Below are 57,671 nucleotides of genomic sequence, written 5' to 3'. Positions count from 1 at the left end.
ATGGCTTTTCAGCATTAAGAATCAAGGCCATACTGACCTTGTCATAAACTTTAAATACCATCACTTTGCCGATTACTTCGGTTGGCATATCGTAATCTGAATAGCTGTTATTGGTTATTTTGTTCCAATGAGAAGTGTCTTTACTGTATTGCGGTCCATGGTCTGTTTCAATAACGCCGGGGCTTTTTCGGCTAACCGTTAACACATCGCCAGTTTGTACGGCTTGGCTATTGCCTTTATTAATCATTATCACGTCAAATTTAGCAAATTCACGTAGTTTGGTCACCGAGCTAATAATTAAACCGTCAGTGCTTTTAGCACCTGCTCGCATGGTAAAAATAGCGGGGTAATCTTGCTCGTCATTGACTGGCATAACATAAGCACCCGAACGAATTTCGCGTTTTGCACCCTCAACAAAAATAGTGCTTGGCTGCTGCTGACTCATATTGCCACTTTGTAGTGCCTTGCCCGTACCAATAAGTCGAATATTATAACCCAAATTTTGCTGTGTTTCGGGATCAACAATGGCATCCGCTTTATGGTAAATACCATAACTTTGACCAACAATGAGGTCACTATTAACATAAACCTTAAAGCCATCAACACTTGATTTATAGCCATCCTCACTGCCAATAACATGAGGTAAGTCAGTTAACTCAGCTAAACTTCTCACGGTATCGTAGCGAATATAGGGCGCAATAACGTGCAAAGGTAGTGTACTAACGGGTTTTTGATCTTTTAATTGTTTACGTACTTTAGGTGACCATTTAAGTTCAGGCTTGCCTTTAACCAGCATGGGTTGGCCTTGGGCATCAAATACTAGCCGCAACTCATCCCCAGGGTAAATTAAATGTGGGTTATTAATATCAGGATTAAGACGCCATAACTTAGGCCACAACCAAGGTTGATTGAGAAATATACCTGATATATCCCACAAGGTATCGCCTTTCTTAACGATATAAGATTTTGGAGCATCTGGCTTTAATGCTAGCTCATTGGCCATTAAAGAAACTGACAGAGCAATGCCAAATAGTAAGGATAAAACTCTTATTAGCATGTTAATTTCCCTATTATTAGAGGTTTTATCCTAAACCACTATGATTAACTATAATTAATGGCTAAAATTGAAACATAACACTCTATGCGACATTTCGCGAACTCTTTTGATAAATTATGGCTATTTTACCTGTATTACGATTTCCTGATGAGAGATTAAGAACAAAAGCGCAACCTGTAACTGAAGTTAACGATGAAATTCGTACTATTATCAGTAACATGTTTGAAACTATGTATGATGAAAATGGTGTTGGTTTGGCGGCAACTCAAGTTGATATTCACCAACGAATTGTCGTTATTGATGTTTCAGAAAATAAAGAACACCCTTACGTGTTAATAAATCCTGAAATCACTCGCAAAAGTGATGACACCATTATTAATGAAGAAGGTTGTTTATCGGTACCTGGCTGTTATGCCAAAGTTGACCGTAGTATTGATGTCACAGTTACCGCCCTTGATGAAAATGGCAAAGCCTTTACTTTAGATGGTGAAGAGCTATTAGCTATTTGTATTCAGCATGAACTGGATCATCTTAATGGCATCTTATTTGTTGACTATTTGTCACCACTTAAGCGCCAGCGATTCAAAAAGAAATTAGAAAAAGAAGCGCGTTTGGATAATGCCAACGCTTAAGTGTCATCGCTCTTTTATAACTCATACCAATTAAATTAAGTAAATGAGCGATTATTTATTTCAATTGGTATCAATTGCATTTTGGAAACTCCTTTGCCCAGTGCCGTAACTACACCATTAAATATCATTTTTGCTGGTACCCCTGACTTTGCCGCGCAACATTTAGCGGCGCTAATTCACTCAGAGCATAACATTGTTGCGGTTTATTGCCCGCCAGATAAACCGGCTGGCCGCGGTAAAAAGCTTACGGCTTGTGCAACTAAACTATTAGCCCTAGCGCACGACATTCCAGTTCAGCAGCCGGTGAACTTTAAAGCGGAACAAACACAGTTAACGCTGGCAAATTACCAAGCAGATGTCATGGTAGTGGTGGCTTATGGTTTATTATTGCCGACGGTGATTTTACAAACACCCAGATTAGGCTGTATTAATGTTCATGGTTCTATTTTGCCTAAATGGCGTGGTGCTGCACCGATTCAACGTGCTTTAGAAGCGGGTGACTCACAAACTGGCGTGACCATAATGCAAATGGATAAAGGCCTAGACACAGGTGATATGATATTAACCGCAACGTGTGACATTACCCTAAAAGACACGAGCGCAAGTTTATACGACAAGTTAGCTGAACTAGGTCCAAAAGCATTATTAAACACCTTAGCCTTGATGGCTTTAGGCAAGCATCAACGCCAAGCACAAAATAATCTACAAGCCACTCATGCGGCCAAACTTGATAAAGCAGATGCTGAGTTAGACTGGCAACAACCCGCAAGCATACTTGATCGAAAAATCAGAGCCTACATTCCATGGCCAGTGGCGCAATTTACCTTTGATGACAACAGTCAACAACACCGTATTCGGGTTTGGCAAGCTAGCGTTATTGAACTTGAGCATCAGCACCTGCCTGGCACTATTATAAGCTGCGATAAACAAGGTATTGTGGTCGCCACAACAGCCAATGCTTTACGACTTGAGATATTACAACTGCCAGGCAAAAAAGCCTTAGCTGTGGCTGACATACTCAATGGCAAAGCAGATTGGTTTACCCAAGGCCAATCAATCAATCGGCTAATACAGCCTCAACAAGAGTTAACTTAATTATGGCCGCTAATCTTAGAGCACTGGCTGCTCGTTGTACCTTTGCCGTTGTTGATAAAGGCCGTAGTTTGTCAGACGAACTACCACAACAAATCGCAAAAATAGATATTAAAGATAAAGGGCTATTACAAGAGCTTTGCTATGGCGTATTAAGACATTTACCTGAGCTTGAACATGATGTTCGTGACTTCATTAAAAAACCCTTTAGCGGTAAACAACGCGTTGGTCACTTTTTATTACTGGTTGGGATTTATCAAATAAAGTATACCCGCATACCAGATCACGCCGCATTTAATGAAACCGTTTCCGCCTGTAAAGCCTTAAAATGCGACCATTTAAAAGGTGTGATTAATGGCGTATTAAGAAATTTCCAACGTCAGCAAACACAATTAGCAGATAAAAGCCTAACCGCTGAACCTAGCAAGCTACCGGAAGCGATCGCCTTTAACCACCCCTCTTGGTTTATTAAAAAACTACAAAGTGGTTACCCTGATAGTTGGCAAGATATTCTCAACGCGAATATGCAAAGGCCGCCGATGTGGTTGCGAGTTAATGTCCTACACCATAGTATTGATGAATATCTAGCTTTATTAGTGGCTGAAAACATTGATTATGCCTATGTCGATGAAAAGTCATCTGCGATACGTTTAACTGACGCCATCGATGTCAATAAGTTGCCTGGATTTCAGCTAGGTTGGGTATCAATTCAAGACGGCGCCGCACAACAAGCTGCACTTTTACTTGATTGCCAGCCAGATGACAATGTACTTGATTGTTGTGCCGCGCCAGGTGGCAAAACCTGTCATATACTTGAATATAGTCCAAAAATAAAAGCGCTAACCGCCATTGATATTGAAGAGTCGCGCTTGCTGAGAGTGCATGAAAACCTACAACGTCTGAACCTACAAGCAAAGGTGATTACCGCTGATGCCGCGACACCAGACAAGTGGTGGAATGGAGAATTATTTGACCGCATTTTACTTGACGCTCCGTGTTCGGGTACTGGTGTCATCCGCAGACACCCTGATATTAAATGGTTACGTAAAAGCCAAGACATTGCGGTATTAACTGATTTACAACAAGATATATTAAAAAATGTATGGTCTTTATTAAAACCCGGTGGTACTTTGCTGTATGCAACATGCAGTGTATTACCAGAAGAAAATAGTCAGCAAGTTCAACGTTTTGTTGCTGAAAATTCAGATGTGGAGCATATCGCGATAACCAATAATGCAGATGATATTGGTTGGCAGATACTGTCTAACGACAATTCGATGGACGGTTTTTACTACGCCAAACTCATTAAAAAATCACAGTAAAAACAACAATAAAAGCAATCTTAAATGAAAATTATAATTATTGGTGCTGGGCAAGTTGGTGGAACATTAGCAGAAAATCTTGTTGGCGAAAAAAACGAAATTACGCTAATAGACACCAACAGTGAAACCTTGCGTGAGTTACAAGACAAAATGGATTTACGCGTTGTTGTGGGTCACGGCTCTCACCCTGATGTGCTAAAACAAGCTGGCGCAGAAGATGCTGAACTCGTTGTTGCAGTAACCAACGACGATGCTACCAACATGATTGCTTGCCAAATTTGTTATTCGCTCTTTAATACCGCCAATAAAATTGCCCGAATTCGCTCAAGTCAAATTCTCAAATATCAAAAAGAACTCTTTCAAAATAAAAATATTCCAGTAGATCATATTATTGCACCAGAGCAATTGGTGACCCGAGATATTGCCCGACTTATTGATTACCCAGGTGCACTACAAGTATTAGAATTTGCTGAAGGTAAGGTCAGTTTAGTTGCCGTTAAAGCTTATTATGGGGGCTTATTGGTGGGTCATGCCCTATCTACTTTGCGCGAACATATTCCGAATATTGATACCCGGGTGGCGGCTATTTATCGTAATGGTAAACCTATTCGACCTTTGGGCACTACCGTTATTGAAGCTGATGACGAAGTATTCTTTATTGCCGCCTCAATTCATATTCGCGCGGTGATGAACGAACTGCAAAAATTGGAAGCGCCTTATAAAAAAATCATGATCGCCGGTGGTGGTAATATCGGCTCAGGGTTAGCGCGCTTGTTAGAGAAAAACCACCAAGTAAAATTAATCGAGCATTCGGCTAAACGCGCAGCCTATTTAGCGTCTGAGCTAAACGACACCTTAGTGTTTACCGGTGATTCTTCTGATCAAGAGTTACTGTTAGAAGAACACATTGATCAGTTTGACGTTTTTATTGCTGTCACCAACGATGACGAAGCCAACATTATGTCATCGTTATTAGCAAAACGCTTAGGGGTACGCAAAGCTATGGTATTAATCCAGCGCAGTGCTTACATTGATTTAGTCCATGGTAGTGATATAGATATTGCCGTTTCACCGCAACACGCCACTATTTCCGCCTTATTAACCCACGTGCGCCGTGGTAATATTAATAATGTTTATAGCTTGCGTGGTGGCGCAGCAGAAGCAATAGAAATTGTCGCTAAGGGTGATGAAAAATCATCTAAAGTGGTGGGTAAAACTATCCAACAGATCAGGTTACCACCCGGCACAACTATTGGTGCAATCGTGCGTGGCGAAGAAGTCTTAATTGCCCATTCAGATACTCGAATTCAAGCAGAAGACCATGTGGTGTTATTTTTAGTTAACAAACGCTATATCAGCGACGTTGAAGCTTTATTCCAACTGGATGCCATAGCGTTTTTCTAAGCGACTTTTTCTAAGCGATTTGTTCTAAGCGATTTATTCTAAGCAATAATGTGTTAAGTACTATCAGAAAAATATATTAGGTTCGCCAAAATGCTGGTGTCATTAGTACCAGCAAGGTAAATATCTCTAAACGGCCAAACAGCATGGCAACAACCAAAACCCATTTACTAAAATCATTTATTTCTGCGTAGTTGGACGCAACCTGCCCCAAACCTGGGCCCAAATTATTCAAACAGGCAGCCACGGCAGTAAAGGCTGAAATGTCATCCATTCCGCCCGCTAATAACAACAACATACAAACAACAAACACAGCCGCATAAGCAGAGAAAAAACCCCATATGGCTTCTACCACACGATTTGGTAGCGCTTTTTTACCTAACTTAATCGTAAAAACGGCTTTAGGATGTACTAATCTATTTAATTCTCGCACGCCTTGTAAATAAAGCAGTAATACCCGAATGACTTTCATGCCACCACCGGTACTGCCAGCGCAACCACCAATAAAACTAGCAAGTATTAATAAAATGGGCAGCAGCGTTGGCCAGTTAGCAAAAGCGACTTCGCCGGAAGATGTTGTTGAAAATCCGGCAGTGGTACTAATTGAAACGGCATGAAACATCGCTTGTTCAAAGTTTTCAAAACCTGACTGGTAAACATTAAAACTCGTTAGCACAATAAAACACACTAAGATCAAAACGGCTTGAATACCCAAAAATACTTTAAATTCTGAATCATAAAAATAACTACGTAATGATCGGCTGTTCACTACCGCGAAATGCAAAGCAAAGTTCACCCCGGCAACCAGTAAGAAAAATACACAGATAAAATTGATTAGCGGACTATTAAAATAGCCCATACTTAAGTCGTGAGTCGAGAAGCCACCAATCGCAATAGTAGAGAAAGAGTGGCAAATAGCGTCAAATAAATTCATCCCCGCTGCCCAATAACTCATGGCACAGGCAAGGGTTAAGGTGACATAGATTAACCACAAATGCTTAGCCGTGTCGGCAATGCGCGGGGTCATTTTTGAATCTTTCACCGGCCCTGGAGTTTCAGCGCGATATAACTGCATACCACCTATGCCTAGCATAGGTAAAATAGCCACGGCTAACACAATGATCCCCATACCACCCAACCACTGTAGTTGTTGTCGATACCAAAGCACCGCGTGTGGTAATCCGTCAATCTGCGTTAATATGGTTGCGCCTGTCGTAGTGAGACCCGAAAAAGACTCAAAAAATGCATCGGCAACGCTAAGGTTAGGTTGATCTAATAATAATAAAGGCACCGCTGAGAAACTCGCCAAAACGGTCCAAAACAACACCACAATTAAAAAGCCTTCTCGTGCCCTTAAATCGCTTTTTTCGTCTCGATAAGGATACCAAGATAAAAGCCCCGCGATTAAACAAAAAAGAAATGACATTAAGAAAGAAACACCACCACCATCTCGATAAACCAGAGAAATAAAAGCAGGCGGCAGCATAGTTACGCTCAGTAAGGCGACTAATAACCCTAATATTCGGATGATATTTTTAAATTGCACGGTAGTTTATTATTGCTTTTTAGTTATAGGTTGAAGTGTTAACTGTCCCGCAGACATGGTTTGCAATTGCTGTTGGAAAAGCTCAAGTTTTTCATCAGGTAATGCGAGTATCAGCACAACATTCTCATGGTAGTCTTGCTGGATAATTTCGCCACCTATTTGCTCAACAAAATGCAAAACATCATTTACTTGTGCATATTGACACGCTAGTGTTTTGCGTACCATAGGAATTTTCAATTTTGTCGGTAAATTCGCCAGTGCTTGCTTAACGCTGCCGCCATATGCGCGTTGTAAACCACCAGGTCCAAGCTTAGTACCACCAAAATATCGTACAACAACAGCACAAAGCTCACCAAGATTACTGCCCATTAACATATTAAGCATAGGTTTACCGGCAGTGCCTGACGGCTCCCCGTCGTCAGAAAAGCCATATAATTGGCTATTTTCAGGCCGACCAACAATAAAAGCATAACAGTGATGATTAGCTTGTGGATGTAATACTTGTAAGCTTTTAATAAACGCTTTGGCATCAGCAGCACTGGTGCAAGGTTTAAGGTAACAAATAAAGCGGCTGCGCGTGACTATGGTTTCATCAATAATCGCTTTGGCCGCTATTTCATATGGTGTAGACACAAATAGTTTCGCTTAGTTTAAGTCAGAATCTCGTGTCATATTTTCATTATGCGACTGGTGAACAATGACATTATCTTCTATTCTGATACCACCAAATGGCCGCATAGCATCAACTTCTGACCAATTAACCATTTTACCATGGGCAGATTTTTTTAAGTCAGCTAGCAGAGAATTGATAAAATATAAGCCAGGTTCAATAGTAAAAACTTGATTGCTTTCTATCACGCGCGACGTCCGTAAAAAAGCATGTTGCTCTGGGGTATTAACGTGAGTTCCACGTTCGTCAGCCATAAAACCGCCAACATCGTGCACTTGTAAACCTAAGTGATGACCTAAGCCATGGGGGAAAAAGGTAGAAATAATACCACTTTCAACCGCCGTATCGACATCAACATTAATAAAGTTAAACTCTCGTAATACCTTACCTACTTCGCGATAAGTGGCAATATGTAGATCAACATAACTCAGCCCTGGTTTTAAAGCGTCAACCGCATTCAACATTAAAATATCCATGCGCGCAATTAGCTCAGCAAAACGATCGCGCTTAAAAGAGTAAGTGCGAGTAATATCAGCGGCATAACCATTAAAATTAGCGCCGGCATCCAGTAAAAAAGAACGATGGGCTTGTGGTACACCGCGATCTAAAGCGGTGTAATGCAAAATAGAGGTATTTTCATTTAACGCAACAATATTGCCATAAGGTGTTTCACTTTCAACATGTTGTGTGGCTTTAAGAAAAGCATGTTGGATATCATACTCTGAGGCACCATCGAAAAAAGCGGCTTTGGCTGCTTTATGGCCCTTAACCGCAATCTCATTTGAACGGCGCAAACACGTTTGTTCGTAAGAGGTTTTATAAGCACGGTGAAAATGAAAATAGTTAATCAATGGCTCGGGATTGATATGCTCAAAGCCTAACGCTTTCGCCACTTCAATATGAGCACCAATATAGGCAAAAGATTTTTTATCATAAGGCAGTAACTTGTCGACATCACTGGCTTTAGCTAAAATTTTTATATCAAAAAATTCATGCCAATAATCATCCGCTAAACCGATGACTTTATGCCAAAAATCAACTGGCTGGTAATAAATCAGTGTAGGTTTATCTGTACCGTTAACCAATAACCAACAGTTAGCAACATCAACTAAAGGTAACCAGGCTTTAAAGTGTGGGTTAACGCGAAATGGATAGCTGTTATCGTCTAAGAAGGCTTTAATTTCTTGACCAGAGTGAATGACTAAACCTTCAAGATTTTCTCTTGCTAATACGGTTTTAGTTCGTTTTTGTAACTCAGCTACATGAGCTGGGTATTGGCTAGCTAGTGTATTCATCTGGTAACTCTCTCAATTTCTTTGGTGTTAATTGTACCTTGTTTAGCCCAATATTATAATGCAAGCGTGCTGCTATTCGTTTATATTCATTGCAATGATCTGGTCAAACAAAGAGGCCGCTTGTCCTACTTTGTGTTGATATATTTGCTGATAAGCTAAAACACTTTTAACATATTCTCGGGTTTCTTTGAACGGAATGGTTTCAATCCAAACATCGGCAGGTAATGACTCAGCGTTTTTTAACCAACTTCTTACGCGATAAGGGCCGGCATTATAAGCCGCGGTAGCCAGTACCTGATTGCCATCATGGCGGTCGAGTAAATCACGTAAATATTTTGTGCCTAATTTAATATTATTTTTAGCTTTGAATAAATATTGAGTAGAGACTTTTTTGCGCGCCAGCTGTTTTGCTGTACCCGGCATAATTTGCATTAAACCTTTAGCGCCAGCTGGAGAATTAGCATCAGACATAAATGAACTTTCACGACGCGTGATAGCAAACGCCCAAGCTGGATTAATGTTTTGCTGGCCCGCATAGTGGTTAATTTCACTTTCAAAGCCCAATGGAAAACGTAAACCTACATCGTTAAGATACCCCACTTTAGCTAAGGTAAATATCGCCCTGTCATACCATTGCATTTCATTGGCAACTTTAGAGGCAACTAACTTGTCGCGCTTACTGAGTTTAGACAACCAATAATTCCATTCCTTACGGGCGTGATAAAACCGACCAATGGCAAACAGCTCAATGGCTCTTTTTGCTTCAGGACTTTTAGTTACTAAGGCTCTTTCATCTGCGCTAACAACGAGCGGTATATTCTGAAAATTAGCCGGTTTATTTAAATAACTCGCGGCTAAAAAACCATAATAATGTCGGCTTAACGCCAGCTTATTTAAGCGTAAATTTCCTGCCACTAACTCATCAGTGGCCAACAAGCTTCTGCCATACCAGTACTGCCACTGCAGGCTGTTTTGTGCTATTTCAGGTAATTTTAACAGCTTAGTTTTGATATTTTGCCAATTTTGATCACGCAGCGCGTCGGTTATATACCACTGGGTTAAATTACTGGTAAATAAGTTTTCATCGACTTTCGCTAACCATGAGGCCGCATCAAGATGATTTTTACTGGCTAACGCTAGGGCAAATTTTAACGTGATTTGTTGCTGTTGCTGCACAGAAAAAGGTAACAACAACTGGGCTAATTGATAGGTATCAAGTGCTTGCTTTGGATCACGCCATATTAGGCGCTTTAAACCATAAGCGACTATTTCCGCCTCTCTCTGGGTTTTATTTTTAAATTTTGATAAGTGTGTAGTGTATGACGGGTCGCGACGTACTTGATGCCAAAGCTGAGCTAAATATTGCTCATTCTCTGGTAATAACCGAGTTAAATACGGTATTAAAGTATGTTTACCACCATCTGCTGATAAGACGATACGTTGCCATATTACCTCATTGCTTCGATATCCTGCTTGCTGCCACTGCTTAAACAAAGGGTCACAAACTTTAGGTTGCGACTTACCTACTAGCCAAAGCGAGCTTACTTTTGGCAATACTTTAGTGGGTGACACACCAGATTGCAGTTGAAAGCGATAATGCTGACAGGTGAGTTCAACGTCATTAGTAGCTTCGAAAAAGTTTTGAAAAAGTACCCGCTGCTTACGTTTGGCTAAATAAGTTAGCCATTTATTTCTTAAAGGCCAATCCAGTGGTGTGCCTTTATACTTTGCTAAAAAGTCCCTTATCTCTGGCGCTGATGACAACTTCATGTTGGTCATTAAGCGTTTCTGATCCAAATAAGGTTGCAGCGGATAATAATGTAGTTGGTTATATAGGTTTTGATAACTAGCAGAGTTGTGATTCCAAGTTTGCTTTTCGGCTTGCAAGAAATTTTTTCGCTGCTGGCTTTCATCATTAGCGAAAGTTGCTGCACTCACTAATAGCGCACTTAAGATGACGGTTTTAAAAAATCGGAAACTAGCTAGCGGCATAAGAAGACCTTGGAGAAATAAGCATGGATCAATTATTCACCTCTAACGTGACAAAGCAAGCTTATTACAGACAATTATTAGCTTAATTATCAATATTGGCTCTTGAAGTCAGTTTTAGATACTTAAAAATCCATTGAAAAAAAACAATCAAGGTAAGTTTATTGTTGCGTCATGGTAAATAGGCTTTAAAATTAGCGCCAAACCCTATTCCCTAGCAAGGTAAAGCATGACCGATTGCCCTTTTTCAGCTCCAGACCACCAATTAGATGCCATTGGGCTTCGCTGCCCCGAGCCAGTAATGATGCTTCGGCTAAAAATACGAAAAATGGCCGAAGGTGAAACCCTCCTTGTGAGCGCTGATGACCCGTCAACTGCAAGAGATATCCCAAGCTTTTGTCGATTTATGGATCATCAACTTATTAGTCAACAAGTTAAAAAAATACCTTTTCAATACGTTATTAAAAAAGGGTTATGACATTAAATTACTGATCAGTGCATAATAGTTGAAGCCAAATAATTTTTTTGAGCTATTTTTAACAGAAAAATTATACCGCTTGGTTACTCAGCCATAAAATCAACTTGTTATCATAGTTTTTAAATGGTTATTGATAACCCCCGAAAGAACCCGCAGGACCCGGAAAAACCACTGGGCTTTCAAAACCATCTTTTGCAACACTGCTAACACCAAAAAAATAGTTATCGATTACAATATTTTTTAACTCAAATTCAGTGACATCACCGACATATTGGCTATTTGTCCATGTTGGCTCTGTGGTTAATCGCCAATGAACACGGTAACCCGCTAAGTTATTTGCCATAGTCCCTGCTGGACGCTGCCATTTTAAACTTGTTGATGCTTTAACTGCCCCTGAAATTTCAGTATTGGCTGGCGGTGGTGGCGCCCAAGCCATAGCGGCCATAGTAACGGCGTTTAACGAGGTTAATTTCGCAGTAAAATCAAAATCTACACCAGCAATAACATCACCGAACGCTCGACCATTTTCGCTTCTAAGGTCTTGATGCTGACGATCGTAGTGCTCATTAGTTTCCATAATACGCACGGCAGGATAACCAACGGCATTAAAGGGTCTATGATGTCCGCCTCGACCAAATCTGTCCAATCTATATATCATCATAACGTCTAAGTTAGGGATGTATTGGTCGGCAATTTTATCAATATAGCGAGCTACATTTCGTGAAGACGAATCTACTTCACCGCCGGTAAATCTGCGTTTTTTAGCTTCTGCCGGTGTTTCAACATAGCGAACGCCTTCGGAAAAAACCCTTGCGGTTGTATTGTTGATAATGCCATTGATACCTGAAATATTACCAATCATGTCGTTATTAATAACCGCTTCCACACGCCAAGCTTCTTTCTTGGCAATACCCGCCATTATTTTTCCACCAAACAATCCCTGTTCTTCTCCTGATAATGCAGCATAAACTACAGTACCGGCAAATTTATGTTGGGACAGCACTCTAGCGGCTTCGATAACTCCGGCAACACCTGAAGCATTATCATTGGCTCCTGGAGAGGCACTGGTGTAATCAAGCGGGTCTGACACACGTGAGTCTATATCACCAGACATCACGATATAGCGATTGGGATCGAGTTGGCCGCGCTGAATAGCGATAACATTGATCACTTCAGTCGGTTCAGGAATTCGCTTTTCTCCTGAAAAGGTCTGTTTTTGATAAACAACTTCTAAACAGCCTCCACATTGTGCTGAAATTTCATCAAATTCTGACTTAATCCAACGACGTGCCGCGCCAATCCCTTGGCTATCTGACTTTGTCTCTGACAAGGTATGCCTAGTACCAAAGTCAACTAATGTAGTGACATCTTTTTTCAGTCTCTCTGCACTTACTTCTTGCTGTATCTCACGCAATACCAACTGCTCATTCGGCGGCACCACTGTAGCAGCGTAAACAGGTATAGCCGTAGCAAACGCACATAACACCCCAAAAGTTTTTCGAGAAAAAGCATTAAACGATGCAGTAAGCGAGATACTCTTCACTTGAGAAAAATGTATAAACATAACGACGACCTAATATTATTGTGATTATTACTTTGGTAAAAGATTACCACATTTAATAAGCTTGACGGGTTCATCCGTCCTATTAATAATTCAATTCAACTCACTGTTAAACTCGCTATTGAGCTCACTATTGAACTTATTATCAAATGATTAATACTGAGAGTTAGATCGGCCATATAATTATATCAAGCTAAAATTAACGCCCTTGCCATTTGGATTATCTTCCCCTTAGTCAGGGTGATCAGGCTTCTTTCAGCCTATCAGGTTTGCCAGCTTCGCTGGATAAACAAAAAAAAGGAATGCCTTAGCATTCCTTTTAGTTTTTAATACGCTACAACCACAAATATTACTGCAATAAAGAAATATCAGCTATCGCAAGAAAACTATTACGAATTTCATTTAGTAAGGTCAAGCGATTGGTTTTAACTTGTTCATCATCAGCCATCACCATGACATGATCAAAAAAGTTATCAATGGGCTGCTTTAACGCCGCTAATTCGGTTAATGCGCTTTGATAATCTTTTGTCGCCATTAATGGTGCTATTTTAATATTAACCACTGAAAAAGCTGAGGCCAACTCTGTTTCAGCAGCTTCTGTCGCTAAATCAGCTTTAAAAGCGTTAAAAAGCTCACCTTTAAATTTAACTAAAATATTACCCACACGCTTGTTAGCGGCGGCTAACGTAGCCGCTTCACCTAAGGTTTTAAAATGTGTGACCGCATGAATACGCTTGTCAAAGTCCAATGGTGAAGACGGAGCGTTAGCTAGCACAGCTTGTATGACATCAACCGTAATATTTTGATCTTGATAATAAGCACGGTAGCGACCAAAAACAAATTCAAGTACTTGTTGAGTCACGTCTTGATTGCTTAATTTATCTTGATAAAGCTCAACACTTTTTGCTAATAAATCTGCAATATCTAAATTAAGATCTTTCTCAATGATGATACGGATCAAACCAATAGCCGCACGGCGCAAAGCAAACGGGTCTTTATCCCCCTTAGGCGCTTGGTTAATGCCAAAGATACCGACTAAGGTATCGACTTTATCAGCAATAGCAACAGCGCAACCTATGGTTTGTTCAGGTAATACATCACCCGCGAAACGAGGTCTATATTGATCTTCTAAAGCCTGTGCAACAGCTGCCGGTTCACCATCATGCTGAGCATAATACTTACCCATGGTGCCTTGAACTTGTGGAAATTCAAGCACCATATCTGACATTAAATCTGTTTTGCTCAGTAAACCTGCGCGATAGGCTATAGCGGTATCATCGCCAGTTTTATCCGCAACGAATGCACTTAAACTAGCAATACGTTCAGACTTAGCTTTCACTGTGCCTAATTGCTTTTGAAACAACATCGACTCTAAACCTTGCAGTCTTGACTCAAGTGATTGTTTTTTATCTGTTTTAAAGAAAAACTCCGCATCCGCCAAACGGGGTCGAATAACCTTCTCATTACCTTTAACAACCTGACTTGGATCTTTGCTATCAATATTTGATACAAAGATGAATTTATTCAACAAGTTACCTTCGCTATCAGTGACAGGAAAGTATTTTTGATGATCTTTCATCGAATAAATTAAGGGTTCAGCAGGTACATTCAAAAACTCTTTGTCGAAGCTGCCTGTTAATACTACTGGCCATTCAACTAATGAAGTCACTTCTTCTAGTAAGTCGTCATCCGGTAAAACGAAACCACCAATGGCTATCGCCGCGGCATTAATTTGCTGTTGAATAGTGTCTTTACGTGCTTGATAGTCAACCACAACATGCGCTGCTTTTAGTGCACTTTCATAGTCATTGGCATGTGCTAACGCGACTAAGCCGTGATGATGAAAGCGGTGACCGGTCACTAAGTTATTAGAGCGAATGTTTAACGATTCACCGGCAATAATACTTGCGCCATAAAGTAATGTTAGCGTATGCACAGGACGAATAAATTGTGTTCTACCTGAGCCCCAACGCATAGGTTTAGGTACAGGTAACTTTGCAATAGCTTGGTTAACCATATCAGGAATTAACTGCTCAACATGTTTGCCTTGCTCAATGGTTTTGTAAAGTAACCATTCACCTTTATCTGTTACCAAACGCTCTGCTTGAGCAACAGTGATGCCATTTGAGCGCGCCCAACCTTCGGCAGCTTTACTTGCTTTACCTTCAGCATCAAAGGCTACGCTAACAGCAGGACCACGTTTTTCAATGGCTTTATCAGCTTGGTTAGCGACTAAGTTGTCAACCTTTACCGCTAAACGTCTTGGCGTTGCATACCAATAAATATCAGAATAAGAAAGTTTTGCTTCATCTAGTTGTAATTTAATTTGCTCAAAGAACGTTGTAGCTAAGGTTCTCAACGACTTTGGTGGTAACTCTTCAGTACCGAGTTCAATCAATAGTGTTTCTGTTGTCATTATGACTGTCCCTTAGTTGAGTTATTATTGCTTGAGTTATCATTGGCTGCATTATTTTTACAAAGCGGAAAGCCAAGCTCTTCACGTTTTGCGTAATAGGCTTGTGCACAAGCTTTTGATAAAGCTCTTACTCTCAATATGTAACGTTGGCGTTCTGTTACCGATATGGCGTGTCGAGCATCCAGTAAGTTAAAGGCATGAGAAGCTTTCATCACTTGTTCGTACGCCGGTAAGGCTAAACCTGCTTCAATCAGTTTTTCACTGTCTTTTTCACATTGATCAAAGGTGTTAAATAAGGCATCAACGTCAGCATATTCAAAGTTATAAGTGGATTGTTCAACTTCATTTTGATGAAAGACATCGCCATAAAGTACTTTACCCATAGGACCATCAGTCCAAACCAGATCATAAATACTGTCTACGTTTTGAATATACATGGCTAAGCGTTCTAAGCCATAGGTTATTTCACCCGTAACAGGTGCACACTCTATACCACCAACTTGTTGAAAGTAAGTGAACTGCGTAACTTCCATACCATTTAGCCAGATTTCCCAACCTAAACCCCAGGCGCCTAAGGTGGGTGATTCCCAGTTGTCTTCTACAAAGCGAATATCGTGCACGAGTGGATCAATACCCATCTCTTTTAACGAGTCAAGGTAAAGCTCTTGAATATTATCTGGAGAAGGCTTTAACATGACTTGAAATTGATAGTAGTGTTGTAGGCGATTTGGATTTTCACCGTAGCGACCATCGGTTGGACGTCGACATGGTTGCACATAAGCACTACTCATTGGCTCAGGACCAATAGAACGTAAAAATGTCATCGGGTGAAATGTGCCGGCCCCAACTTCTAAATCTAATGGCTGAACTATTACACAGCCTTGGCGTGACCAATAATCTTGCAACTGCAATATTAGTCCTTGAAAGGTCTTTATATTAAACGTACTCATAACATTCCGAATCTATAGTTATATGGGATTAAATAAGGCTAATTATACCGTTTGTCGCTTTATTAGCCTAGTGTGCTTATCGCAATTTAATTAATTAAGTGATCTAAGTTTTCATCAAGAAAAATGGCTAAAGACAAGGTATAAAATTTTATCCGTCATTGACTGATAAATTTACAACACGGTATTTTTTCATTTTAAGCATTAAGGATAAGCAGATAATTAGTCAATGGTATTACTAAATGTTAGCACTAGATATTAGGACTAGATGTCAGCTATTTTTTGTCTAAAAATATCTGCTTAGAAACAAAAATGCCCGATTTGATGATCGGGCATTATTATCTCTACAGTTTAAAGGCTAAACATCTAGGTTAGCTACTTTAAGCGCGTTTTCTTCAATGAAGTGTCTACGCGGTTCAACATGATCACCCATCAGGGTAGTAAACAATTGATCAGCTGCAATAGCGTCTTCAATAGTTACCTGTAACATTCTGCGTGAATCTGGATCCATGGTAGTTTCCCATAATTGATTGGGATTCATTTCACCTAGACCTTTATAACGTTGAATATATTGGCCACGTTTAGATTCAGCCATTAACCAATTTAATGCTTCATCAAACTCAGTTATTTGCTTAATTTTTTCGCCACGTTTAACGTAAGCACCTTCTTCCATTAAGCCATTCACTGCTTTATTTAGACTTTGAATTGAGGCAAATTCTTTTGAGTCAAAAAATTCATAGTCACAATCATAAACCGTATCAATACCATGTTTACGGACATTAAAGCTTGGGTAATAAACATGGCGTTCTTGATCATGCTTAACTTCAACAGTATAGATAGAGCCATTACCATCTTGCTCAGAAAGCTGTTTTAGTAGATCAGCGGTCCAAGATTCAACGTTGGCTTTAGTTTTGAATTCTTCAGTGGTAATTAATTCACCGTAGATCATCTTTTCTAGAATATCAGCAGGAATTAAACGCGATACGCGCTTAATAGTTTCGTGAGTTTTACGGAACTGTTTTACTAAATTTTCTAATGATAAGCCTGATAAGGCCGGTGCAGATTCATTAACATGAATTTCTGCATTCTCTAATGCCAGTGATGTTAAATACTCAACTAAGCCATTTTCATCTTTTATGTAACGTTCTTGCTTACCTTTTTTCACTTTATAAAGTGGCGGTTGAGCAATATAAATATAGCCACGTTCCATTATTTCAGGCATTTGACGATAGAAAAATGTCAGTAATAATGTTCGTATGTGTGAACCATCGACATCAGCATCGGTCATAATGATAATACTGTGATAACGCAGTTTTTCTGGGTTATATTCATCGCGACCAATACCACAACCTAACGCTGTGATTAACGTGCCAACTTCTTGAGAAGATATCATTTTATCAAAACGCGCTTTTTCTACGTTAAGAATTTTACCTTTCAATGGCAATATAGCCTGATTTTTGCGATTTCTTCCCTGCTTAGCAGAGCCGCCAGCAGAGTCCCCTTCCACAATATAGAGTTCAGATAGCGCTGGATCTTTTTCCTGACAATCAGCTAACTTGCCCGGTAAACCTGCAATATCTAACACCCCTTTGCGGCGAGTCATTTCTCTTGCTTTACGCGCTGCTTCACGAGCACGAGCTGCATCAACAATTTTCATTATGATAGTGCGAGCAACCGAAGGCTTTTCTAATAGGTATTCACCTAATTTTTCGCCCATAGCTTGTTCTACTGCAGTTTTAACTTCAGATGAAACAAGCTTATCTTTTGTTTGAGAAGAGAACTTAGGATCAGGTACTTTAACTGAAATTACCGCAGTTAAGCCTTCACGAGCATCGTCACCAGAGGCACTGGTTTCAGTACTGCCACCTTTTTTAGTTTTGTTTAAACCTTCTTTAACCATGTAGCTATTAAGCGTACGGGTTAATGCGGTACGAAAACCACTTAAGTGAGTACCACCGTCGCGTTGTGGAATGTTATTAGTGAAACAATGAATGCTTTCTTGGAAGCCATCGTTCCACTGCATTGCCACTTCAACTACAATGCCATCTTCTCGTTCTAAATCGAAGTAGAAAATCTCTTCATTAACTGGCGTTTTATTGGTATTTAAATAATCAACAAAGGCTTGAATACCACCATCAAATTGAAAGTGATCTGACTTACCTTCTTCACGTTCATCAATAAGTCTAATTGATACACCTGAATTCAAAAATGATAATTCACGAATTCTTTTTACCAGTAGGTCATAGTGAAATAGCACATCGGTGAAGGTCTCTTCACTTGGCCAAAATCTGACTTCTGTCCCGGTTTTATCACTTTCGCCAACCTGTTTCATAGGCTCTTGTGGTATACCGTGGTGATAAAATTGTTCGAATAATTTACCCGCTCGGCGAATATTTAGTTTCAATTTACTACTGAGGGCATTTACTACTGAAATACCAACACCGTGTAAACCACCCGAAACTTTATAACCTGAGTCTTCACCACCGAACTTACCACCAGCATGCAATACTGTCATGATAACTTCAGCGGCAGAAATACCCTCTTCTGGATGAATTTCTGTTGGAATTCCACGACCGTCATCCTTTACAGATACCGAGCCGTCTATGTGAATTTTAACAATAATATCAGTACAGTGACCTGCAAGAGCTTCATCAATTGAGTTATCCAACACCTCAAATACCATGTGATGAAGGCCTGTGCCATCATCGGTATCACCTATATACATCCCTGGTCTTTTACGAACTGCATCTAAGCCTTTTAGTACTTTTATACTAGCCGAGTCATATTCATTTTCTATTGTCATAGCTTGTAGCCTACTCACTCATTACTGATAGTTTGCCATGTTTCACGTGAAACATTTTATAGTTTTCTTTCTGTGGAACAAGTTGTTCCACTGCTGTTTTATCTATTGCGGTTACAATTACCTGACATTCAATTCCTGCTATTGCATTATTTAATAACGCTCTAGAGTGAATGTCTAATTCTGCACCTACATCATCAATTAATAAAATTGGTTTTACTAGATTAACTCTTTCGATTAGTTTTGCTTGAGCAAAAGTTAACGCCAGTAAAAACAACTTCTGTTGTCCACGTGACAATTGGTTATCGACTGATGCACCTCTTAATAAAAAACGGACATCAAATTTTTGTGCGCCAAATAAGCTATAACCATAAGCTAATTCTTTTTCTTTATATTGTTGTAAAACATCGTACAAATTTTTCTTACTATTCCAGCCTTGTAAATATTGAATAACAATATCGTCTGACACTGAAGGTAACATTATTTTCAACCAATAACTTAATTCTTTAGTCAGCTCTTCAACATAACTGGCTCGTAAATTAGCTATTATTTGCGAGCTATCAATAAAGACATCGGTCCAATAGCTTAACGTGCTACCCGAAGTTTTACTGCGTAAACAGGCATTACGCTGTTTAAGGATTCGTGAAAATTCTCTCCAATGATCTGAAAATGAATGTTTCACGTGAAACAATCCTAAATCAACAAACCTTCTTCGCTGCTTTGGGCCACCAAAAAATATTTTAAAACTTTCTGGCGTGATCACTTGCACAGCGATATTTTTTGCCAGCACAGAGAACTTTGTTTCTTTTTGACCATTTATACGTATTTCAGTATTCGCTGTACTTTGTCCATTAAAGAGTTTTCGTACACCCATCTGGCAATCTTTATGAGTTTTAGCGCTGACGGTAAAACTAGGCTTAGTATGCTGAAGTAAGTTTTCCACTTTTGAGCTACGAAATGACTTACCGTGCCCCAAATAAAAAATAGCCTCTAATACACTACTTTTACCGCTACCATTATCACCAATAATAAAATTGAGATCTGGATGTAATTCAACCGATACACTTTCAATATTTCGTAAATCTTGAATAATTAATTTACCAATACTCATTATAATAGGTCGTTGTTATAAACGCATTGGCATAACAACATACAAAGCTTCTCCAGATTCTCCACCTTCAATAACCACACTACTGTTAGCATCAGCTAAGGTAAATTTAACATCATTTTCTTTAATAGCATTGAGTACGTCTAAAACATAGCTAACATTAAAACCGATTTCAACTTCATCATAAGGAAAGTCAATTTCAATCACCTCTTCAGCTTGTTCTTGCTCAGGGTTGTTTGCGGTTATCTTTAACTCGGTGCGGCCAAAGTTAAGACGAACGCCTTTGAATTTTTCGTTAGATAAAATCGAAGCACGAGACAATACCTGTCTAAGTACGTCTTTGTTGGCATTAAGAATTTTATCGCCGTTACGTGGTAATACCCGACGGTAATCAGGAAAACGGCCATCAACCAATTTACTGGTAAATGAAAATTCGCTATCAATAATACGTATGTGATTAGAGCCTAGAAAAACCTGCACACCTTCATCAACTGGGTCGAGTAAACGAATAATCTCTAAAATACCTTTGCGCGGCACAATCACTTGTCGAGCAGGGAGTTCAAGCGCTTGATTAGATATTTTGCAGATAGCTAAACGGTGTCCGTCGGTAGCAACAGAGCGTATTTCGTGACCTTCTGTTTCTATCGACATACCATTGAGATAATAGCGCACGTCTTGGTTTGCCATTGAAAAATGGGTGCTTTCAATTAAGCGTAATAATTCAGACTTTAATAAACTAAATTCTACGTCACCTTGCCATTGTTCAATATTAGGAAAATCAGTGGCTGGTAAGGTTGAAAGTGAATACTTACTACGACCTGTGCTAATTTTTATCACATCGTTATCAGATTCAAAGGTCAGCATAGAATCATCGGGTAAGCTTTTACAAATATCAAGTAACTTACGAGCAGGAATGGTGACTTTTCCATCCTCTGCGTGATTATCTACACTGGCATAAGCAACCATCTCCAGCTCTAAATCAGTAGCTGTTAATGTAAGTGAATGCCCACTTACATTAAAAAGTATATTACCTAAAATAGGTAGTGTACTTTTTCGCTCTACAGCACCAGAAACCAATAACAAAGGTTTCAGCAGTAATTCCCTACTCAATGAAAATTTCATTTCTGACTCACTTGTAACTTACTTATTATTATGATGACAATGTTCTGGTTAAATTTGAATAGTCTTCTTTAATATCGTGAGACTCTTCACGTAAAGATTTTACCTTACGACAGGCATGTAATACAGTCGTATGGTCACGACCACCGAAGGCATCACCAATTTCAGGTAAACTATGGTTAGTTAACTCTTTAGATAATGCCATGGCAATTTGACGCGGTCTAGCTACTGAGCGATTTCTGCGTTTAGACAGTAAATCTGCCACCTTAATCTTATAATATTCTGCAACCGTGCGCTGAATATTATCAATAGTGACCAGCTTGTCTTGTAAAGCTAATAAGTCGCGTAAAGCTTCTCTAACAAAATCAATCGTGATGGCTCGCCCCGTAAAGTTAGCGTTTGCTATTACCCTATTCAAAGCGCCTTCTAATTCACGAACATTTGAGCGCAAGCGTTTAGCAATAAAGAAAGCAACTTCGTCAGCTAAATTGATATGACTTTCTTGTGCTTTGCGTTTTAATATGGCGACACGAGTTTCTAATTCTGGTGGTTCAATGGCGATGGTTAATCCCCAACCAAAGCGTGATTTTAAACGATCTTCAACATCCACTTCTTTTGGATAGCGATCACTGGTCAAAATGATTTGTTGATTGCCTTCAAGTAAGGCATTAAAAGTATGAAAAAACTCTTCTTGCGTACGATCTTTACCGGCAAAAAATTGAATGTCATCAATAAGCAAGGCATCAACTGAACGGTAATATTGTTTAAATTTTTCCATCGCGTTGTTTTGTAACGCTCGCACCATATCTTGCACAAACCGCTCTGAATGCATGTAGGCAATTTTTGCATTGGGTTTATTAAGTAAAATACCATTACCGACTGCATGTAATAAATGTGTTTTACCTAGGCCAGTACCACCATAAATAAATAAAGGATTGTAAGCCGCGCCTGGATTATCAGCCACTTGTGACGCCGCAGCGCGGGCCAATTGATTTGACTTACCTTCAACAAAATTATCAAAGGTGTATTTAACCCTGATATTGGTTGTTTTTGGTAAATTACTTTCTGGTGGTGGAGTATCTCGATTTGGCGTTCTAATATTGGGTTGCAATTGGTTAATACTATTTGGAATATTAGTCTTTTGTGCTGGGATACTACCCACATCAAAGCGCAATAATGGTGGGTTTGCACTGTCTTGCATCCCCACAAGTTCATTAATGCGATTAACATACTTGTCTCTAACCCAGTCCAAAACAAATCGATTTGGCGCATATAACGTCATAATATTGTCTGTGATCACGCACTGTAGTGGACGTATCCACATACTAAATTGTTGTGCGGGCAATTCTTCTTGAAGAACAGACAAACATTTTTGCCAAAGTGTATGATCCAACAACCGACTCCTGATAAATACTATTCGCACTGCGTTTAATAACCAATAAAATGGCCGATAAAAATACAGAAAAGTAAAAAAAATTAATTTTTATTATTAGCCTATTATCTCTATAGTTATCCACAACATCAATATTGACTTTTCAATAAATGGCTTTTATTTTCAGTTATTTTTAGTAAACTCAGTTAAATTAGGCTCCCTGCCTATTTTTAATCGCAAATTAGTGTTAAAAAATATTTCAATATACTATTTAATTATTACTGAATATGGCCGAGTTACTTGCTGCGAAAAAGCTAAATTGTGATAAAACTGTGGATATATTTGTGATCCAGACGATCCATAGACGATCATTTGAAAATAGCTAGTGAATAAGCATTGACAAAGTATAGTTCTCTATATAGAATTTCGCTTCATTTTTAGACCCAGTGTGCTCATGAAGGCTGTTTTGCCAGGGCAACAACAACAGACGGATTAGCGTAATGAAAAGAACATTTCAACCTAGTGTATTAAAACGTAAGCGCAACCATGGCTTCCGTGCTCGTATGGCTACGAAAAACGGACGTGCTGTAATTTCACGTCGTCGTGCTAAAGGCCGTAAAAGCCTTAGTGCTTAATCTTCTAACTTGAAACTTAAGTTAAAAGAACAGTGACCGCTATGGTTACTTATGAATTTAATCGGGAGTCACGTTTGTTGACTCCCGGTCATTTTCAAGCTGTATTCGCAAAACCTCTTCGTTTTGGCTCTAGCCACATCACCATACTCGTCACTCCAAATTCTGATAATAATAACCGTCTCGGTCTAGCCATTGCTAAAAAGCGGGTGAAACTAGCTGTTCAACGAAATCGTATCAAACGACAAATTCGCGAGAGCTTCCGTTTAAATCAACATAACCTTCCCTTTGTTGATATAGTCGTTATGGTAAAATCTGGCACTGACAAGCTCGAAAATAAAGAAATTAATCAGCAATTGGAAAAAATATGGCGAAAAATAATTCAACGCCACAAAAAGTAGCTATTACACTAGTAAAAGCCTACCAGCGCTGGCTTAGCCCATTGCTTGGACCCCATTGTAGATTTAATCCAACATGCTCTTTTTACGCGATAGAAGCAATTAATCGCTTTGGTGTGATAAAAGGTTGTTGGTTAGCAGGCAAACGTATACTAAGATGCCACCCACTCAATGCGGGAGGACTTGATCCCGTGCCACTATCAAAAAAAGAGAAATAAGACATTATGGAATCCCAACGCAGTTTTCTTTTTATTGCGCTTATGGTTGTTACCTATTTGCTATTTAACCAATGGCAAACAGACAAAGCTCCAATTCTTGAGCAACCAGCAGTAACTCAACAAACAACGCCAAGTACTAGTAACGGCGAATTTGTTCCTGAGTCATCAGCTACAGCAACGTCTATCAGCAATGAAACAAAAGTAGTTAGTGCTACACTAATTACAGTAAAAAATGATGTTTTATCACTAAAAATTGATACTAACGGCGGCGACATTGTTGAAGCTAAATTACTTAAGTTCGATACCGAACAAGGTAATGGCATACCCTTTACTATATTGCGCAACGACCGTGACCGCTATGTAGCGCAAAGTGGCTTAACTGGCGCACAAGGTTTAGACCGTGTTATTCCTGGTCGACCTATTTATCAAACATCAGCGACTTCTTATCAAGCAAACGCTGGTGAGCCGCTAGTCATTGATTTAAATTATCTTGATGACGCCGGTTTGTCTGTTACTAAGCGTTTTACGCTCAATTACGACAGCTATGCCATTAATGTTGAATATATCATTGCCAATAACGCGACAAGCCCTGCAAGCGTACAAATGTATGCACAACTAAAGCAAACCACTTTAATTGATAGCTCAAGCGGTTTAATTCCGACTTATGTCGGTGCGGCCTATTCAACAACTGAAGATATATACGAAAAATATGACTTTGACGATATCGCTGAAGCCAACCTGAGTGTTACAACTCAAGGTGGTTGGGTTGCTATGTTGCAACACTATTTTGTATCATCTTGGGTACCAGAAAAAACTTCAGATAATCAATTATATACTAGATACTCTAGTAACAAAGACGCAGTGATCGGCTTTAAAGCTCCGGCAATAACGATTGAGCCTAACAGCACAGCAACCACATCAGCGACTTTTTATGTCGGTCCAAAAGACCAAGATGTATTAGAAAGTATTGAACAAAACCTTGATCTAACAATTGATTACGGATTTTTATTCATGATCAGCCAGCCATTATTCTGGTTGCTTATCAAAATTCAATCTATTGTAACTAACTGGGGTGTAGCGATTATTATCATTACCCTTATCGTTAAAGGTGGTATGTATCCATTAACGAAAGCGCAATATACCTCAATGGCTAAGATGCGGGCACTACAACCTAAAATGGCGCAGCTAAAAGAGCGTTTAGGTGATGATAAACAAAAAATGTCACAAGCCATGATGGAACTTTATCGTAAAGAAAAAGTAAATCCTGCTGGTGGTTGTTTACCCTTAATTATTCAAATGCCTATTTTCCTAGCACTATACTGGGTATTTTTGGAAAGTGTTGAATTACGTCATGCACCCTTTATGTTGTGGATACAGGATCTATCAGCACAAGACCCGTTTTACATTTTGCCAGTATTAATGGGTGTCAGTATGTTCATTATGCAAAAAATGCAGCCAATGACAGTGCAAGATCCTATGCAACAAAAAATAATGCAATATATGCCAGTGATGTTTACGGTATTCTTTTTCTGGTTCCCATCTGGCTTAGTACTTTACTGGTTGGTCAGTAACCTTATTTCAATTGCACAAATGAAGATAATATTCTCGGGCATCGAAAAGGCCAAAGAGAAAGAAAAAGCCAAATAAGGTTATTTTTTATCAACTAAAAAGGTAGCTCAGGCTACCTTTTTTTATAACTTAAATTTGAGGTTATTAAACTTTGCTTGAATATTTTGCAAAAAAATAATCAACGAGAATATAGTTAAGGCAGTTTCATTCATTATCTAATCTACTTTAAAGCTAAGTAAAACAGCCAAATACAAGGGGATTTGTGATATTCAGCTTTTTATCAAAAACTAAAGTATCTATGAATGAATGACAGCGCTCAAAATGACTTTAGTTTTCCTTACATTTAACCTTAAAATAGTGAGCTTAGTTATCCCTGCTTCTTCTCTCATTGTTTCCTCCCTGTAAAAATAAACACCGAAAACACTAATGCCGACTGTAGCAAACAAGATACGACAAAGATAACTAACATTAACTAGCGACTATTCACCAAAACCAAGACTCATATCAAGCGCTTATACCATTCAAAGCAGAATAAATTACACAATAGCTCAGAGTACATTTGCAGCCGGTAATTAAGGCTTTATAATATCGCCCATTAAAGCCTAAACCGTTAACTGAGAAACTAACATGACCGACCTAGCTTTTACATCAGGCCAAAAAGAAACCATAGCAGCACAAGCTACAGCTCCAGGCAGAGGTGGTGTTGGTATCATCAGGGTTTCAGGGCCTGAAGTTAAAAATGTCGCTCAAGCCATATTAGGTAAAGTGCCTGAATTGCGCAAAGCCGAATATTTAACCTTTAAAGATCATAAAGGCCGAGCACTAGACCAAGGCATAGCACTCTATTTTAAAGGCCCTAACTCCTTTACCGGTGAAGATATTTTAGAACTACAGGGCCACGGAGGTCCGGTTATTTTAGATATGTTGCTCAAAGAGATTTTAACGCTACCTAAGGTGCGCATGGCCGGCCCTGGTGAGTTTAGTGAACAGGCATTTCTTAATGATAAACTTGATTTAACCCAAGCAGAAGCTATAGCCGATTTAATTAACTCAAGCTCAGAACAAGCGGCCCGCTGTGCTTTACATTCGTTACAAGGCGATTTTTCTAAACTTGTCCATCAAATGGTAAACGACACTATACATTTACGCATGTATGTGGAAGCCGCGATCGACTTTCCAGAAGAAGAAATAGATTTTCTTGCCGACGTGAAAGTGCTAAACGACTTAAAGGCCATCATTAGCCAAGTCGCAGAAGTAAAGAATAAAGCCCAGCAAGGCAGTATTATTCGTGAAGGCATGCGGGTGGTTATTGCCGGTCGACCTAACGCCGGTAAGTCAAGCTTACTTAATGCCCTTAGTGGTAAAGAAAGTGCAATAGTCACTGACATTGAAGGCACCACGCGTGATGTATTATCTGAGCAAATCCACATCGATGGCATGCCACTGCATATTATTGATACCGCAGGGTTAAGAGAAAGTGTCGATGAGGTAGAGAAAATAGGTATAGAAAGGGCTTGGCAGGAGATCAAACAAGCAGACCGTGTCTTGCTAATGATTGACTCAGCACAGGATGAAACCGAGGATCCAAAAGCAGCTTGGCCAGAGTTTTTTGAAAAGTTACCCATTAATATCGGCTTAACTATTATTAGAAACAAAGCTGATATTAGCCAAGCAAAAACCGGTTACAGTGAACTCAATGCCACACCGACAATAACCTTGTCGGCTAAAACAGGTGCAGGCGTTACAGAGCTAACTGAGCACCTAAAACATATCATGGGTTACCAAGGTAGCACCGAAGGAGGTTTTATGGCCAGACGACGTCACTTGGTCGCTCTTGAACAAGCCCACCAGCATTTAATTATTGGCTTAGAGCAACTTGAATCCTATGTAGCTGGTGAAATTCTGGCTGAAGAACTACGTTTTTGTCAGCAAGAACTCAATAAAATCACCGGTGAATTTACCAATGACGATTTATTAAGTGAAATATTTTCATCCTTTTGTATTGGTAAATAAAAAAATAATATGGTGCTAAATTACAGAGAATTAAAGCAAATAAATTTAGCACTATATTTTAAAATCAGTTTTATATTCACCCATTTATGGAGCAAAAATCAAAGACTTTTTATTACAAGGAAAGGAAAAGGAGCCGATAGACGAGCTAAGTTTTATCAGGGAGATCCTATAGTAATAACAAGAGAGATCATGAATATTTGTCAGCTTAATAAGATGGGTACTAAACGCATAATTAGAGTAAATCGCACTTTATAAATCAAATAACGATCTCGGTAATAATATCGATATAACTGTCTATCATTAATTCCCGTATAGAGTTTAAGATAGGCAGACTATAAACCAGCAGACAAAGCGCTTAAATCATAGTAACCCTTAAGGCCAAATAAAGACAAATAAAGATAGCCAAATTTACTTGATAAACCTCACAGTGGATAATATAAACTTTAGCCTTAGTTAATGAAAAATAATCAATTATTATAGGTTAATCAATCGCCATTGCATCTAAATCTTCAACAAAATAATAGCCATTAACAATCTCAATTTTATTACACCTATGCGAGGGTCGGTTAGAGCCTAAAGTTTTTACATTTTTACATTTTAAGCGCTGACTTTTAGCACCATATAACTTTATATATTTTTCTCCCTCTAGCGCTAATATTTCTAAATGCTCAACAGCTAGTTTATCGTCCAGCATTTTTAGTGGCAATGCCCATGCTTGAGTTTTTTGTTCATTGGCAACAGTAAGCCACCCGTAACTTTTAGTTAAATCTTGCTTTGTACCTTGTGCATTTAAATACATAGTACCAACAATATACTGCGCTGTTTTATCGCCTCTTTTAGCAAATATTTCAAGCTTAAGTAAAGCTTCATGATAATCGTTGACTTGATATAACCTGATAGCCGTTTTCAATTCTTTGTTATAACTAATGATATCAAGTGCCTTCTCTGAGGAGAAAGCATGACTGAAAAATGAGATAGAGAGTATGATTGTGGTAATAATTAAATAACTAATAGGTCTATTCATCTTAATTCCAAAGCAAATTTTGTATTGAATTAAGAATAACTATTTTGATATTTCAATGTTTTTTCAATTGTAATAATGTGTTACTTGTAACTTTATAATATAAAAAACATATAAAAAATTTAATCTAAAACAAGATAAAATACTTAAATAGGAAGAGTAAATGAGCTCATTTCAAGTCATCGTTGGTAGTATGTTAGGCGGCTCAGAATATGTCGCAGAGGCCTGTGAAGAAACATTAACTGCGCTCGGTCATCAAGTTGAACTACATTTTCAACCAGATTTTGCGCAAATATTAAGCGAAAAACAAACTTGGTTAATTTGTACCTCAACACATGGTGCTGGCGACTATCCCGATAATATTCAAGCATTCGTGACAGATCTTGAAAATAGCGATCAAGATCTATCCTCAGTTAAATTTCTAACGATCGGTCTGGGTGATTCAAATTATGATACCTTTTGCTACGCAGCAAAAAATATTAATAAACTCCTATTATCAATAGGTTGCAATGAAATACTACCTTTGATCACATTAGATATGAGTCAAGATATAGATCCAGAAGAACGATCTCAAACTTGGTTATTTGAAAACAAAGATCATTTATAACCAACTTACCCATAAGTTATTAACAATTATAGCCCTACAAAAACACCATTGTGGATAACTCTGGGTAAAAGCTATTAATTTTCTATTATTATTCAGTGTATAGAAATGAAATTAAATCACCCTGTGGATAAGTAGCTGTTTTGATCAGAGCTTATAACTGACTTGATCAAAGCTTGATCACAAGAATACATGGGTATTAATATATTGTTTTATATGAAAAAAAATGACTTATCAACAGAAAATGGCGACCTTAATAAGTAATAATAATAAGATCTTTAAAGAGATCTTTATATATTACTTAAGGATCAAGCTTAGATCTTTTCCTAAATTAGATCATTCCCCTGAAGCGAAAAAGGCGCTAAAATATCGCTCTTAAAAAATAAATAGCAAAAAACTAAGGTCAGTAATTTATGTGGTATCAAGAGTCTTATGACGTAATTGTTGTTGGTGGTGGTCATGCTGGAACAGAAGCGTCACTCGCAGCAGCTCGCATGGGCTGTAAAACATTATTGTTAACCCACAACATTGACACCCTTGGTCAAATGTCGTGCAACCCAGCGATAGGCGGCATTGGCAAAGGTCATTTGGTTAAAGAAATTGACGCCCTCGGTGGCATAATGGCAACTGCAGCTGACCATGCTGCAATACAATTTAGAACCTTAAATGCCAGCAAAGGCCCTGCTGTTCGCGCTACTCGGATACAAGCTGATAGAAATTTATATCGAAACTTTGTCCGAAACTATCTAGAAAACCAAGAAAATTTAACTATATTTCAACAACCCTGTGACGATCTTATTCTAGAAAATAATAAGATCGTAGGTGTTTCTACTCAAATGGGTTTGAAATTTAAAGCTAAAAGCGTTGTGCTAACCGTAGGTACTTTTCTAGCAGGCCAGATCCATATTGGTTTAAATAATTACCAAGGCGGAAGAGCCGGTGATCCCGCCAGTGTAAACCTTGCGGATCGTTTACGTGATATGCCCTTTAGAATTGATCGCTTAAAAACCGGAACACCGCCACGCTTAGACGGCAGAACTCTTGATTTTTCTGTTATGGCAGAACAACCAGGTGATGATCCTAGACCGGTATTTTCCTACATGGGCTCAGGAGAGGATCATCCAAGACAAGTATCATGTTTTATTACCCATACTAATCAAAAAACCCATGATATTATTAGATCAGGTTTAGACCGCTCTCCCATGTATACCGGTGTTATTGAAGGCGTTGGACCGCGTTATTGCCCATCAATTGAAGACAAAATACACCGTTTTGCTGATAAAGACAGCCATCAAATATTTGTCGAGCCTGAAGGCTTAAACACCCATGAAATTTATCCCAATGGTATTTCTACTAGCTTGCCATTTGATGTGCAAATGGATCTTGTTAGATCGATCAAAGGTTTTGAAAACGCCCATATCACCCGACCAGGTTATGCGATCGAATATGATTTTTTCGATCCTCGCGATTTAAAGCAAACGCTAGAAAGTAAATTTGTTGAAAACCTTTATTTTGCTGGCCAAATTAATGGCACTACCGGTTATGAAGAAGCCGGGGCTCAAGGGCTAGTTGCAGCAACTAATGCCGCGGCGAGAGTGCAAGGCAAAGAAGAACTCGTATTAACCCGAGATCAAGCTTACATGGGCGTGCTAATTGATGACCTAGCCACCTTAGGCACCAAAGAACCTTATCGTATGTTCACCTCACGAGCTGAGTATCGCTTATTGTTACGCGAAGATAACGCTGATATACGCTTAACAGAAAAAGGTCGTGCTTTAGGTTTGGTTGACGATCAACGTTGGCAACGATTTAATGAGAAAATGGAAAATGTTGAGCTTGAACGCCAACGTTTACGTTCAACTTGGTTACAAAAGGATCATCAAGCTGTTGATCAAGTCAATAGCTTGTTGAAGACGCCTTTAAGTCGTGAGAACAGTTTAGAGGATCTGCTTCGACGTCCAGAAGTTCGCTATGACGATCTAGTGGCTATTGAAGGTTTAGGACCTAAACTCGCAGACAAACAAGCTGCAGAACAAATTGAAATTCAAATAAAGTATGCCGGTTATATTGACCGACAACTGGATGAAATAGCGAAAAAGAAACGCCATGAAAACACGTTAATCCCAAGAGATTACGATTTTAGCCAAATATCAGGCTTGTCAAATGAGGTTGTTGCTAAACTTTCAGACGCGCGCCCTGAAACTATTGGTAAAGCATCGCGTATTTCTGGTATTACTCCAGCAGCAATTTCGTTATTATTGGTTTATCTGAAAAAACATGGCTTATTACGCAAAAGTGCTTAAATAGTCAGCATAAACGAAAGATTCAACCTTATGACATTATCTGACCAACTTGTTGCTCTGATCAAGGAAACCTCACTTGAGGTTTCAACAGAGCAAATTTCTTTACTTATCCAGTACGTTGAATTATTAAACAAATGGAATAAAGCCTACAATCTAACCTCAGTACGCGATCCTAAAGATATGATGATAAAACATATCATGGATAGTTTAATGGTGGGTCCGCACCTTAAAGGTCAGTCATTTATTGATGTTGGCACTGGACCAGGTTTACCCGGTATTCCGCTTGCTATCTTGTATCCTGAGCGTAATTTTGTATTATTAGACAGTTTAGGCAAAAGAATTACCTTTTTAAGGCAAGTCGTTTTCCAATTAAAGCTTAATAATGTCACACCGGTTAAATCACGTGTTGAACAATATCATCCAGAGCAACCTTTTGATGGCGTATTAAGTCGAGCATTTTCATCATTAAACGATATGGTAACTTGGTGTGAACATTTAGTCAGTGTTGATCACGGGCGATTCTTAGCATTGAAAGGTATTTATCCTAGTGATGAAATAGCGGCTTTACCAAGTAATATAGCGGTTGCTAATAGTTATGCTATTGCCGTTCCTCAATTAGACGGCGAACGCCATTTGATTGAATTAGTTAAATCATAATTCATAATAAACTTGAGCAGAAAAGTATTGAGGATCCTGTGGGAAAAATAATTGCGGTTGCAAATCAAAAAGGTGGTGTTGGTAAAACGACAACCTCGGTCAATCTTGCTGCTTCACTGGCGGCAACTAAACGTAAAGTTTTACTGGTCGATCTTGATCCCCAAGGTAACGCTACTATGGGTAGCGGTATAGATAAATATGAAGTTCCAGCAACATGCTACGAATTACTGATCGAAGAGCGTCCATTTGAAGACGTCGTTTGTAGAAATACAGCGGGTATTTATGATCTTATTGCCGCAAATAGTGATGTAACTGCGGCTGAAATTAGATTGATGGAGGTTTATTCTCGAGAGCATCGTCTGAAAAATGCTTTATCAAAAGTAAGTCAAGACTACGATTATATTATTATTGACTGTCCACCGTCATTAAATATGTTGACGGTTAACGCCATGACCGCTGCAGACTCAGTGTTAGTGCCGATGCAATGTGAGTATTACGCTTTAGAAGGTTTAACCGCTTTAATGGATACCATTTCACAATTAACGTCTGTGGTTAATAGTAAACTCCATATTGAAGGTATTTTACGTACTATGTACGACCCTCGTAACCGTTTAGCGAATGATGTTTCTGAGCAATTAAAGCGCCATTTCGGTGATAAAGTTTATCGTACTGTTATTCCACGTAATGTGCGCCTAGCAGAAGCACCCAGTTTTGGTGCTCCAGTGATGTACTACGATAAATCATCTACAGGTGCAAAAGCTTATCTTGCCTTGGCGGGTGAAATACTACGTCGTGCAGAACCGAAAAAAACCTCTACACCGCAAGTCACTACAGAAGAATAATAAGGAATATTATGAGTCAAACTAAACGCAGAGGTCTAGGTCGCGGTCTTGATGCCTTATTAACAAAACCATCAGCAGATTTAACCGGTAATCTAGGTGATAAAACAGATACGCCCAGTAAAAATGCAGAATTACATAATTTACCAATAGAGCAATTGCATCCTGGCAAGTATCAACCGCGCAAAGATATGTCCGCAGAAGCCTTAGATGACTTGGCAAACTCCATTAAATCGCAAGGCATTATTCAGCCTATTATTGTCCGGCCAGTCAGCGAGCACAGTTATGAAATTATAGCCGGTGAACGTCGTTGGCGTGCCGCTCAAATAGCAGCATTAGATACCGTACCTTGTTTAATAAAACATGTGCCCGATGAAGCGGCAGTGGCGATTGCTTTAATAGAAAATATTCAACGTGAAGACTTAAATGCGATGGAAGAAGCTATCGCATTAGAACGATTGCTGATTGAATTTGAATTGACCCATCAAGAAGTTGCCGATGCGGTTGGCAAGTCAAGAACGGCGGTAAGTAACTTATTACGCTTAAATAATCTTAACAGTGAAGTTAAAACCTTGCTTGAGCATGGCGATATCGAGATGGGCCATGCCAGAGCACTATTAGCGTTAGATAATGACATTCAAACGAATACGGCACGTATTGTAGTAGCAAAAGAGTTAAACGTGCGCGAAACAGAAGCATTAATTAAAAAATTACAACAACCGGCGAAAGAAATAGTCACCAAGTCGGTAGATCCTAATACTAAGGCATTAGAGCAAAACTTATCTGAAAAATTGGGCTCGCAGGTTGCAATAAATCACAATAAACAAGGCAAAGGAAAATTAGTGATATCTTACAGTGACCTATCAGAACTTGATGGTATTGTCTCACGCTTTAATTCTTTCTAGCGCGACCTGAAAATAAGCCGCTAAAATCGACAAGGTTTACTAACCTAGATTCAAATAATAAAAACCGTTAAATAGCCATTTTTGAGCAACTGGAAAATGGCTATTTATTTGCTGTTTGTCATTTTGCTTTTATAATTCATTAATAATGTTTTAATCTCGGATTATACCTTAGTAGTATTGGGATTATACCTTAGTCGTAATTTATTCATTTAGTGGCAAATTTTGCAGAAAATGTTACCAATGAGCGGCCTCTCTTGTTGCATTAGTGCTGTAATTCAGTATACTTGCGACGGCTTTTTAGAGATGGAAAATTATCTTTAAAAAACTGTAAGCATTACGAAAAATGTCGTAGGAGTTTCTGGTGAGTTTATTTATTCACAATGAGTTAGCTAGGCCAGGAAGAGAATTTGCTTTTAAGCAAATATTAGTCTCGATAATCATTGTTTTGCTTTGCAGTGTAGCAACATATTTTATTTGGGGATTATCGTTTGCACACTCGGTATTAAGTGGTGGCGCAATCAGTATAATCCCTAATTTTGTCTTTGCTCATAAAGCATTTAAATATGCCGGAGCAAGATCGTCCGAAAAGGTCTTAGATGCCTTTTATAGTGGCGAAAAATTGAAAATAGTATTAACGGCCTTTTTGTTTGCGCTAGCCTTTAAATTTTTAGCGATAGAGCCCATAGCTTTTTTCAGCAGTTATTGTTTAGTAGTGGCTTTGCCGTTATTAACACCATTTTTATTTAAACTTTAATCATTGGGATCATTAATATGTCTTCAGGTGCGGAAATTACCAGCCAAGAATATATTAAACACCATCTAACCAATTTGTCTGTCGGTGAGGGTTTTATGACCGTTCACATAGATACGCTTGGTTGGTCGGTGTTTTTAGGTTTGGTATTTATCATGTTGTTTCGTTCAGTTGCCAAAAAAGCAAGTACCGGTGTACCCGGTAGATTGCAATGTGCAGTTGAAATGGTCGTTGAATTTGTTGATGACAGTGTTAAAAGTACCTTTCACGGTAAAAATCCGGTTATCGCGCCATTGGCCTTAACTATTTTTGTTTGGGTTTTATTAATGAACGCCATGGACTGGGTACCGGTGGATTTAATACCGCGTATCTTTGAGTTGTTTGGTGTTAATTACATGAAAGCCGTACCAACAACAGATCCAAACATGACCTTTGCTTTAGCGTTAGGTGTTTTTGTTCTTATCCTTTATTACTCAATTAAAGTAAAAGGTATCGGTGGATTTATTAAAGAGCTAACGACCCAGCCATTTGGTCATTGGTCACTCTACCCGGTTAACTTTATTTTAGAGATGGTTACCTTACTGGCTCGCCCGTTATCACTCGCACTTCGTTTGTTTGGTAATATGTACGCCGGTGAATTGATCTTCTTATTGATTGCGACAATTGGTGTATTCCAATTGCCAGTACACTTCTTATGGGCTGCTTTTCACTTGTTAATCATCCCATTACAAGCGTTTATTTTCATGATGCTAACGATTTTATACTTGAGTCTAGCGCACGAAGATCATTAAATTTCTTACCCCTTCGGGGGTATGAATAACAGTTTCAACCTTAGTTTTTAAACTTTATAACTTTACTTAAATAATCGGAGATAAATATGTTATATATCGCTGTTGCTTTATTAATCGGTCTAGGTGCTCTTGGTACTGCGATTGGTTTTGGTTTACTTGGTGGCAAATTTTTAGAGTCTGCTGCACGTCAACCTGAATTAGCACCTCAACTTCAAGTTAAAATGTTCATCGTTGCAGGTCTTATCGATGCTATTGCTATGATCGGTGTTGCTATCGGCTTATACCTATTATTCGCAGTTGGTGTTCCAGCTTAATTTATAACGCGAATTTTAATAGGAGATACATAAATGAATCTTAATATGACCTTAGTTGGTGAATTAATCGCATTTATCGTATTCGTAATTTTTTGTATGAAGTATGTATGGCCACCAATTATTGGTGCCATCGAAGCACGCCAAGCAATTATTGCTGATGGGCTTGCTGCTTCTGACCGTGCGGCTAAAGATCTTGAGCTTGCTCAAGAGAAAGCTACAGCACAATTAAAAGAAGCTAAAGCGCAAGCGGCAGGTATTGTAGAAGCTGCTAAAAAGCGTGAAGTTCAGATAATTGAAGAAGCTGCAGTTAAAGCACATGCTGAGAAAGATAAAATCTTAGCGTCAGGTCATGCAGAAATTGATACTGAACGTAACCAAGCAAAAGAAGAACTACGTCAACAAGTTGCTATTTTAGCAGTTGCTGGTGCAGAGAAAATTCTTGAGCGTTCAATCGATGCCGCTGTACATAGCGACATTTTAGATAAACTTGTAGCTGAACTTTAGAGGGAAATGAGCTTATGTCTGAATTGACAACCATCGCTCGTCCCTACGCTAAAGCGGCGTTTGATTTTGCTATCGAAGCGAATACAGTCGAAAACTGGTTAGAAATGCTAGTTTTCGCTGCACAAGTTGCTGACGACACTACTATAAAGAATTATCTTTCTGGTGGTGCGTCAGTAGAACAAGCACAAGACATTTTTTTGAAAGTCTGTGATGTTCAACTTGATAGCAATGGCCAAAACTTAATTAAAGTGATGGCTGAAAATCAACGTTTATTGGTGCTACCACAAGTTGTTACTCAGTTTCGTGAATTAAAAGCGGAACATGAGAAAACAGTTTCTGTGGATGTAACGTCTGCTGTTGAATTAACAGCAGAACAAGAAACTACATTATGCGCTGCGCTTGAAAAGCGTTTGGCTCGAAAAGTAAAACTTAATTGTAACATTGATGCAAACGTAGTCTCTGGCTTAGTAATAAAAGCTGGTGACATGGTAATAGATGGTTCAGTACGAGGTAAATTGAACCGCTTAGCAACAATAATGCAATCCTAACGGGGAACAGAGTATGCAACTGAATTCCACTGAAATCGCTGAACTGATCAAGAGTCGTATTGAACAGTTTGACGTAGTTAGTGAAGCTCGTAATGAAGGTACTATCGTTTCTGTAACTGACGGTATCATTCGTATTCATGGTCTTGCAGACGTAATGCAAGGTGAGATGATTGAACTTCCTGGCAATCGCTTTGCTATCGCTTTAAACCTTGACCGTGATTCGGTCGGTGCGGTAGTTATGGGTCCTTATGCGGATCTAGCTGAAGGCGTTAAAGTAAAATGTACTGGTCGTATTTTAGAAGTACCAGTAGGACGTGGCTTATTAGGTCGCGTTGTAAACACACTTGGCGAGCCAATTGACGGTAAAGGACCTATCGAAAACGATGGTTTTGCACCAGTTGAAATGGTAGCACCAGGTGTAATCGATCGTAAGTCTGTTGATCAACCTGTACAAACAGGTATTAAATCAATCGATTCAATGATTCCAATTGGACGTGGCCAACGTGAACTTATCATTGGTGACCGTCAAATTGGTAAATCTGCAATCGCATTAGATGCAATTATCAATCAGAAAGACACAGGTATTAAGTGTGTATACGTAGCTATTGGCCAAAAAGCCTCTACGGTTGCTAACTTAGTTCGCTCATTAGAAGAACACGGCGCGTTAGATAATACTATCGTTGTTGTCGCTGGCGCTTCTGAAGCAGCCGCACTTCAGTACTTGTCAGCATATTCTGGCTGTACTATGGGTGAATACTTCCGAGATCGTGGTGAAGATGCACTAATCGTATATGATGATTTGTCTAAGCAAGCAGTTGCTTACCGTCAAATTTCATTACTTTTACGTCGTCCGCCAGGCCGTGAAGCTTACCCAGGTGACGTTTTCTATCTTCACAGTCGTTTACTTGAACGTGCTGCTCGTGTAAACGAAGCATACGTTGAACGTTTCACAAAAGGCGCAGTTAAAGGCAAAACAGGTTCTTTAACAGCATTACCTATCATTGAAACGCAAGCGGGTGATGTATCTGCATTCGTACCTACTAACGTAATCTCAATTACCGATGGTCAGATTTTCTTAGAATCTAACCTATTTAACTCAGGTATTCGTCCTGCGGTTAACGCTGGTATTTCTGTATCACGTGTTGGTGGTGCTGCTCAAACTAAAATCATCAAGAAATTAGGTGGTGGTATTCGTTTAGCATTAGCACAATATGCCGAATTAGCAGCCTTTGCTCAATTTGCCTCAGATTTAGATGACGCTACACGTGCTCAATTAGAGCATGGTCAACGCGTTACTGAATTGATGAAGCAAAAGCAATACAGCCCATTGTCAATTGCTGAAACAGCTGTATCTTTATTTGCCGCAGAAAAAGGCTTTTTAAATGATATCGCTATCAACAAAGTTGTTGATTTTGAAGATGCATTACGTTCATACGTAAACAATGACCACGCTGAGTTGATGGCTACTATCAATGAAAAAGGCGACTATAACAAAGATATCGAGTCTGGTTTAGCGAAAGCGATTGAAGCTTTCAAAGCTACTCAAACTTGGTAATTTAGTTAACCTTTTCGGAGAATAGTCATGGCCGGTGGTAAAGAGATAAAATCGAAGATCGGAAGTGTAAAAAATACACAGAAGATCACCAGCGCAATGGAAATGGTTGCAGCAAGCAAAATGCGTAAAGCGCAAGAAAGCATGGCTGCCTCTCGTCCATACGCTGAAAATATGCGAAATGTGATCGGTCACATCGCGCTTGGTAATTTAGAATTTCGTCATCCATATATGGTTGAACGTGAAGCTAAGCGCGTAGGTTATATCGTTGTCTCAACAGACCGTGGTTTGTGTGGTGGTTTAAATATTAATTTATTTAAACAAGTACTTGCTGATGCAGGTAAACACCAAACAGCTGGTGCCGAAGTTGAATTTGCCGTAGTGGGTTCTAAAGCTACATCATTTTTCAACAATATGGGTGCTAAAGTTGTTTCACAAATTTCAGGATTAGGTGATAGTCCATCGCTAACCGATTTAATCGGTAGTGTGAAGGTTATGCTAAATGCCTATGATAATGGTGAGATAGACAGATTGTTCATTGTATATAACAAGTTTGTTAATACCATGACGCAAAAGCCGACAATCGATCAACTTTTACCTTTGCCTAAGTCAGATGATGACGCTATTAAGCATCGCTGGGATTATATATACGAACCTGATGCTCAAGCAATACTTGAACATTTATTGGTACGTTATACAGAATCTCAAGTATATCAAGGTGTGGTTGAAAACCTAGCCTGTGAACAAGCCGCTCGTATGGTTGCAATGAAATCTGCAACTGATAATGCGGGTGACTTAATTGATGATTTACAATTGGTATACAACAAAGCGCGTCAAGCAAGTATTACTCAAGAATTGGGTGAAATTTGTGCTGGTGCAGCAGCGGTATAAGCAAAGGTTCTTTGTTTATTTTATTAGTAAATAAGAGCACAAGATTAGAGGATTAAACATGAGTACAGGTAAAGTCGTCCAAATCATTGGCGCAGTTGTGGATGTAGAATTTCCACAAGATGCTGTACCTCAGGTATATGACGCGTTAAATGTAACTGAAGGTGACCTTTCAGGCTTAGTACTAGAAGTACAACAGCAATTAGGTGGTGGTGTAGTTCGTACTATCGCCATGGGTTCATCAGATGGTTTGCGTCGTGGTCTGAACGTAGAAAACACAGGTAGTAACATCCAAGTACCAGTAGGTGTATGTACATTGGGTCGCATTATGAACGTATTGGGTGAGCCTATCGATGAAGCTGGCCCAATCGGTGAAGAAGAAAAGTGGTCAATTCACCGTCAAGCGCCAGCCTATGCTGACCAGGCGTTGTCAAATGAACTACTTGAAACTGGTATCAAAGTAATAGATTTAGTTTGTCCATTCGCTAAGGGTGGTAAAGTAGGTTTATTCGGTGGTGCTGGTGTTGGTAAAACCGTTAACATGATGGAACTTATTCGTAACATTGCGATCGAGCATAGCGGCTACTCAGTATTTGCTGGTGTAGGTGAGCGTACTCGTGAAGGTAACGATTTCTATCATGAAATGAACGATTCAAATGTACTTGATAAAGTATCACTTGTTTACGGTCAAATGAACGAGCCTCCAGGAAACCGTTTACGTGTTGCCTTTACTGGTTTGACAATGGCTGAAAAATTCCGTGATGAAGGTCGTGACGTATTATTCTTTGTTGATAATATTTACCGTTACACCTTAGCTGGTACTGAAGTATCTGCATTGCTAGGCCGTATGCCATCAGCGGTTGGTTATCAACCAACACTTGCTGAAGAAATGGGCGTATTGCAAGAGCGTATTACTTCAACGAAGAAAGGTTCAATCACTTCAATCCAAGCGGTATACGTACCAGCAGATGATTTGACTGATCCCTCTCCAGCTACTACTTTTGCTCACTTAGATGCAACAGTTGTATTGAGTCGTGATATTGCTTCGCAAGGTATTTACCCTGCAATTGACCCACTAGATTCTACTTCGCGTCAATTAGACCCGTTAGTAGTTGGTGCTGAGCATTATGAAACAGCTCGTGGCGTTCAATCAACATTACAACGTTACAAAGAACTTAAAGATATCATCGCCATATTAGGTATGGATGAGTTATCTGAAGAAGATAAATTATCGGTGAATCGCGCACGTAAGATTCAACGTTTCTTATCTCAACCCTTCTTTGTTGCTGAAGTATTCACCGGATCTCCTGGTAAGTATGTATCACTTAAAGACACAATTAGTGGCTTTAAAGGATTACTTGCAGGCGAGTATGATGATTTACCTGAGCAGGCTTTCTACATGGTTGGTTCTATTGAAGAAGCAGCTGAAAAAGCTAAAAACATGTAATGAAGGCTGGTGATTAACATAAGTTAGTCACCTATTAGGAGGTCAAATGGCATTACTTTCTGTAAATCTGAATGTTGTAAGCGCTGAAGAAAGTTTATTTTCGGGTAGCATTGAATCATTACAGATCACAGGTAGCGAAGGTGAATTAGGCATTATGCCTGGTCACGCACCTTTGCTGACCTCACTAAAACCTGGTATGGCAAGAATCGTTAAAAAAGGTGGTGATGAAGAAATCATTTATCTTTCTGGCGGTATGCTAGAAGTTCAACCAAATAACGTTACTGTATTAGCGGATATCGCTGTACGTGGCGCTGATTTAGATGAACAAGCTGCACTACAGGCTAAAGAACGCGCAGAGAAACACTTGAATGAACATGGTAATGATGTTGATTACGCAGAAGCCGCAGCTGAACTAGCTCGTGCTGTTGCGCAATTACGTGTTATCCAAGCAACAAGTAAAAAATAACCTTCGCGTTTAACATTAAGTTTTAGTGATAAAAAAAAAGCGACTTTTACTTCGGTAAATAGTCGCTTTTTTATTATTTATGATAGTTGAAAAAAATTTTACTCCACTACTCCACTACTCCACTGCGCCACTTAGCCACTTAATTCAGCCAATCCAACGATCACTTTAACCCTACCTCATTGTTTTAAATTAATAATTTATCATCAAAGTAAGAAAATAATCATAGACAAATTTAAAGTTGGCTAGAGCCATTAGCAGTGCATCTAACTAGATATTTTTTTGAAAAAAATTGAATTTGTACGAAAAACGTACTATAGAGGTATATAGTAGAACCATAGTGTTGACATTACTTAAGGGGTAAATATGTATCACAAGCGTATATTTTCACTTCCGCAGTGTTTTTTTAAGGCCTTGAAATATTTGGTTTTTGTCTTCAGTTTCATGTTTGCTACTAGTGCTAGTGCTAGTGCTAGTGAAGAAGACGATGCTTTAGCAAAAGCACAAGCAGATATGAACGCAGAGGTTTTCTCTAAACCTTTTCTCGCTGAACGACCAGAAGAAGTCAATTCCTATATCAAAAGTATGTTGGAAAAAAATATTAAGCCGCCTGAGTATAGTGGCAACTATTGGCGTCGAGGTTACACATGTCGAGATTTATTACGTCATAACTGGACTCAATATAGAAACTGTCAATATTACTATCGTTATCATGGCCGCTATTATTATTAGAAAAATATTATTTATCACAGGGCTGTAAATCTAACTATATAAAGGAAATATTATGAAAAGATGGAAGATGTTACTCAAATTCAGTTTTGTTGGTTTAATTATTACTACACTGGCGAGTTGCTCGGCAATTCACACCTCAGTGGCTAAAAGGAACTTAGATGTACAAACAAAAATAAGTACATCTATATTTGTTGATCCTGTGCCAGCAAATAAAAGAAAAATTTATTTAGAGGTTAGGAGTGCGGTAATGGAGTTTGATCGTGTTTCATTTAGAAAAGCACTTTCTCACCAATTAGTTAATAGTGGTAATGGCTATACTTTGACAAATGATCCTGAGAAATCTCAGTATAGGATGAGTGTTTTTGTCAGAAACTTAGAGAAAACTACACCTGAAGCGGCAGCATCAGCATTAAGTGCGGGTTTTCAAGGTGCAAGTATAGGTGCGGTAGCATCAGCAGCTACTGGTGGCTCATATCGAGGTGCAGCAGCAGCAGGTCTTGTTGTTGGGTTAGCTTCAACGGTTGCAAACGCTTATGTGCAAGATGTGGTGTATTTACTTGTTGCTGACATACAAATTAAAGAGCGTGCTAAAAAAGGCGTTATTGTTCGTCGTGACTCAAAAGTGAATACTAAAATATCTGATGATGGCGCAAGCACTCAAACTTATTCAGAGGCAACAAGTATGAAAGAGTATAGAACCAGAGTGGTGACTACAGCAAATAAAGCTAATTTAGAACTTGAAGAGGCGCAGCCACTAATGTTCGATAAAACAGCCTATGCAATGTCGGCATTTTTTTAATGGTTGAGCCGATATAAGCTAGTTATGTTGATAAGCCAGAATTTTTTAAGCGTTGTGGCTTTTTATAACCTAACCATAGCTTAACTATAGCTTAACTATAGCTTAACTATAGCTTAACTATAGCTTAGCTATGACTTAACTATTACTGACTTTATGCTGACAACTGTGCTTTTTTTAGTAAAGTATATAACTCATCTTTTAAGTGTAAACGGGCTAGTTTTTGTTGTTCTAAATACGTATCTGATGTTGACTCAACACCAACCTCTATACGGTAAATTTCTTTATCTAACTGATGATAATCTTTAAATAAGCGGGCAAAATGTGCATCTTGCACTTTTAAGTGATGGATTTCTTTTTCTAATTCTGGAAATTCATGGTGTAAAGCGTGTTTTTCTATCATTAGGGTTGCTCCTATTCGGCACAATTAATACAAGTATTGATATAAGGTAATATTTTTAAACGCTCTGGATTGATAACTTCAGTGCATTGGCTGCAAAAACCATATTCATTATTTTCAAAACGAGTTAACGCTTGGTTAATTAAGCCTAGTTCAATTTTAGCTTCGTGATGAATTTCATTAAGCACTTCATTATTTTCGTTTTCACAAGTCTGTTCAGAAAAGTCTTGAGAACGACCTTTTCTAAAGTCTGCTTCAATTGCACTAATACGTCTTTGAAGTTCAGATTTTTTTTCTAATAAACTACTTAGAATTTCTTTATTCATTAGCATTCCTCCTTAAGCCTCAATTCATTTTAAGCCTCTAGTTGCTATCTGTTTTGATCTAGCGCAATAATTTGCTCAAGTTTTTACATTATTTAAGGGTTAAAACTTAGTCAGCGAATGGCGACCAAAGGTATTATTTTTCGACTAAATAACTGGGTTTTTTGTTAGTGAGTAGCTAAACTAAATAGCCCAGTCATCATCAAGAAAGAAAATGGTTCACAATAAAGTGTCGTGGAAAAACAGTCAGCAAGAATACGGCTTGCTGAGTAAATTACTACACTGGCTCTCGGCCTTAACGGTTTTTTCGTTATTTGTCTTAGGGTTTTGGATGGTCGAGTTAAACTACTCAAGTCAATGGTATCAACTAGCCCCGCACTGGCATGAAAGTGTTGGGATACTTTTATTAATGGTCACTATATTTAGATTGTTGTGGCGTCGTATTGCCGGCTCTCCCGGTGCAATAACTAGTCATAGTGCTTTTGAGAAAAAAGCTTCAGCTTTAATGATATTTATTTTGTATATCACGCTGTTTACTGTTTTAATTTCTGGTTACTTGATCACCAGTGCTAATGACAAAGCCATTGCTGTTTTTGATTGGTTTAAGGTTATACCATGGGTACTGGGGATAAAAAACCAGGAAGATATTGCAGGTGTGGTACATTATTACGTAGCATACGGCATAATAATTTTCGCGTTATTGCATGCATTAGCTGCCTTAAAACACCATTTTATTGACCAAGACGTCACGCTAAAACGTATGACTAAAAACACAGATAAATAATTAAAGGAACTGATATGAAAAAAAAATTACTTGCTAGCGCTCTATTAACCTCGAGTGTACTAATACCAGCTTTAGCCGCTGATTATGTTATTGATACTGAAGGGGCTCACGCCTCGATTAATTTTGCTGCGAGCCATCTGGGTTTTAGTGTACTTGCTGGTCGATTCAACGACTTTTCAGGTAACTTCTCTTATGACAAAGATAATGTTTCTGCAGCTAAAATTGAGGTAATTGTAGATACCTCAAGTTTTGATTCAAATCATGCTAAACGTGACAAACATGTACGTTCAGATGATTTTTTAGATGTTAGCAAATATGCACAAGCGACATTTACTAGCAGCAAAGTTGAAGATAAAGGTGATGGTAAACTTGCCATAATAGGAAGTTTTACCATGCACGGTATTACTCACCCATTAACCATTGACGCCGTTAAAGTCGGTGAAGGTGATGATCCTTGGGGTGGTTACCGTGCCGGCTTTAGCGGTACGGCCACTATTGCTATGGCAGACTTTGGTTTTAAAAAAGATTATGGCAAAGTAGATCTGACTTTACATATTGAAGGCATTCGCCAGTAATAAATAAAGTTGATTGAAAAAGGGCCATGTGCCCTTTTTTTTCGCTTAAATTTTATAACCGTTTAGGTTAATTTCATCAACCTAATTGGGTTGTTAACGAGATAAGATTAACGCGAGTTAAAAGCCGATATTTTTACGCTATCGGCTGCTATTAATACCGCTATATTGGGCTTATATAATTACTCGCTAAAGGTAAACTCTTTTGGTGGTGTTAATGCCAGCAAATGCTGTACAAAGTAATCCCAGCGTTTACGCATCATATACGGCTTTCTGGCAAAGCCATGACCACGGTTCGGTAGCATCAGCATATCAAAGTCTTTATTAGCTGCAATTAACGCTTCTACAACAATTAGAGTGTTATAGGGTGGTACATTGGTATCAGTTGTACCATGGGCAATAAGTAGCTTACCTTTTAGGTTTTCAACGATTAATTGATTTGCTTGGCTGTCGTAGTTGCTGGTGCCATCTTCATTTTTTACTAACATACCGTGATACTTTTCACCCCACTCATCCGCATAGTTTCTATTGTCATGATTACCGGCTTGTGAAACAGCCACTGAATAAAAGTCTGGATAAGTTAACAAAGCGCGTGTTGAAGCAAACCCACCACCTGAATGGCCCCAAATGCCAACACGGGTACTATCAATCCAGTGATGTTTTTTTGCGAGTTGTTTAATGGCGGACACTTGGTCTGGAATGCCGCTATCACCCATGTTTTGATAATAAAACTCATGGAAGCTTTTTGAACGACCAGGTGTACCTAAGGCGTCAATTTCGATAACAATAAAGCCAAGTTCAGCAATTGCTTGGTTATCACCTCTAGCGCTTCTAAAATGACGACCACGAATACTGCCGACTTGTGGACCAGGGTATAAATAATTGACCACAGGATAAGACTTACTGGCGTCAAAATCGCTAGGCTTATACATTAGTCCATAGATGTCATGCTCGTTATTACGGTCTTTAACAATAAATGGCGTAGGCGCTTGCCAACCGGTATCGGTAAGCTTGGTAATGTCCATTTGTTCGATGATAAAACCTGATTTACTGTTAGTGCTGCGAATAAAACTGGTTTCTGCTTGGTTTGGTGTTGAGACTCGGTCTAAGAAATATTCAGCATTGGTGCTCAAGGTAATACGGTGATGCTTTTGCTCAGGGCTTAATAAGGTAAAATTTGAGCTATCTTTGTTAATACTATAAAGGTAATGAAAATAGGGATCTCCAGCTTCTTTACCCGCAGCAGAAAAAATGAGTTTCCCCGTTTTTTCATCAACATTGAGTAATTCTAAAACGGTCCAATCGCCCTGGGTTATTTGATTTTTAATTTTACCCGTTATGGCATCAACTAAATATAAATGCCCCCAATTTGAGCGTTGAGAAAACCAAATAAACTCATTACTTTGATCAAGGTATTGCCAACTAATGCCACTAACACCTGACTCGAAAAAGCTCTCGGCAGTTTCAGTTAATACTGTACGCACTTTACCGCTTACAGCATCTGCTATTTTTAAGCTTGCAGTTTTGTGATCGCGTGTTGATGAGACAAAGGCAAAATGACTGCTGTCGCTCGACCAGTCAACGTCTAACAAACTACCATCACTACCAGCAACATGGTCTGTTATGGTTGATCTGTGATCATCGGCAGGCATATCTAGCACCACTACATTCGCCTGCTCAGTATCAATCACTACACGGTGAATTTTGAAGATGTTTTTATCACCCGGTAATGGATATTTCCAAACATCAATTTCAGGGTGACCAACCGCGGTAGACACTATAGCCATTTCGCCAACGTTTCGGCTGTCATGTTTAAAGGTGGTGAGTTTTTTCGAATCGGGTGACCATTTTACTACCGGCTTGTCACCGCGAACCCAGCCTGCATTATTGGTGGCGTAACCAAAGTTTGCTATCCCATCAGTGGTTAATTGTTTCTCGCTATTATCATTAAGGTTACGCAGCCATAAGTTGTGCGCTTTAATATAAACTGCCAGCTTGCCATTAGGCGAAACTAACTCACTGTCTTTAATCGCAATTGCACTCAGTTGACATAAGTAATTATCAATATTACATTGGTATAATTTATCATCTAAAGTTAGCGAAATTATTTTTTCACTTATCAGTTCAAAGCGATTAAAAGGTAAATTTTCTGGTTTTATTTCTTGTTCAGTAAGGCGAGCTAATGCCCGAGTAAGCTTTTGATGATCGAAGGCCAATTTCTTTTCTTTTGTTACAGCGTCAAAGATAAAAAATTGTTTGCCTTGCTGGGTTTGGCTGCTATAAATCAGCTTATTGCTTTCAGTCCAGCTTGGATATTCTACTGTGCCAACAACTAATTTTTCGGTGTGTTTGCTCAGTTGACGCTCAGCTTGTTGGTATTTTTCAATGTTGAGTGATTCAGCATTAACACTAAAAGCTAGGCATGCTAAAACTGTGCTTGATGATATAGATTTTATTTTTGAAACCATGAATAACCTTGATTTTATCAGTTATAAAAATAGGATTTTTAAGATGTTATCATTTCTGATAACGGTACTGTGGAGATTTTCGACCAGATGAATATTGATTGCGATAGCTAACCATTCAGTTGCCGCTAATTCGTTGATTTTTACTTTATCTAGACTAAAGTCTAGGTTATTTTTTGTCAATTTTAGACTTAGGTCTAATTTATAAACTAACGCTAACTCTCTACTGTTACTAACATAATAAATAGCTTTGATTAAAATTCGATCAAAGTGATGAAATAGAGAGTAATATGCCGAACTTGTTTAATCATAGTGATCAGAGTGGTCAACAAGCACAATTGTCTTGGTTGCAGTCGAGCAATGGTGAATGGTTTTATTTCAGTGACAAAAATTTTATTAATGAAGATACGTTATTAGCTCGCGAGCAAGATTATATCTGGTTAGTGTCACAAGCTACTGCTGCTGATAAAGTCAGTGGTTATCGTGTTGCTAACCAAACAATAGAAGAGTTTATTGAGCAATTAGCCGATGTTAATCAGGTCGTTGTGTTTGGCGTTCCTCACGAGAAAAAAGGCAATGCGATTCATGTCTATGTTGAGTTAAATAACCCAGCGACTGAATTATCAACACTATCAAACACTATTAATGCAAAACTTGTTGGCTGTTTGGGTGACTTTGCTCAGGCTGATACCATCAAATTTGTTGATCAATTACCGATTGCTCAAAACAAAAATGTTTCTAGAAAAATATTAAAGTCTCAAAATATAACCATGAATTATGCAGCATAAAAATTATAAAAAAATAAAAACGATAAAAACACGACCAGAGCATATCTTTTGTTGCTCTAAGATCAATAACAGACGGGGAAAGTAAAAATGTTTAAGATGAAAAAGCTTTTATTAGCAACAGGTCTTTTGGCTATGGCCGGCAGTGCAACTGCTGGTTATGAAATTAAATTGTCAGACAAAGATACCATTACTTTTGGTGGTTATGTCAAATTAGACGCACGATATGTTGACGGTAACATTAACAGTATCGTTAATGATTATTGGGTCGGTGCAGGTAACGTTGGCGATATTTCTCGCACTAGCTTTCGTGCAACAGAGACGCGCATTAATACTAAATATGTTCATGGTGATGTAACTGGCTTTATTGAGTTTGATCTTCATGGCGGCGGTGGTAATGAAATTGTTTCAAACTCATCAAATCCAAGATTACGTCACGCATTTATCAAATATAAAAATATTCTAGTTGGTCAAACTTGGTCAACATTTGTCAATACCAGTGCTTTAGTTGATGGCGTTGATTTTGGTGGCCCGCTCAATGCCTCTGCGTTTATTAGACAAGGGCAAGTACGTTATACCCAAGGTAACTTTCAAGTTGCCTTAGAAAACCCTGAATCTGACAAAGGTGATTCAAGTCAAGACTCTATGCCTGACGTTGTTGCTAAGTATACCTTTAATGGTGACTGGGGTAATATTTCTGTTGCCGGTTTGGCGCGTCAATTAAATACTGTTGGTGGTAATTCTGAGTCAGCATTTGGTTACGGTATTACGGGTAAAATCAACACATATGGTAAAGATGATTTACGTTTTCAAATCCACGGTGGTGAAACCGGACGTTACGTTGGTGTAGTAGCCGCGCGTGATTTAGTGGGCGAAAAAGTAGAAGAGTCAAAATCTTATATGGTTGCTTATCGCCATTTTTGGAGTGATGATATTCGCAGCACTGCATTTTACGGTAAAACATCAACAGAAGTTGCTGATACCGATAGAAGACATTGGGGCGTTAACCTCTTTAAAAGCTACACCAAAGAGCTTTCATTTGGTGTCGAAGTAGGCAACTTTGAATCTGTAGATCAAAATGCTGATTCAGATTACGTACAATTTTCAGCTAAATACGTGCTTTAGTTTAACATCTTACGTTAGTTAACCTCCCAACCGAGGTTGTTTTGGGGAAGCTTCTTGCTTCCCCTTTTTTATGTTCAGGATGAAGGGTATGTCATGATCATATGGATGTGAAAGAATGACGATGTTCAGGATGAGAAGTCTGTCATGATCACATACTCGCTTCTTGCCATCTCGGTAATTGCGCCTGCATTACTCTAATGACTTACGTCGATGTAAGAACATGGCATTACGACATTAATGCGTCCATGCATGTTGATGTGAAATAATGACGATGTTCAGGCCATCGATAGCTTCACGGCCTCAGTGCATCCTGCATCCCGTTCAAAGCCATCTAAGTAATTGCTCCTTGCATTACTCTAATGACTTACCGGCATATAAAAATATCCACCTTAATGAATGATCATCTTGATTTAGTGGTTTCTGCTATCTTTATAGCGCTTGCTTTTAACCTATAACTGACCGCTCATAACGGCTAACTTAACCATAAGTTATAGTTATTTTTTTAGGTTGGCAAAAGCGTCAGCAAAGGCATTACCCATAGCGGCATTATTTGACGCTTTTGGTTGCTGTGTTTTTGCCTTATTTCTGCTCTGTTGTGGTTGTTTAGTACTTTTGTCGTTAGCTTGTGCTTTTTGAGACTGTCCTGAAGGCTGACTTTTTGCTTGTGCTATTGTTTCATCTAAACGCATCGTTAAACTGATGCGTTTGCGTTGTGGGTCAACTTCCGTCACTTTAACTTTGACCACTTCACCGGCTTTGACAATTTCATGCGGGTCACTGACAAATTTATCGGTCAGTGAAGAAATATGCACTAAACCGTCTTGATGCACACCCACATCAACAAAAGCGCCAAAATTCGCTACGTTAGAAATAACCCCTTCGAGTATCATGCCCACTTTAAGGTCGTTAATGGTATTAACACCGGCTTGAAAAGTGGCGGTTTTAAATTCCGGACGAGGATCACGACCGGGTTTTTCTAATTCGCTAATAATATCTTTAATGGTTAGCGCACCAAAAGCATCGCTAGTTAAGCTGTCGATATTAATTTTTTCTAGCGTTGATATATTACCCATTACTTGACTGATATCAGTGTCGAGTTGTTGTAATATTTGCTCAACTAAGCGGTAAGTTTCAGGATGAACGCCTGAATAGTCTAGCGGGTTATTACCCTGGCTTATGCGCAAGAAGCCTGCGGCTTGTTCAAAGGCTTTTGGTCCTAAGCGAGCGACTTTTTTTAATTCATTGCGATTGTTAAATCGGCCGTGTTCATCGCGAAAACTAACGACATTATTTGCCATAGTTTTGTTTAAACCTGAAACCCGTGATAACAAAGCGGCAGAAGCACTATTTAAGTCAACCCCAACTGCGTTAACACAATCTTCAATAACATTGTCTAAGGTTTGGCTGAGTTGGCTTTGGCTGACATCATGTTGATATTGACCAACACCAATGGCTTTGGGATCTATTTTCACTAGCTCTGCCAACGGGTCTTGTAAGCGGCGTGCAATAGATACCGCACCGCGAATTGACACATCTAAATCGGGAAACTCTTTGGCGGCAAATTCTGATGCTGAATAGACTGATGCGCCGGCTTCACTGACAATCACTTTGGTGGGCTTATTAGTTTCTAACTTAGTAATAACATCGGCGATAAGCTGGTCACTTTCACGTGAAGCCGTGCCGTTACCTATCGCGACTAATTCTACTTTATGTTGTTGGCATAAATTAACTAAAGTACGTACTGATTTATCCCAATGATTTTGTGGCGCATGAGGAAATATAGTCGCCGTTTGTAATAATTTACCGGTAGCATCAACAATCGCCAATTTACAGCCGGTTCTAAGACCGGGATCTAAACCTAAGGTTGTTTTTGGCCCTGCTGGCGCCGCCATCATTAAGTCGTTTAAATTACGTGAAAAAACCTTAATCGCTTCAATTTCCGCTTGTTCGCGTAATTGACCTAATAATTCTGTTTCCAAACTTTGGCTTAACTTTATTTTCCAGGTTGTTTGTACCACTTTGGTTAAAAATGTTGCCGCGGCTTGCCCAGTTAAGCGCAAATTGAAATGCTCGGTGATCAGCTGTTGTGCGCTTGAAAAAGCCCCTTCTTGGCCGGGGTCGACATCAATACTTAATGATAATAATTTTTCATTACGACCGCGTAACATAGCAAGCATACGGTGTGATGGCACCGACTTTAATAATTCGGAATGTTGAAAGTAATCACGATATTTTGCGGCGGCTTTATCTTTGCCTTTGATTAATTTACTGCAAAGGTGTGCTTGCTTAAGTAAATGACGACGTAATTTTTGAATTAAATTAGCGTCTTCGGCAAAGCGCTCCACCAGAATATAGTGCGCACCTTCAAGTACTGAATTTTCATCACTAAAACCCTGCTCTTTATTGATAAAGGCTTGTGCTTCTTGTTCAGGGTTAAGTTGCCAATTATTATAAATTTTATTGGCTAGCGGTTCTAAACCCGCAGCAATCGCAATTTGCCCTTTGGTTCTTCTTTTCGGTTTAAAAGGTAAGTAAAGATCTTCTAAACGAGTTTTATTGTCGGCATTATTGAGTTCAGCCGCTAACGCAGGGCTTAATTTACCTTGTTGCTCGATATTGGTCATAATAACTTTTCGACGATCGGCTAAATCTCGCAAATAAACTAAGCGTTGCGCTAAGTAACGCAAATGATTGTCATCAAGCCCTTGAGTGACTTCTTTTCTATAGCGAGCAATAAAAGGAACCGTTGAACCTTCATCTAATAAGTTTATAGCCGCATTTATTTGGCTGGTTTTTACATCAATTTCTTTGGCTATTTGCTCAGCAATGGGGGTCATCTATACGGGATCCTAGTTGAATAAAAGTGGGGTGTTTACCGTCTATTTGTTGCACATAGTATATACCCAAACGCTCGCAAGGTGCGATATACCGGCTAAGATTTTTTCTTGTCAGCGAGAAAAAACTATACAGGTTAAGCGCTTAATATGATTTTAATAGAGAAGCATTTAATTTAACGTTACAATGTTGGCATACGTTAATGCCAAGTTAATCAATTTATGCTTAATGACAACTTGTATTATGTAACTTTATAAAAATAATCGGACAAATTATGGCTCTCTCTGTTGTTATCTTAGCTGCGGGTAAAGGCACTCGCATGCGCTCTGCTTTACCCAAAGTTCTTCATCCCGTTGCTGAAAAGCCGATGGTCTCTCATGTTATTGACGCTGCACGTCAAGTTGATAGCGAAAATATCTACTTGGTTTATGGTTTTGGTGGCGATGTGCTTAAAGCCAAAGTCACGGGTGATGATTTAACCTTTGTAGAACAAAAAGAGCAATTAGGCACAGGTCATGCTGTTGATATGGCATCGCCATTTTTATCTGACGATGAAGATGTATTAGTGCTTTATGGTGATGTACCTTTAACTAAAGTGAGCACATTACAGCGATTAATTGCCGCTAAGCCTGACAATGGTATGGCGTTATTAACCGTGCATTTAGCTAACCCAGCCGGCTATGGTCGTATTATGCGCGATAGCTCAGGCACAGTGGTTGGTATTGTTGAACAAAAAGATGCCACTGTTGAGCAACTATTAGTTAATGAAGCTAACACAGGTATTTTATTGGCCAATGGCGGTGATTTAAAACGCTGGTTAGCCAATTTATCAAGCGATAATGCCCAAGGTGAATATTACTTAACTGACATTATTGCCGCTTGCCATCAAGAAGGTAAGCTTATTGCAACGGCCCACCCTGATAGTGAAATTGAAGTAGAAGGTGCCAACAACCGTGTGCAACTGGCCGGTCTAGAACGCGCGTATCAAATAAGAAAAGCAGAAGCTTTGATGATTGCTGGCGCGAGTTTACGTGATCCTAACCGTATTGATATTCGTGGCCATGTTAGCGTGGGTCAAGAAGTGGTGATCGACGTGAACTGTATTTTTGAAGGCAATGTTGATATTGCCGATAACGCGACCATTGGCGCTAATTGTATTTTAAAAAATTGTACTATCGGCAAAGGTGCTGACATTAAACCTAATACCATGATCGAAGGTGCCATTATTGGTGAGCTAGCCTCAGTAGGTCCGTTTGCTCGTATTCGCCCCGGCACAGAATTAAAACGTGATGCTCATGTGGGTAATTTTGTTGAAATGAAAAAAACATGCTTAGGCGAAGGTGCAAAAGCGGGCCATTTAAGTTATTTAGGTGATGCAGAAATAGGCGCTAACGCTAACATTGGTGCTGGCACTATTACGTGTAACTATGATGGTGTAAATAAAGCTAAAACAATTATCGGCGCGGGGGCTTTTATCGGTTCAAATGCCTCATTAGTAGCACCTGTTGTTATTGGTGAAATGGCCACAACTGGCGCCGGTTCAGTTATTGTTAAAAATGTTGATGATCATGAATTAAGTGTGGCGCGTGGTAAACAGCGTAATATTGCTGGTTGGAAACGCCCAAGTAAAAAATAACCTTATATCCTTGGTATAAGCCTATTAAAATTTATCATGAGAAAAATGCACAAATTTAACAATGCGTGCATTTTATTTTTACCATAACTTATATCCATATCACTCACTTTGTGAGTATTTCTACTTGTTAAAATAACCAACAACGACATTATTTATTTCATAGTTAGAACAACTAGTTATTAAATAAATAGCTTATATTGAGCCATTTTCTCTAGCTATAAAATAGCTCAGCCAACCAATATAATATTTATTATCAATAAACTAACGGTCAACGGATAATAAGCTCAAAAATACTCATTTACGCTGAAAACCAGATGAGAGTTAATCAATAGTTAACTAAATTGATGCCCGATCTTTAGATAAATATTGTTTTTATTTTCAGCTTTTGTTTTAATAGCTAAGTTTTAAACCGAAACTTTTTAAGAGTAAAACGAAAGCAATGTCAAAACGAAATACTCAGCAACGTCGTCACACCATTATTGCCGAGCTAAGCAACCTAGGTGAAGTAAGTGTTGATAGGCTTGCAAAAATGTTTGATACCTCAGAAGTTACTATCCGTAAGGACTTGGCAGTATTAGAAAATAGTGGTTTACTGCTGCGCAGATATGGTGGCGCAGTGCCTTTACCTCATGAAATTATCGCGCCGAAAACAGATAAAGTTTCGAAACGAAAGATAATGATCGCAAAAACAGCGGCATCGCTGATCAGAGACCATAATCGTATTATTTTAGACAGTGGCAGCACAACATCAGCGTTAGTGCGGGAGTTGAATGTAAAACAAGGCCTAGTGGTGATGACTAATTCACTTGCTATAGCGTCTGATTTACATGCACTAGAAAACGAACCGACATTATTGATGACCGGTGGTACTTGGGACCCGCATTCGGAGTCATTTCAAGGGCAAGTGGCAGAAAGTGTTTTACGCTCTTATGATTTTGATCAGCTATTTATTGGCGCCGATGGCATTGATTTAGCTCGCGGTACAACAACGTTTAATGAACTGCTAGGCTTAAGCCGAGTTATGGCGGAAGTATCTCGTGAAGTTATCGTGATGTTAGATTCAGAAAAACTTAATCGTAAAATACCTAATTTAGAATTACCTTGGGGTAAGATTCACACGTTGATCACAGATGCAGATATGCCTGAAAACGTACGAAGTGAAATTATCAAACAAGGCGTTAACCTCGTTATAGCAAGTTAAAAAGGATAGAGAATATGTGTGGAATTGTTGGTGCTGTCGCACAGCGTGATGTAGCAGACATTTTAGTAGAAGGTTTAAAGCGATTAGAATATCGTGGTTATGACTCTGCTGGTGTTGCAATTGTTGATAATAATAACCAACTTAATCGCGCCCGTCGTTTAGGTAAGGTGCAAGAGCTTGCTGATGCATTACATGCTAACCCAATAGCAGGTGGTACGGGTATTGCGCATACACGTTGGGCAACACATGGTGCACCAAGTGAAGCTAATGCACATCCGCATATTTCGTCAGAAACCATTGCGGTTGTGCACAATGGTATTATTGAAAATCATGAAGCTTTACGCACTCGTTTGCAAGGTTTAGGCTATAGCTTTACCTCTGAAACTGACACAGAAGTTATCGCTCACTTAGTGCATCATGAATTAAAATCCACCGATAGTTTGTTAAGTGCTGTTCAAGCGACTGTAAAACAATTAACCGGGGCTTATGGCACTGTTGTACTTGATACTCGCGACAAAGACCGTGTGGTGGTTGCACGTTCTGGTAGCCCATTAGTGATTGGCTACGGTGTTGGTGAAAATTTTATTGCCTCAGATATGCTGGCACTATTACCAGTGACGCGTAAATTTGCCTTCTTAGAAGAAGGTGATGTTGCCGAAGTTACGCGTTTTGAAGTGAACGTTTTTGATACTAACGGCAAGCCTGTAACACGCGAAGCGAAAGAGTCTGCGGTTAGCCATGATGTTGGCGATAAAGGTGAATATCGTCACTACATGCTAAAAGAAACCTTTGAGCAACCTACCGCCATTCGTAATACCTTGGAAGGTCGCTTACTGGGTAACGTTTTAGACATCAATACCTTTGGTGAAGGCGCTGATGCTATTTTTCAAAAAATTGAACATGTGCAAATTATTGCCTGTGGTACCAGTTACCATTCAGGTATGGTGGCACGCTATTGGTTAGAAGCCTTAGCCGGCGTGTCATGTAATATTGAAATTGCCAGTGAATTTAGATACCGCCAGTCGCATGTACCTAAAAATGCCTTGTTAGTGACTATTTCACAATCAGGCGAAACTGCTGATACTTTAGCCGCCTTACGTTTAGCTAAACAAATAGGTTATCAAGCTAGTTTAACGATATGTAATGTTGACGGTTCTTCATTAGTACGTGAATCGGATTTGGCCTTTATGACTAAAGCGGGTGCTGAAATAGGCGTTGCTTCAACAAAAGCCTTTACCACTCAACTGGTGGGTTTATTAATGATGACCTTAGCGATTGGTCAGCATCACGGTATGTCAAAAGACAAGCAAACCGAAATTGCTCAATCATTAATGACCTTACCGAGTAAGTTAGAAGAAGTGTTAGCACTTGCGGGCTCAATTGAAGACTTAGCAGAAGATTTTGCTGATAAACATCATGCGTTATTTTTAGGACGTGGTGATCAGTACCCTATCGCGATGGAGGGAGCATTAAAGCTGAAAGAAATTTCATACATTCATGCTGAAGCCTATGCTGCCGGCGAACTTAAACATGGACCACTGGCGTTAATTGACGCCGAAATGCCCGTTATCGTTGTAGCACCTCAAAACGATTTAATTGAAAAGTTAAAATCCAATGTTGAGGAAGTACGTGCTCGTGGTGGTTTAATGTATGTATTTGCTGATTCAGACGCTAACTTCAGCAGCGATGACACCATGAAAGTGATTAATGTGCCAGTATGTGATGACTTAATTGCCCCTATCGTTTACACCTTGCCGCTACAATTACTGTCTTACTATGTTGCCATCATCAAAGGTACCGATGTTGACCAACCGCGTAACTTAGCCAAGTCGGTGACGGTTGAATAGTTTGCTGTCATGGGGTTAAAAACTCTAGCAGTTAAATAACATTGTAAACTCAAAAGTAGATAAGAACATTTTAAAGCAGCCTTAATATCAGGCTGCTTTTTTGTTGCTGGGGTTGAGAGAAGCAAAATAAATACATTAACAAACCTCATTAATGTATTTATTCTAAGGCAAAGAATACGGTTATATTTGACAAAAAAAACATACAGTTCATTGAGCTAAATATTCAGACAATGTCATCAAAATTTAGCATTATGCAGGATTATTTGCTGCTATTGCTAGTGCCCACCGTCAGACCAGATAAGGCTCTGTAAATATTGATTCCAGCTAACTAAATGCATGGCATTAGCGGATTTCTTGAACCATCACGACAACACTTTAATCATTTTTTACTAACTGTGATGCGCCCATGCATCGGAACTCGGAGTAACTGGCATGATTGATTTTGATTTGAAGGTAGACGTTAGCGATATTCATTATTTATTAAGATAAGCTTACTTTTGGCGCAGTTTTTCTATTGTTGATACTTTTTACATCAGTAAAATCTTACCTAATTTGTTAGTGATAAATTTGGTTTAGTGAGTATATTTCAGTGCCGAATAATATTTGCATTAACGGTGAATGAACAATATTTTGTAACGGCTAATTAAGATGCTTAAGTTGCTGTACTTATTTAAAGCGCAGTAGCGCCAGAAAGTCTCTTTTTGGCGGATAAAATTAGTAGCATAAATAAAGTGAACTTATGCGATGAGTTGTGCTATCTTTACGATTAATGGCATGGAAAAGAAAAAATCCTGCTTGAAGTTAAGGGAGTAAACCATTAGTAGCGCATCCAGGGACGATAGGTTGGAAGCACTCTTAATGGTTTTTTTGTGCCCAAAATTACTGATTTGCTTTGTTTTACGAAAATGGGGAGTGAAAAAGACCAAGAGCAAAAAAACAAAAACAAAA

General features: G+C 39.0%; 51 protein-coding genes (1 of these 51 running past the window's edge). 33 read left to right on the top strand and 18 right to left on the bottom strand.

Annotation, left to right across the window (positions count from 1 at the left end; all coding sequences use genetic code 11):
• Positions 1-1,057, bottom strand: the 5' portion of a protein-coding gene (locus H4J65_RS01610) for a LysM peptidoglycan-binding domain-containing protein (protein ID WP_182194618.1). 32 nt of this gene lie to the left of the window's left edge; the window shows 1,057 of its 1,089 coding nt (coding positions 1-1,057); it begins with the start codon at positions 1,055-1,057; its stop codon lies beyond the left edge, outside the window.
• Positions 1,058-1,173: 116 nt separating this feature from the next.
• Here H4J65_RS01610 and def point away from each other — a divergent pair, with 116 nt between their 5' ends.
• The 4 genes from def to trkA all read left to right on the top strand — a co-directional run bounded on the left by def (position 1,174) and on the right by trkA (position 5,507).
• Positions 1,174-1,689 (top strand): peptide deformylase, encoded by a 516-nt coding sequence (gene def / locus H4J65_RS01605; RefSeq protein WP_182136195.1) that lies wholly within the window; start codon positions 1,174-1,176, stop codon positions 1,687-1,689.
• A gap of 93 nt (positions 1,690-1,782) precedes the next feature.
• On the top strand, positions 1,783-2,784 hold the full coding sequence (gene fmt / locus H4J65_RS01600; protein WP_182194615.1) for a methionyl-tRNA formyltransferase: 1,002 nt from the start codon (positions 1,783-1,785) through the stop codon (positions 2,782-2,784).
• Between the two features lie 2 nt (positions 2,785-2,786).
• On the top strand, positions 2,787-4,103 hold the full coding sequence (gene rsmB / locus H4J65_RS01595; RefSeq protein ID WP_182194613.1) for a 16S rRNA (cytosine(967)-C(5))-methyltransferase RsmB: 1,317 nt from the start codon (positions 2,787-2,789) through the stop codon (positions 4,101-4,103).
• Between the two features lie 24 nt (positions 4,104-4,127).
• The gene (gene trkA, locus H4J65_RS01590; protein WP_182136197.1) at positions 4,128-5,507 is read left to right on the top strand and encodes a Trk system potassium transporter TrkA; all 1,380 of its coding nucleotides are present in this window, start codon (positions 4,128-4,130) and stop codon (positions 5,505-5,507) included.
• 76 nt (positions 5,508-5,583) lie between these two features.
• Here trkA and H4J65_RS01585 read toward each other — a convergent pair whose 3' ends face one another.
• The 4 genes from H4J65_RS01585 to H4J65_RS01570 all read right to left on the bottom strand — a co-directional run bounded on the left by H4J65_RS01585 (position 5,584) and on the right by H4J65_RS01570 (position 10,953).
• Positions 5,584-7,050: a TrkH family potassium uptake protein gene (locus tag H4J65_RS01585; RefSeq protein WP_182136198.1), complete on the bottom strand. Its 1,467-nt coding sequence runs from the start codon at positions 7,048-7,050 to the stop codon at positions 5,584-5,586.
• Between the two features lie 9 nt (positions 7,051-7,059).
• Positions 7,060-7,683, bottom strand: coding sequence for a YigZ family protein (locus H4J65_RS01580; RefSeq protein ID WP_310649898.1), 624 nt, complete (start codon positions 7,681-7,683; stop codon positions 7,060-7,062).
• A 12-nt stretch (positions 7,684-7,695) separates the two neighbouring features.
• Positions 7,696-9,015, bottom strand: a complete 1,320-nt coding sequence (gene pepQ, locus H4J65_RS01575; protein WP_182136200.1) for a Xaa-Pro dipeptidase — start codon at positions 9,013-9,015, stop codon at positions 7,696-7,698.
• Between the two features lie 72 nt (positions 9,016-9,087).
• Positions 9,088-10,953 (bottom strand): transglycosylase SLT domain-containing protein, encoded by a 1,866-nt coding sequence (locus H4J65_RS01570; protein WP_310649897.1) that lies wholly within the window; start codon positions 10,951-10,953, stop codon positions 9,088-9,090.
• Between the two features lie 280 nt (positions 10,954-11,233).
• On the opposite strand from H4J65_RS01570, the gene tusA reads away from it, so the two are divergent.
• Complete coding sequence (tusA, locus tag H4J65_RS01565) at positions 11,234-11,482, top strand: sulfurtransferase TusA (protein ID WP_182136202.1); 249 nt, start codon at positions 11,234-11,236, stop codon at positions 11,480-11,482.
• A gap of 127 nt (positions 11,483-11,609) precedes the next feature.
• Here tusA and H4J65_RS01560 read toward each other — a convergent pair whose 3' ends face one another.
• The 7 genes from H4J65_RS01560 to dnaA form a co-directional block, all read right to left on the bottom strand.
• Entirely contained in the window at positions 11,610-13,046 is a 1,437-nt protein-coding gene (locus H4J65_RS01560) for a M28 family peptidase (protein WP_182194606.1), read from the bottom strand.
• 346 nt (positions 13,047-13,392) lie between these two features.
• A complete protein-coding gene (gene glyS / locus H4J65_RS01555; RefSeq protein ID WP_182194601.1) occupies positions 13,393-15,459 on the bottom strand; it encodes a glycine--tRNA ligase subunit beta in 2,067 nt (688 codons plus the stop codon).
• On the bottom strand, positions 15,459-16,409 hold the full coding sequence (gene glyQ, locus H4J65_RS01550; protein ID WP_182194597.1) for a glycine--tRNA ligase subunit alpha: 951 nt from the start codon (positions 16,407-16,409) through the stop codon (positions 15,459-15,461). Before glyQ ends, glyS begins: the two co-directional genes overlap by 1 nt.
• A 355-nt stretch (positions 16,410-16,764) precedes the next feature.
• A complete protein-coding gene (gene gyrB, locus H4J65_RS01545) occupies positions 16,765-19,209 on the bottom strand; it encodes a DNA topoisomerase (ATP-hydrolyzing) subunit B (RefSeq protein ID WP_220460986.1) in 2,445 nt (814 codons plus the stop codon).
• Between the two features lie 10 nt (positions 19,210-19,219).
• Entirely contained in the window at positions 19,220-20,317 is a 1,098-nt protein-coding gene (recF, locus tag H4J65_RS01540; protein WP_182136206.1) for a DNA replication/repair protein RecF, read from the bottom strand.
• A 15-nt stretch (positions 20,318-20,332) separates the two neighbouring features.
• Positions 20,333-21,436: a DNA polymerase III subunit beta gene (gene dnaN, locus H4J65_RS01535; RefSeq protein WP_182194593.1), complete on the bottom strand. Its 1,104-nt coding sequence runs from the start codon at positions 21,434-21,436 to the stop codon at positions 20,333-20,335.
• A gap of 28 nt (positions 21,437-21,464) precedes the next feature.
• On the bottom strand, positions 21,465-22,826 hold the full coding sequence (dnaA, locus tag H4J65_RS01530) for a chromosomal replication initiator protein DnaA (RefSeq protein ID WP_182136208.1): 1,362 nt from the start codon (positions 22,824-22,826) through the stop codon (positions 21,465-21,467).
• Between the two features lie 479 nt (positions 22,827-23,305).
• On the opposite strand from dnaA, the gene rpmH reads away from it, so the two are divergent.
• The 5 genes from rpmH (at position 23,306) to mnmE (ending at position 27,635) form a co-directional block, all read left to right on the top strand.
• Positions 23,306-23,440 (top strand): 50S ribosomal protein L34, encoded by a 135-nt coding sequence (gene rpmH, locus H4J65_RS01525; protein ID WP_070375296.1) that lies wholly within the window; start codon positions 23,306-23,308, stop codon positions 23,438-23,440.
• 74 nt (positions 23,441-23,514) lie between these two features.
• Positions 23,515-23,838, top strand: a complete 324-nt coding sequence (gene rnpA, locus H4J65_RS01520; RefSeq protein WP_404842458.1) for a ribonuclease P protein component — start codon at positions 23,515-23,517, stop codon at positions 23,836-23,838.
• On the top strand, positions 23,805-24,053 hold the full coding sequence (gene yidD, locus H4J65_RS01515) for a membrane protein insertion efficiency factor YidD (protein WP_182186645.1): 249 nt from the start codon (positions 23,805-23,807) through the stop codon (positions 24,051-24,053). The genes rnpA and yidD overlap by 34 nt, the downstream gene beginning before the upstream one ends.
• Before the next feature lie 6 nt (positions 24,054-24,059).
• The gene (yidC, locus tag H4J65_RS01510; RefSeq protein ID WP_182186643.1) at positions 24,060-25,700 is read left to right on the top strand and encodes a membrane protein insertase YidC; all 1,641 of its coding nucleotides are present in this window, start codon (positions 24,060-24,062) and stop codon (positions 25,698-25,700) included.
• Between the two features lie 549 nt (positions 25,701-26,249).
• Positions 26,250-27,635: a tRNA uridine-5-carboxymethylaminomethyl(34) synthesis GTPase MnmE gene (gene mnmE / locus H4J65_RS01505; protein ID WP_182186641.1), complete on the top strand. Its 1,386-nt coding sequence runs from the start codon at positions 26,250-26,252 to the stop codon at positions 27,633-27,635.
• A gap of 481 nt (positions 27,636-28,116) precedes the next feature.
• Here the strand turns inward: mnmE and H4J65_RS01500 are convergent, their stop codons facing one another.
• Positions 28,117-28,659 (bottom strand): sel1 repeat family protein, encoded by a 543-nt coding sequence (locus H4J65_RS01500; RefSeq protein ID WP_182194589.1) that lies wholly within the window; start codon positions 28,657-28,659, stop codon positions 28,117-28,119.
• Positions 28,660-28,819: 160 nt separating this feature from the next.
• Between H4J65_RS01500 and mioC the strand changes: the two genes are divergently transcribed.
• The 16 genes from mioC to H4J65_RS01420 all read left to right on the top strand — a co-directional run bounded on the left by mioC (position 28,820) and on the right by H4J65_RS01420 (position 42,753).
• Positions 28,820-29,263, top strand: a complete 444-nt coding sequence (gene mioC, locus H4J65_RS01495; protein WP_182186635.1) for an FMN-binding protein MioC — start codon at positions 28,820-28,822, stop codon at positions 29,261-29,263.
• A gap of 410 nt (positions 29,264-29,673) precedes the next feature.
• Complete coding sequence (mnmG, locus tag H4J65_RS01490) at positions 29,674-31,563, top strand: tRNA uridine-5-carboxymethylaminomethyl(34) synthesis enzyme MnmG (protein WP_182194584.1); 1,890 nt, start codon at positions 29,674-29,676, stop codon at positions 31,561-31,563.
• 30 nt (positions 31,564-31,593) lie between these two features.
• Positions 31,594-32,220, top strand: a complete 627-nt coding sequence (gene rsmG, locus H4J65_RS01485) for a 16S rRNA (guanine(527)-N(7))-methyltransferase RsmG (protein ID WP_182186633.1) — start codon at positions 31,594-31,596, stop codon at positions 32,218-32,220.
• 38 nt (positions 32,221-32,258) lie between these two features.
• Complete coding sequence (locus H4J65_RS01480) at positions 32,259-33,062, top strand: ParA family protein (RefSeq protein WP_182136217.1); 804 nt, start codon at positions 32,259-32,261, stop codon at positions 33,060-33,062.
• An 11-nt stretch (positions 33,063-33,073) separates the two neighbouring features.
• The gene (locus tag H4J65_RS01475; RefSeq protein ID WP_182186631.1) at positions 33,074-33,964 is read left to right on the top strand and encodes a ParB/RepB/Spo0J family partition protein; all 891 of its coding nucleotides are present in this window, start codon (positions 33,074-33,076) and stop codon (positions 33,962-33,964) included.
• 361 nt (positions 33,965-34,325) lie between these two features.
• Positions 34,326-34,718, top strand: a complete 393-nt coding sequence (locus H4J65_RS01470; protein WP_310649896.1) for an ATP synthase subunit I — start codon at positions 34,326-34,328, stop codon at positions 34,716-34,718.
• 17 nt (positions 34,719-34,735) lie between these two features.
• Entirely contained in the window at positions 34,736-35,506 is a 771-nt protein-coding gene (gene atpB, locus H4J65_RS01465; RefSeq protein WP_182136219.1) for a F0F1 ATP synthase subunit A, read from the top strand.
• A gap of 86 nt (positions 35,507-35,592) precedes the next feature.
• On the top strand, positions 35,593-35,820 hold the full coding sequence (gene atpE, locus H4J65_RS01460) for a F0F1 ATP synthase subunit C (protein ID WP_077284459.1): 228 nt from the start codon (positions 35,593-35,595) through the stop codon (positions 35,818-35,820).
• 33 nt (positions 35,821-35,853) lie between these two features.
• Complete coding sequence (gene atpF / locus H4J65_RS01455; protein WP_182136220.1) at positions 35,854-36,324, top strand: F0F1 ATP synthase subunit B; 471 nt, start codon at positions 35,854-35,856, stop codon at positions 36,322-36,324.
• Between the two features lie 14 nt (positions 36,325-36,338).
• A complete protein-coding gene (atpH, locus tag H4J65_RS01450; RefSeq protein WP_182136221.1) occupies positions 36,339-36,872 on the top strand; it encodes a F0F1 ATP synthase subunit delta in 534 nt (177 codons plus the stop codon).
• A gap of 13 nt (positions 36,873-36,885) precedes the next feature.
• Complete coding sequence (atpA, locus tag H4J65_RS01445) at positions 36,886-38,427, top strand: F0F1 ATP synthase subunit alpha (RefSeq protein ID WP_182136222.1); 1,542 nt, start codon at positions 36,886-36,888, stop codon at positions 38,425-38,427.
• A 27-nt stretch (positions 38,428-38,454) separates the two neighbouring features.
• Positions 38,455-39,315 (top strand): F0F1 ATP synthase subunit gamma, encoded by an 861-nt coding sequence (atpG, locus tag H4J65_RS01440; RefSeq protein ID WP_182136223.1) that lies wholly within the window; start codon positions 38,455-38,457, stop codon positions 39,313-39,315.
• Between the two features lie 58 nt (positions 39,316-39,373).
• Positions 39,374-40,759, top strand: a complete 1,386-nt coding sequence (atpD, locus tag H4J65_RS01435; RefSeq protein WP_182136224.1) for a F0F1 ATP synthase subunit beta — start codon at positions 39,374-39,376, stop codon at positions 40,757-40,759.
• Between the two features lie 46 nt (positions 40,760-40,805).
• Positions 40,806-41,225 carry a F0F1 ATP synthase subunit epsilon gene (locus H4J65_RS01430; RefSeq protein ID WP_182136225.1) on the top strand — a complete coding sequence of 140 codons (420 nt, stop codon included), beginning with the start codon at positions 40,806-40,808 and terminating at the stop codon, positions 41,223-41,225.
• 441 nt (positions 41,226-41,666) lie between these two features.
• Positions 41,667-41,954, top strand: coding sequence for a hypothetical protein (locus H4J65_RS01425; RefSeq protein WP_182136246.1), 288 nt, complete (start codon positions 41,667-41,669; stop codon positions 41,952-41,954).
• A gap of 52 nt (positions 41,955-42,006) precedes the next feature.
• On the top strand, positions 42,007-42,753 hold the full coding sequence (locus H4J65_RS01420; RefSeq protein ID WP_182186628.1) for a complement resistance protein TraT: 747 nt from the start codon (positions 42,007-42,009) through the stop codon (positions 42,751-42,753).
• 151 nt (positions 42,754-42,904) lie between these two features.
• Here the strand turns inward: H4J65_RS01420 and H4J65_RS01415 are convergent, their stop codons facing one another.
• Complete coding sequence (locus H4J65_RS01415) at positions 42,905-43,153, bottom strand: YdcH family protein (protein WP_182136227.1); 249 nt, start codon at positions 43,151-43,153, stop codon at positions 42,905-42,907.
• Positions 43,154-43,164: 11 nt separating this feature from the next.
• Positions 43,165-43,476, bottom strand: a complete 312-nt coding sequence (locus tag H4J65_RS01410) for a TraR/DksA C4-type zinc finger protein (protein ID WP_182136228.1) — start codon at positions 43,474-43,476, stop codon at positions 43,165-43,167.
• Between the two features lie 211 nt (positions 43,477-43,687).
• Here H4J65_RS01410 and H4J65_RS01405 point away from each other — a divergent pair, with 211 nt between their 5' ends.
• Together H4J65_RS01405 and H4J65_RS01400 are read left to right on the top strand one after the other, a co-directional pair.
• On the top strand, positions 43,688-44,257 hold the full coding sequence (locus tag H4J65_RS01405; RefSeq protein WP_220465064.1) for a cytochrome b: 570 nt from the start codon (positions 43,688-43,690) through the stop codon (positions 44,255-44,257).
• Positions 44,258-44,271: 14 nt separating this feature from the next.
• On the top strand, positions 44,272-44,832 hold the full coding sequence (locus H4J65_RS01400) for a YceI family protein (protein WP_182136229.1): 561 nt from the start codon (positions 44,272-44,274) through the stop codon (positions 44,830-44,832).
• 179 nt (positions 44,833-45,011) lie between these two features.
• Here the strand turns inward: H4J65_RS01400 and H4J65_RS01395 are convergent, their stop codons facing one another.
• On the bottom strand, positions 45,012-47,297 hold the full coding sequence (locus H4J65_RS01395; RefSeq protein WP_182194580.1) for a DPP IV N-terminal domain-containing protein: 2,286 nt from the start codon (positions 47,295-47,297) through the stop codon (positions 45,012-45,014).
• A gap of 287 nt (positions 47,298-47,584) precedes the next feature.
• Here H4J65_RS01395 and H4J65_RS01390 point away from each other — a divergent pair, with 287 nt between their 5' ends.
• Both H4J65_RS01390 and H4J65_RS01385 read left to right on the top strand, forming a co-directional pair.
• Positions 47,585-48,082, top strand: coding sequence for an acyl-CoA synthetase (locus H4J65_RS01390; protein WP_182136231.1), 498 nt, complete (start codon positions 47,585-47,587; stop codon positions 48,080-48,082).
• A gap of 87 nt (positions 48,083-48,169) precedes the next feature.
• Entirely contained in the window at positions 48,170-49,204 is a 1,035-nt protein-coding gene (locus tag H4J65_RS01385) for a DcaP family trimeric outer membrane transporter (RefSeq protein WP_182194575.1), read from the top strand.
• Positions 49,205-49,698: 494 nt separating this feature from the next.
• Here H4J65_RS01385 and H4J65_RS01380 read toward each other — a convergent pair whose 3' ends face one another.
• Positions 49,699-52,041, bottom strand: a complete 2,343-nt coding sequence (locus H4J65_RS01380) for a Tex family protein (RefSeq protein ID WP_182194571.1) — start codon at positions 52,039-52,041, stop codon at positions 49,699-49,701.
• 272 nt (positions 52,042-52,313) lie between these two features.
• Here H4J65_RS01380 and glmU point away from each other — a divergent pair, with 272 nt between their 5' ends.
• From glmU to glmS, 3 genes are all read left to right on the top strand, one after another.
• Positions 52,314-53,675, top strand: coding sequence for a bifunctional UDP-N-acetylglucosamine diphosphorylase/glucosamine-1-phosphate N-acetyltransferase GlmU (gene glmU, locus H4J65_RS01375; protein WP_182194566.1), 1,362 nt, complete (start codon positions 52,314-52,316; stop codon positions 53,673-53,675).
• A gap of 439 nt (positions 53,676-54,114) precedes the next feature.
• Positions 54,115-54,876 (top strand): DeoR/GlpR family DNA-binding transcription regulator, encoded by a 762-nt coding sequence (locus H4J65_RS01370; RefSeq protein WP_182136235.1) that lies wholly within the window; start codon positions 54,115-54,117, stop codon positions 54,874-54,876.
• A gap of 14 nt (positions 54,877-54,890) precedes the next feature.
• Positions 54,891-56,723, top strand: coding sequence for a glutamine--fructose-6-phosphate transaminase (isomerizing) (glmS, locus tag H4J65_RS01365; protein ID WP_182194561.1), 1,833 nt, complete (start codon positions 54,891-54,893; stop codon positions 56,721-56,723).
• A 737-nt stretch (positions 56,724-57,460) separates the two neighbouring features.
• Here glmS and H4J65_RS17900 read toward each other — a convergent pair.
• A partial coding sequence (locus H4J65_RS17900; protein WP_220465063.1) for a hypothetical protein occupies positions 57,461-57,671 on the bottom strand: 211 nt, incomplete at its 5' end.

The sequence above is a fragment of the Colwellia sp. MB02u-9 genome (genome assembly GCF_014077085.1).
Lineage (GTDB): Bacteria > Pseudomonadota > Gammaproteobacteria > Enterobacterales > Alteromonadaceae > Cognaticolwellia.
The sequence above is the reverse complement of the archived record's forward strand: the minus strand, read 5'-3'. Positions and strand labels throughout refer to the sequence as shown.

What these genes read in the sequence shown, in the direction of transcription:
- H4J65_RS01410 (WP_182136228.1), bottom strand. Translation starts at nt 43,476, where the DNA reads ATGAATAAAGAAATTCTAAGTAGTTTATTAGAAAAAAAATCTGAACTT.
- H4J65_RS01380 (WP_182194571.1), bottom strand. Translation starts at nt 52,041, where the DNA reads ATGACCCCCATTGCTGAGCAAATAGCCAAAGAAATTGATGTAAAAACC.
- glyS (WP_182194601.1), bottom strand. Translation starts at nt 15,459, where the DNA reads ATGACAACAGAAACACTATTGATTGAACTCGGTACTGAAGAGTTACCA.
- H4J65_RS01385 (WP_182194575.1), top strand. Translation starts at nt 48,170, where the DNA reads ATGTTTAAGATGAAAAAGCTTTTATTAGCAACAGGTCTTTTGGCTATG.
- H4J65_RS01560 (WP_182194606.1), bottom strand. Translation starts at nt 13,046, where the DNA reads ATGTTTATACATTTTTCTCAAGTGAAGAGTATCTCGCTTACTGCATCG.
- H4J65_RS01430 (WP_182136225.1), top strand. Translation starts at nt 40,806, where the DNA reads ATGGCATTACTTTCTGTAAATCTGAATGTTGTAAGCGCTGAAGAAAGT.
- glyQ (WP_182194597.1), bottom strand. Translation starts at nt 16,409, where the DNA reads ATGAGTACGTTTAATATAAAGACCTTTCAAGGACTAATATTGCAGTTG.
- dnaN (WP_182194593.1), bottom strand. Translation starts at nt 21,436, where the DNA reads ATGAAATTTTCATTGAGTAGGGAATTACTGCTGAAACCTTTGTTATTG.
- pepQ (WP_182136200.1), bottom strand. Translation starts at nt 9,015, where the DNA reads ATGAATACACTAGCTAGCCAATACCCAGCTCATGTAGCTGAGTTACAA.
- mioC (WP_182186635.1), top strand. Translation starts at nt 28,820, where the DNA reads ATGAGCTCATTTCAAGTCATCGTTGGTAGTATGTTAGGCGGCTCAGAA.
- H4J65_RS01370 (WP_182136235.1), top strand. Translation starts at nt 54,115, where the DNA reads ATGTCAAAACGAAATACTCAGCAACGTCGTCACACCATTATTGCCGAG.
- atpB (WP_182136219.1), top strand. Translation starts at nt 34,736, where the DNA reads ATGTCTTCAGGTGCGGAAATTACCAGCCAAGAATATATTAAACACCAT.
- yidD (WP_182186645.1), top strand. Translation starts at nt 23,805, where the DNA reads ATGGCGAAAAATAATTCAACGCCACAAAAAGTAGCTATTACACTAGTA.
- H4J65_RS01500 (WP_182194589.1), bottom strand. Translation starts at nt 28,659, where the DNA reads ATGAATAGACCTATTAGTTATTTAATTATTACCACAATCATACTCTCT.
- atpH (WP_182136221.1), top strand. Translation starts at nt 36,339, where the DNA reads ATGTCTGAATTGACAACCATCGCTCGTCCCTACGCTAAAGCGGCGTTT.
- H4J65_RS01425 (WP_182136246.1), top strand. Translation starts at nt 41,667, where the DNA reads ATGTTTGCTACTAGTGCTAGTGCTAGTGCTAGTGAAGAAGACGATGCT.
- mnmG (WP_182194584.1), top strand. Translation starts at nt 29,674, where the DNA reads ATGTGGTATCAAGAGTCTTATGACGTAATTGTTGTTGGTGGTGGTCAT.
- glmS (WP_182194561.1), top strand. Translation starts at nt 54,891, where the DNA reads ATGTGTGGAATTGTTGGTGCTGTCGCACAGCGTGATGTAGCAGACATT.
- H4J65_RS01415 (WP_182136227.1), bottom strand. Translation starts at nt 43,153, where the DNA reads ATGATAGAAAAACACGCTTTACACCATGAATTTCCAGAATTAGAAAAA.
- atpF (WP_182136220.1), top strand. Translation starts at nt 35,854, where the DNA reads ATGAATCTTAATATGACCTTAGTTGGTGAATTAATCGCATTTATCGTA.
- recF (WP_182136206.1), bottom strand. Translation starts at nt 20,317, where the DNA reads ATGAGTATTGGTAAATTAATTATTCAAGATTTACGAAATATTGAAAGT.
- rpmH (WP_070375296.1), top strand. Translation starts at nt 23,306, where the DNA reads ATGAAAAGAACATTTCAACCTAGTGTATTAAAACGTAAGCGCAACCAT.
- glmU (WP_182194566.1), top strand. Translation starts at nt 52,314, where the DNA reads ATGGCTCTCTCTGTTGTTATCTTAGCTGCGGGTAAAGGCACTCGCATG.
- atpD (WP_182136224.1), top strand. Translation starts at nt 39,374, where the DNA reads ATGAGTACAGGTAAAGTCGTCCAAATCATTGGCGCAGTTGTGGATGTA.
- H4J65_RS01400 (WP_182136229.1), top strand. Translation starts at nt 44,272, where the DNA reads ATGAAAAAAAAATTACTTGCTAGCGCTCTATTAACCTCGAGTGTACTA.
- gyrB (WP_220460986.1), bottom strand. Translation starts at nt 19,209, where the DNA reads ATGACAATAGAAAATGAATATGACTCGGCTAGTATAAAAGTACTAAAA.
- trkA (WP_182136197.1), top strand. Translation starts at nt 4,128, where the DNA reads ATGAAAATTATAATTATTGGTGCTGGGCAAGTTGGTGGAACATTAGCA.
- H4J65_RS01405 (WP_220465064.1), top strand. Translation starts at nt 43,688, where the DNA reads ATGGTTCACAATAAAGTGTCGTGGAAAAACAGTCAGCAAGAATACGGC.
- H4J65_RS01420 (WP_182186628.1), top strand. Translation starts at nt 42,007, where the DNA reads ATGAAAAGATGGAAGATGTTACTCAAATTCAGTTTTGTTGGTTTAATT.
- def (WP_182136195.1), top strand. Translation starts at nt 1,174, where the DNA reads ATGGCTATTTTACCTGTATTACGATTTCCTGATGAGAGATTAAGAACA.
- mnmE (WP_182186641.1), top strand. Translation starts at nt 26,250, where the DNA reads ATGACCGACCTAGCTTTTACATCAGGCCAAAAAGAAACCATAGCAGCA.
- rsmB (WP_182194613.1), top strand. Translation starts at nt 2,787, where the DNA reads ATGGCCGCTAATCTTAGAGCACTGGCTGCTCGTTGTACCTTTGCCGTT.
- atpA (WP_182136222.1), top strand. Translation starts at nt 36,886, where the DNA reads ATGCAACTGAATTCCACTGAAATCGCTGAACTGATCAAGAGTCGTATT.
- H4J65_RS01395 (WP_182194580.1), bottom strand. Translation starts at nt 47,297, where the DNA reads ATGGTTTCAAAAATAAAATCTATATCATCAAGCACAGTTTTAGCATGC.
- H4J65_RS01390 (WP_182136231.1), top strand. Translation starts at nt 47,585, where the DNA reads ATGCCGAACTTGTTTAATCATAGTGATCAGAGTGGTCAACAAGCACAA.
- tusA (WP_182136202.1), top strand. Translation starts at nt 11,234, where the DNA reads ATGACCGATTGCCCTTTTTCAGCTCCAGACCACCAATTAGATGCCATT.
- rsmG (WP_182186633.1), top strand. Translation starts at nt 31,594, where the DNA reads ATGACATTATCTGACCAACTTGTTGCTCTGATCAAGGAAACCTCACTT.
- atpG (WP_182136223.1), top strand. Translation starts at nt 38,455, where the DNA reads ATGGCCGGTGGTAAAGAGATAAAATCGAAGATCGGAAGTGTAAAAAAT.
- yidC (WP_182186643.1), top strand. Translation starts at nt 24,060, where the DNA reads ATGGAATCCCAACGCAGTTTTCTTTTTATTGCGCTTATGGTTGTTACC.
- atpE (WP_077284459.1), top strand. Translation starts at nt 35,593, where the DNA reads ATGTTATATATCGCTGTTGCTTTATTAATCGGTCTAGGTGCTCTTGGT.
- H4J65_RS01475 (WP_182186631.1), top strand. Translation starts at nt 33,074, where the DNA reads ATGAGTCAAACTAAACGCAGAGGTCTAGGTCGCGGTCTTGATGCCTTA.